This is a genomic window from Dehalococcoidales bacterium (assembly GCA_041652735.1).
GTDB lineage: Bacteria > Chloroflexota > Dehalococcoidia > Dehalococcoidales > RBG-16-60-22 > RBG-13-51-18.
In genome coordinates this window covers 57,672-98,201 of record JBAZGT010000006.1, presented here as the reverse complement: position 1 = coordinate 98,201, position 40,530 = coordinate 57,672, and the positions used below count along the sequence as shown (strand labels likewise).

42 protein-coding genes are annotated in these 40,530 nt (G+C 56.6%); 20 read left to right on the top strand and 22 right to left on the bottom strand.

The features are described from left to right. Positions 1–430 precede the first annotated feature (430 nt). The 7 genes from WC370_03825 (at position 431) to WC370_03795 (ending at position 4,793) form a co-directional block, all read left to right on the top strand. On the top strand, positions 431–1,453 hold the full coding sequence (locus WC370_03825) for a hypothetical protein (protein MFA5308601.1): 1,023 nt from the start codon (positions 431–433) through the stop codon (positions 1,451–1,453). A gap of 101 nt (positions 1,454–1,554) precedes the next feature. Beyond that, positions 1,555–1,695, top strand: coding sequence for a hypothetical protein (locus WC370_03820; GenBank protein MFA5308600.1), 141 nt, complete (start codon positions 1,555–1,557; stop codon positions 1,693–1,695). Between the two features lie 51 nt (positions 1,696–1,746). Further along, positions 1,747–1,947, top strand: coding sequence for a hypothetical protein (locus WC370_03815; protein ID MFA5308599.1), 201 nt, complete (start codon positions 1,747–1,749; stop codon positions 1,945–1,947). A 228-nt stretch (positions 1,948–2,175) separates the two neighbouring features. Then, entirely contained in the window at positions 2,176–2,631 is a 456-nt protein-coding gene (locus WC370_03810) for a hypothetical protein (protein ID MFA5308598.1), read from the top strand. A gap of 87 nt (positions 2,632–2,718) precedes the next feature. Next, entirely contained in the window at positions 2,719–4,149 is a 1,431-nt protein-coding gene (locus tag WC370_03805; GenBank protein ID MFA5308597.1) for a hypothetical protein, read from the top strand. An 85-nt stretch (positions 4,150–4,234) separates the two neighbouring features. Next, a complete protein-coding gene (locus WC370_03800) occupies positions 4,235–4,468 on the top strand; it encodes a ribbon-helix-helix protein, CopG family (protein MFA5308596.1) in 234 nt (77 codons plus the stop codon). Further along, the gene (locus WC370_03795; protein MFA5308595.1) at positions 4,455–4,793 is read left to right on the top strand and encodes a type II toxin-antitoxin system RelE/ParE family toxin; all 339 of its coding nucleotides are present in this window, start codon (positions 4,455–4,457) and stop codon (positions 4,791–4,793) included. The genes WC370_03800 and WC370_03795 overlap by 14 nt, the downstream gene beginning before the upstream one ends. On the opposite strand, the gene WC370_03790 is transcribed toward WC370_03795, so the two are convergent. The 13 genes from WC370_03790 to WC370_03730 all read right to left on the bottom strand — a co-directional run bounded on the left by WC370_03790 (position 4,777) and on the right by WC370_03730 (position 19,948). Continuing rightward, the gene (locus WC370_03790; GenBank protein MFA5308594.1) at positions 4,777–5,220 is read right to left on the bottom strand and encodes a GNAT family N-acetyltransferase; all 444 of its coding nucleotides are present in this window, start codon (positions 5,218–5,220) and stop codon (positions 4,777–4,779) included. The genes WC370_03795 and WC370_03790 overlap by 17 nt on opposite strands. A gap of 726 nt (positions 5,221–5,946) precedes the next feature. Further along, the gene (locus WC370_03785) at positions 5,947–7,230 is read right to left on the bottom strand and encodes an adenylosuccinate synthase (protein MFA5308593.1); all 1,284 of its coding nucleotides are present in this window, start codon (positions 7,228–7,230) and stop codon (positions 5,947–5,949) included. 199 nt (positions 7,231–7,429) lie between these two features. After that, the gene (locus WC370_03780; GenBank protein MFA5308592.1) at positions 7,430–8,026 is read right to left on the bottom strand and encodes a CDP-alcohol phosphatidyltransferase family protein; all 597 of its coding nucleotides are present in this window, start codon (positions 8,024–8,026) and stop codon (positions 7,430–7,432) included. Between the two features lie 37 nt (positions 8,027–8,063). After that, positions 8,064–9,215, bottom strand: coding sequence for a glycosyltransferase family 4 protein (locus WC370_03775; GenBank protein ID MFA5308591.1), 1,152 nt, complete (start codon positions 9,213–9,215; stop codon positions 8,064–8,066). 6 nt (positions 9,216–9,221) lie between these two features. Then, positions 9,222–10,337: an inositol-3-phosphate synthase gene (locus WC370_03770; GenBank protein ID MFA5308590.1), complete on the bottom strand. Its 1,116-nt coding sequence runs from the start codon at positions 10,335–10,337 to the stop codon at positions 9,222–9,224. Between the two features lie 152 nt (positions 10,338–10,489). Then, positions 10,490–11,566: a hypothetical protein gene (locus tag WC370_03765; GenBank protein MFA5308589.1), complete on the bottom strand. Its 1,077-nt coding sequence runs from the start codon at positions 11,564–11,566 to the stop codon at positions 10,490–10,492. Next, the gene (gene truB, locus WC370_03760) at positions 11,566–12,453 is read right to left on the bottom strand and encodes a tRNA pseudouridine(55) synthase TruB (protein MFA5308588.1); all 888 of its coding nucleotides are present in this window, start codon (positions 12,451–12,453) and stop codon (positions 11,566–11,568) included. The genes WC370_03765 and truB overlap by 1 nt, the downstream gene beginning before the upstream one ends. 1,115 nt (positions 12,454–13,568) lie before the next feature. Further along, complete coding sequence (locus WC370_03755; protein MFA5308587.1) at positions 13,569–14,744, bottom strand: pyridoxal phosphate-dependent aminotransferase; 1,176 nt, start codon at positions 14,742–14,744, stop codon at positions 13,569–13,571. 175 nt (positions 14,745–14,919) lie between these two features. Beyond that, complete coding sequence (gene rbfA, locus WC370_03750) at positions 14,920–15,273, bottom strand: 30S ribosome-binding factor RbfA (protein ID MFA5308586.1); 354 nt, start codon at positions 15,271–15,273, stop codon at positions 14,920–14,922. Positions 15,274–15,294: 21 nt separating this feature from the next. Then, a complete protein-coding gene (gene infB, locus WC370_03745) occupies positions 15,295–17,142 on the bottom strand; it encodes a translation initiation factor IF-2 (GenBank protein ID MFA5308585.1) in 1,848 nt (615 codons plus the stop codon). Further along, positions 17,135–17,437: a YlxR family protein gene (locus tag WC370_03740; GenBank protein ID MFA5308584.1), complete on the bottom strand. Its 303-nt coding sequence runs from the start codon at positions 17,435–17,437 to the stop codon at positions 17,135–17,137. Before WC370_03740 ends, infB begins: the two co-directional genes overlap by 8 nt. Then, on the bottom strand, positions 17,418–18,893 hold the full coding sequence (gene nusA, locus WC370_03735; GenBank protein ID MFA5308583.1) for a transcription termination factor NusA: 1,476 nt from the start codon (positions 18,891–18,893) through the stop codon (positions 17,418–17,420). The genes WC370_03740 and nusA overlap by 20 nt, the downstream gene beginning before the upstream one ends. A 164-nt stretch (positions 18,894–19,057) precedes the next feature. After that, the gene (locus WC370_03730; protein ID MFA5308582.1) at positions 19,058–19,948 is read right to left on the bottom strand and encodes an alpha/beta hydrolase; all 891 of its coding nucleotides are present in this window, start codon (positions 19,946–19,948) and stop codon (positions 19,058–19,060) included. A gap of 211 nt (positions 19,949–20,159) precedes the next feature. Between WC370_03730 and WC370_03725 the strand changes: the two genes are divergently transcribed. The 10 genes from WC370_03725 (at position 20,160) to WC370_03680 (ending at position 29,588) form a co-directional block, all read left to right on the top strand. Then, entirely contained in the window at positions 20,160–21,332 is a 1,173-nt protein-coding gene (locus WC370_03725; GenBank protein ID MFA5308581.1) for a M20 family metallopeptidase, read from the top strand. Between the two features lie 50 nt (positions 21,333–21,382). Beyond that, positions 21,383–22,357 (top strand): acyl-CoA dehydratase activase, encoded by a 975-nt coding sequence (locus tag WC370_03720; protein ID MFA5308580.1) that lies wholly within the window; start codon positions 21,383–21,385, stop codon positions 22,355–22,357. Between the two features lie 9 nt (positions 22,358–22,366). Continuing rightward, positions 22,367–23,389, top strand: a complete 1,023-nt coding sequence (gene plsX / locus WC370_03715; protein MFA5308579.1) for a phosphate acyltransferase PlsX — start codon at positions 22,367–22,369, stop codon at positions 23,387–23,389. Next, positions 23,358–23,687 carry a thioredoxin gene (trxA, locus tag WC370_03710; protein MFA5308578.1) on the top strand — a complete coding sequence of 110 codons (330 nt, stop codon included), beginning with the start codon at positions 23,358–23,360 and terminating at the stop codon, positions 23,685–23,687. Before plsX ends, trxA begins: the two co-directional genes overlap by 32 nt. 128 nt (positions 23,688–23,815) lie before the next feature. Next, positions 23,816–24,739, top strand: a complete 924-nt coding sequence (trxB, locus tag WC370_03705) for a thioredoxin-disulfide reductase (protein MFA5308577.1) — start codon at positions 23,816–23,818, stop codon at positions 24,737–24,739. 103 nt (positions 24,740–24,842) lie between these two features. Further along, positions 24,843–25,571, top strand: coding sequence for a 50S ribosomal protein L9 (rplI, locus tag WC370_03700; GenBank protein ID MFA5308576.1), 729 nt, complete (start codon positions 24,843–24,845; stop codon positions 25,569–25,571). 18 nt (positions 25,572–25,589) lie between these two features. Then, the gene (dnaB, locus tag WC370_03695) at positions 25,590–26,972 is read left to right on the top strand and encodes a replicative DNA helicase (GenBank protein MFA5308575.1); all 1,383 of its coding nucleotides are present in this window, start codon (positions 25,590–25,592) and stop codon (positions 26,970–26,972) included. Beyond that, on the top strand, positions 26,969–27,673 hold the full coding sequence (locus tag WC370_03690; GenBank protein MFA5308574.1) for a DnaD domain protein: 705 nt from the start codon (positions 26,969–26,971) through the stop codon (positions 27,671–27,673). The genes dnaB and WC370_03690 overlap by 4 nt, the downstream gene beginning before the upstream one ends. Then, positions 27,591–29,009, top strand: a complete 1,419-nt coding sequence (locus tag WC370_03685) for an ATP-binding protein (GenBank protein MFA5308573.1) — start codon at positions 27,591–27,593, stop codon at positions 29,007–29,009. The genes WC370_03690 and WC370_03685 overlap by 83 nt, the downstream gene beginning before the upstream one ends. Before the next feature lie 90 nt (positions 29,010–29,099). Then, the gene (locus WC370_03680; GenBank protein MFA5308572.1) at positions 29,100–29,588 is read left to right on the top strand and encodes a GNAT family N-acetyltransferase; all 489 of its coding nucleotides are present in this window, start codon (positions 29,100–29,102) and stop codon (positions 29,586–29,588) included. 2 nt (positions 29,589–29,590) lie between these two features. Here the strand turns inward: WC370_03680 and WC370_03675 are convergent, their stop codons facing one another. From WC370_03675 to WC370_03665, 3 genes are read right to left on the bottom strand one after another with little or no spacing between them, the layout of a single operon-like run. Continuing rightward, positions 29,591–30,229, bottom strand: coding sequence for a 2Fe-2S iron-sulfur cluster-binding protein (locus WC370_03675; protein ID MFA5308571.1), 639 nt, complete (start codon positions 30,227–30,229; stop codon positions 29,591–29,593). After that, a complete protein-coding gene (locus WC370_03670; protein ID MFA5308570.1) occupies positions 30,226–32,124 on the bottom strand; it encodes an NADH-ubiquinone oxidoreductase-F iron-sulfur binding region domain-containing protein in 1,899 nt (632 codons plus the stop codon). Before WC370_03670 ends, WC370_03675 begins: the two co-directional genes overlap by 4 nt. Continuing rightward, on the bottom strand, positions 32,121–32,612 hold the full coding sequence (locus tag WC370_03665; GenBank protein MFA5308569.1) for an NAD(P)H-dependent oxidoreductase subunit E: 492 nt from the start codon (positions 32,610–32,612) through the stop codon (positions 32,121–32,123). The genes WC370_03670 and WC370_03665 overlap by 4 nt, the downstream gene beginning before the upstream one ends. Before the next feature lie 866 nt (positions 32,613–33,478). Here WC370_03665 and WC370_03660 point away from each other — a divergent pair. Beyond that, entirely contained in the window at positions 33,479–33,937 is a 459-nt protein-coding gene (locus tag WC370_03660; protein MFA5308568.1) for a hypothetical protein, read from the top strand. A 90-nt stretch (positions 33,938–34,027) separates the two neighbouring features. Here the strand turns inward: WC370_03660 and WC370_03655 are convergent, their stop codons facing one another. The 5 genes from WC370_03655 to WC370_03635 all read right to left on the bottom strand — a co-directional run bounded on the left by WC370_03655 (position 34,028) and on the right by WC370_03635 (position 37,764). Then, the gene (locus WC370_03655; protein ID MFA5308567.1) at positions 34,028–35,221 is read right to left on the bottom strand and encodes an aldo/keto reductase; all 1,194 of its coding nucleotides are present in this window, start codon (positions 35,219–35,221) and stop codon (positions 34,028–34,030) included. Positions 35,222–35,397: 176 nt separating this feature from the next. After that, positions 35,398–36,294, bottom strand: a complete 897-nt coding sequence (locus tag WC370_03650) for an RluA family pseudouridine synthase (protein ID MFA5308566.1) — start codon at positions 36,292–36,294, stop codon at positions 35,398–35,400. Next, positions 36,291–36,797: a signal peptidase II gene (lspA, locus tag WC370_03645; GenBank protein ID MFA5308565.1), complete on the bottom strand. Its 507-nt coding sequence runs from the start codon at positions 36,795–36,797 to the stop codon at positions 36,291–36,293. Before lspA ends, WC370_03650 begins: the two co-directional genes overlap by 4 nt. Beyond that, positions 36,766–37,149, bottom strand: a complete 384-nt coding sequence (locus WC370_03640; protein MFA5308564.1) for a TraR/DksA family transcriptional regulator — start codon at positions 37,147–37,149, stop codon at positions 36,766–36,768. Before WC370_03640 ends, lspA begins: the two co-directional genes overlap by 32 nt. Before the next feature lie 342 nt (positions 37,150–37,491). Further along, positions 37,492–37,764, bottom strand: coding sequence for a SemiSWEET family transporter (locus tag WC370_03635; protein MFA5308563.1), 273 nt, complete (start codon positions 37,762–37,764; stop codon positions 37,492–37,494). A gap of 197 nt (positions 37,765–37,961) precedes the next feature. On the opposite strand from WC370_03635, the gene WC370_03630 reads away from it, so the two are divergent. Beyond that, positions 37,962–38,567 (top strand): hypothetical protein, encoded by a 606-nt coding sequence (locus WC370_03630; protein MFA5308562.1) that lies wholly within the window; start codon positions 37,962–37,964, stop codon positions 38,565–38,567. A 481-nt stretch (positions 38,568–39,048) separates the two neighbouring features. Next, complete coding sequence (locus tag WC370_03625) at positions 39,049–39,705, top strand: YggS family pyridoxal phosphate-dependent enzyme (protein ID MFA5308561.1); 657 nt, start codon at positions 39,049–39,051, stop codon at positions 39,703–39,705. Positions 39,706–39,794: 89 nt separating this feature from the next. Here the strand turns inward: WC370_03625 and WC370_03620 are convergent, their stop codons facing one another. After that, complete coding sequence (locus tag WC370_03620) at positions 39,795–40,157, bottom strand: type II secretion system protein (GenBank protein MFA5308560.1); 363 nt, start codon at positions 40,155–40,157, stop codon at positions 39,795–39,797. Positions 40,158–40,530: the final 373 nt, after the last annotated feature.

Genomic DNA, 40,530 nt, shown 5'->3' with positions numbered 1-40,530 from the left:
CTTTTAGCACCTGGATAATCTGCTCTTCAGTGTACTTCTTGCGCTGCATTTCGAGTCCTCCCGTTCGCTATATTCTAGCAGAGAACTCTAAGAGCCAATGGCATTATTTACGGGGGAAAGGTCAAAAAACATTACCAAATAATAGTATCATTACCGGAAGTCTGGTAAACTACGGTTATGCGTATTTTGACTTGATGTATATACCGTATGTTGATTAGTAAAATGGTTTAATAGGTAAAAAATTACTGGAGTTCGTGCATATTAGGTTTGGCTACAGAAAATCACTGCTTCAATATACGTTTGGTCTACTGTGGCTGACCTAACTAGACTTATAAATTAACGTTATCTATAGTGCTATGGGAAAGGTGAATCAAGTATGTATAAGAAAAAAATATGTCGTTTGGTACTATTTACATGTTTGGTATTCCCCATGATATTTTCTGCCATTTCCTGCAAATCGTCGCCGGTGAATGAGAAAGCGATGGTGCAGGTCTGGACTACGGCGGATATTTCACAGGAAGCACCGCTGGCTTACGGTCTGGCGGTGGGCGACGGGCGTCAAATCCTGACCGTTATCAACTATGAAGAAGAAGTCCCGGATACCTTATACGTAGGGAAGCCGGGCCAGCCGCGTTATCCCGCTGATATCAAAATCATGGACCCGCGCAACAGCGTTACGGTCCTGTATATGGATAAAGCAGTGTTCCCTGCGGCGGATATTGCTGAAGCCGGAAGCTATAATGCGGGTGATAACGTCACCGTGCACGGCTGGCGGGTCACGGACTTTAAGGAAATCGTCCGGTATCAAGATAATATCCCGTCTATCGGCGGACGGTTCACGCTGGAAGAAGGCCCGCGCAACGACCTCCCTGGAGCCATAGTAACCGGGCGGGACGGCAGGGTTATCGGTCTGCTGGGCACGGACTATAATACCTTTGTTATGCGGTTAGGTCCTCCCGGCATGACGTCGCCGATGATTGATATACACGATGCGCTGGCATTACTGGCGGACTCGGAAAGCCATGTATGGTCGCAGATGCCCGTTGCCATGGTTATCACTACCAGAGATACTTTAACCGGCCATGCATCCTCACAGCCTCCGGACTCAAAATATACCGAGATAACAGCTTGCATCCAGACGCTGCTCGGGACAATGGGCGAACCATTACCGGCGGACGAATTACCTGCCTATTATAGAAGCTTCAGTTGGGGCGACCCTCAAAACACTGACGGTATTTTGTTGAGCGTACTATATCCCCGTCCGGTGGAATTAAGGAGCTCCGACGGGGCGTCGGCGGCTATGGCGCGATGGGTGGGGATTCAGTGGGGAAGGAGTGAAGTCAAGCCGGACAGGTTGCTTTACGGACATGTTCTAGCCGGTAACGCCGTGGTTGACGGCGGATTCGTGTTACCGGGCGGTATCACATCCTTAGCGAATTTAATAACTCCCTAAAGGAACCCCCCTCTCCCCCCTCCCGCTTTTACGTTATTACTAGCCAGAACTAATGTGAGGGATGTTTGTCTTTTTACACAGTAGAAAGGAGGTATCTGGGTATGAAATATCTCGCTTGCCTGGGTGCCTTACTGGCGCTGGTAATCGGCGTTTCCGCCTGCGCGCATGATGACATAACGCCAACTACCATGTCCGATATACCACACCCTCCCTGGGCGGATATCGGGGTCTATTTTGATTAAGGTAAAGCAATAACCATCAATGCGGGTGATGAATTTATCATCGGGTTTCCCATGTCTCTTGACCATTTCCCCGTAATGAAAGAGGTTTACGACGAAAACATGGTGATGCTGGTGGACGAAGAATCTAATGCTACCGAGGAACAAGACCAAGCTCCCGCCTATAGCTGGTTTCTCTTTAAGGCGCTGGAAACAGGGGAGACGCAGATTACTATCCAGCAGCGCACTCACCTGATAGAAACACTTCAAGACTAGCAGGCGATTAATATAGTAATCAAATAGGTCTTACAGCTAGCGTACCCCCGTATCCTTTTCCCCGCCCCGCCGTTATAACTAGTATGAAGTACATTATTATTCATATCGCCGGGCTGGTGGTGCTGGCGGGACTGGTGCTGCTTAACGGTCTAATCAAATAAGCGGTAAAATATCTGGACCGGGCGCGTACTTGTGCCCGCCCGGGGAAAAACCTGAGGAGTGCTCAATATGAAATACTCTGTATTAGTCCTAGCTCTGGTGCTGCTGGTATCCGTCCTGGCGTCTTGTGGCGGCTCTCCCTCTGTCACTACCACCCCGCCCACCACCTCTCCCACTGGCATGCCGCAGTACCGCCCCATTGACGTCGTCGCCGTTACCGGTCCCATCTCGCCCATTAACCCCGGCGGGCCTACCGTCGAGATTACCCTGCATAATTCCGGGTCGGAGCCGGTTGTTGCCTTGACCGCCACGCTGGAGATGGCCCGGGCTTATGAGTTCGACTTCGCGGTTACCGCCGCCAGCCCCATGGCCGCCGGCCAGACGGTCAGTGTCCGGCAAACGCTCATCGGCGGCGGCATCAGCAGCGGGACATCATATCAGCTCAAGATTAACGCCACCTTGCAAAGCGGCTCGGATATTGAATATACTGTTTCCGTGCAAATCAGCGAGCCGTCTGCCAAGTAGGCTGGAAGTAGTCCCGTAACCCCTCACTAAATATTCCCGCCCCCTGTCCCGTCTCCCTTTTCCCCGGCTGAAAGGAGGTATCTGAGCATGAAATATCTCGCTTTCCTGGGTATCCTGCTATCGCTGGTAATCGGCTTCTCAGCCTGTGCCGTTGGCGCCGCTCCGCCCCCTACCGGCGGCTACGGCACTTACGTCTCTAAAAATTACGGCGTCCGGGTACAGTTGCCGGGAGGCTGGGCGGTGTCGGAGGGGCCGGAAAGCCTTATGATGAAGGGGGAAACCGGCCTGGTGTCTTTCAATAGCTGGGGCGATACCGGCTTCTGGGCGCGGGCGGTAACGGAAACTGCCTCCGGCGGCTCCTTTTCCTGGGAATTCAGTCCGGGAGTAGTGGCATCACAGATTCCCAGGGGTGGGGCTTACGTGGCACTGGTGCTGGCGGCCTCCGGGCCGCCTTCTTCAACCACTACTACCCCGCCCGGCGTCACGCCCCCGGACTTAAGCGGACTTTATGAGTCCCACGATTGGCGGCAGGAGACCACGGCCTATTTCAAGAGCTTTACGGTGGGGGAATCTCAGTTTATTCTCATCATTGCCTGTAGTAAAAATGCCGCGGATGCGACTGTCGACCAGGTGAATGCTCTGCTGCAAAGCTGGCAATTCAATGCTCCGCTCACTGATATCGCCGTATCTGCCGCTGCTCCGTCCGGTGAAAGACCGGTGGAAGTCGTTTGTGTAGCCCGGGACTATAAACCCGGTGAGCTGGTGAATCCCGGCGGCCCCAAGGTAGTTATAATCTTAAGAAATACAGGCCGTGAGCCCATTGTCTCTTTGCTGGCTAATCTGGATCTGCAACAAGGCAGGATTTACAACTTTACCTTCGATGATGTTTCCGATTCCCACCCCCTGCTGACTGATAAAAACGCCAGTAAAACACAAACGCTCATCGGCGGCGGCATCAGCAGCGGCTTGGTATACCCTCTGGAAATAGCGGCAACGTTACAGAGCGGCGAGACCTGTATCTACACGGAACAGGTGATGGTAGCTGATGCCCAGCCGGCAGAAACACCGCCCCCGCCCACCCCGATGGTCTCTCTGATACTGGACGGCGTTACGGTGACCATAGAGCCCGGTCCGGGCAGCTATTTCCAGAATTCAGCCGGGGAACTGTATGGGGTGGCGCTGATGGATGTCAGCTTGGCAATGGGCGTGTGCGAACAGGATTATTTCTCCCCTTGGACAACTTCCAATGCCTTCAAAGCGGGGGACGCCTGCATTATACTGAGCGGCAGCGTCCTGAACACGGATAAGGAAAGACCGGAATTGAATCTGTGGGCTGAAGGCTATGACGCGGATGGGCAGCAAGTATCCTGGACTCTGGACGCGTCTAATTTGGTCGGGCGGATTAATATAAGGGTGGAGTACAACCAGACCGGCGGGTTTGTTATCCACCTGAGTCCGGATGCCGGCCTGCGCACTATTCGTATATTCCTGGTCAGCTACGAGTTTCCGCCGCCATAGATTTTACCCCGTTGTATACCGCCAACAACGCTTTGACGCTATAACGTTATGATGTTATAATGTCACTGTTTGTGGAGGTGACATTATGGCCGCATTAACCAAGAGGACCACCGTCTATCTGGACCCTGTTTTACATAAAGCCCTGCGTCTCAAGGCAATAGACACAGAACAATCCGTTTCTGAAATCATCAATGAAGCCGTAAGAATGGCATTGGAGGAAGACGAAGAAGACTTACTGGTCTTTGAAGAACGGAAGGACGAACCGCTTATTAGTCATGAAGAAATGATGAAAAGGCTAAAAATAGATGGCCTTATATAAGTTGGTGTATAAGTCATCCGTACACAAAGACCTAAAGTCGATTCCCAAAGCCAGCCGCCTCCGGATTTTTAAGCGTTTAGAGAAGTTAGCCAAAAATCCAAGGCCGTCGGATTGTAAAAAATTGCGAGGTCAGGATAAATACCGTATTCGCCAGGGAGACTACCGGATTCTCTATACTATCATCGATGATGAACTGGTAATCTGGATTATTGAAATCGGTCACCGCAAGGACATCTACAGGGTAAGTGAAGAAAAAGAAAAATATGCGGCGGAAAACCTGAAAGTGAAAAACCTGAAGCCGTCCGACCCTAGAAATAATACCTGAACCCCTCCGCCGATGCCTCGAACCCCAGCTCGCGGTAGAACTTGTGCGCTCTCTCCCGCCGCTTGTCGCTGGTCAGTATTACCTTGTAGCACCCCGCCTCCCGCGCCCGCGCCAGGCAGTACTCCATCAGCTCTTTGCCGATGCCCCTGCTCCGGCATTTTTCGTCCACCACCACGTACTCGATAACGCCGAAAGACGCTGTGTCGTGAGCAAAGCCGGGCAGGATGGCCAGCACGGTCGTCCCCACCGCCTCCCCGTTTTCCTCCGCCACCAGCAGGCTGTAGCCGGGGTGTTCCTGTATCTGTCTCAAAACGCGGCGGCATTCCTCCGGCGGCGGGCTTTTATAGTCGACCGGATTAAAGGAAAGCTGCCGGTAAAGCTCCAGCAGCCTGGGGATGTCTTTCTCTGTGGCTTTTCTGATTATCATGACGTTATTCTATCATATCCTCGCTATAATCGGGTAAACCCATTATTGAGGTAAGTAAACACACGATGATTTCGGGGTATTGACGTCCCTCTTTCGTAAAGTCGAAGATTCCGCATGAAATCGGAAAGGGACAGGAGGGAGATTTTGACTCCGTCGTTCCGACTCCGTATCAAGTACGGATTCACCTTGAATGGTTCACCGTGAACGGGGTAAATTCCGGCTGGAATCCACCCTCTGCCGGCCTCTCATTTCGGGGCATAGGCGTCTCCCTTTCATAAAGGGAGATAAGAGAGGGTTTTTAGCCATCCTGCAATCTGTCGTCCCTCTCCCTGCCAGCGGAGAGGCTTGCCCGCCGGAGCTTTAGCGCAGGTGGGGATAAGAGGAAAAGGGGTTGGTCCCAATGTCCTGTCTATCGCCCCCCTCCGCCAGCGTGTGAAGCTTGCCCGCCGGAGCTTTAGCGCAGGCGGGAGGACAAGGGTAAGAGGTAAGTTACCCCAATGATATTTCGGGGTATCGGCGTCCCACTTTGAAAAAGTCCCGATTCACCCTGTTCATCCGGGATTCCGTATGAGGAACGAATCGGAAGGAGATAAGAGAGGGTTTTTAGCCATCCCGCAATCTGTCGTCCCTCTCCCTGCCAGCGGAGAGGCTTGCCCGCCGGAGCTTTAGCGCAGGTGGGGATAAGAGGAAAAGGGGTCAGTACCAATATCCTGTTTACCGTCCCCCCTAGAAAACGTCCTTCCTCACCACCGTCTCTTCCCGCCTTGCCCCCACGGATATCAGCGCCACCGGGCAGCCGGTCAGCTCTTCCAGCCGCTTGATGTAGCCTTGCGCGTTGGGTGGCAAATCTTTAAACGTGCGGGCGTCCACGGTGGACTTTTCCCAGCCCGGCAGCTCCTCGTACACCGGCTGGCACTTTTCCAGCGCCGTGATGCTGGCGGGGAAATTGTCGATGACCTTCCCGTCCAGCCTGTAGCCGGTGCAGATTTTCAGCGTCGGGAAAACGTCCATGATATCCAGCCGCGTGATGGCTATCGCCGTAAAGCCGTTGATGCGGGTGCTCAGGCGGGCGGCTACTGCGTCGAACCAGCCGCAGCGGCGGGGGCGGCCGCTTACCGTGCCGTATTCGTGTCCCCGCTCCCGGATGGTTTCGGCGGTCGCGTCGTTCAGCTCGGTAGGCATGGGCCCGGCGCCCACCCTGGTCTGGAACGCTTTAAAAATGCCCAGTATTTGCGTAATCTTGTTGGGTGCGATGCCCGCTCCCAGGCAGGCCCCGGCGGACGTTGGGGACGATGATGTGGTAAAGGGATAGGTGCCGTAGTCCGGGTCCAGCAGGAAGCCCTGTGCGCCTTCCAGCAGCACCGGCTCGTTCTTGGCTATGGCTTCCGCCAGCACCGCGGAGGTATCGCAGATATTGGGCGCCCAGCGGTCGGCGTAGGCGCAGTATTGCTCATAAATAGGGCCGAACTCCAGCGGCTTGGCTCCGTAGGCCCCCGCCAGTATCCGGTTGATTATCTCCAGCGTGGTGGTCAGCCTGTTGCGCAGCACTTCCTTGTCCAATAGGTCGCCGGCCCTGATGCCCGTGCGCGCCACCTTGTCGGCGAAGGCGGGGCCGATGCCTTTGCGCGTGGTGCCGATGGCCTTGTCCCCCAGCGCTTCTTCCTGCAGCCCTTCGACGACTATATGGTAGGGCATAATCAGGTGGGCGCGGTCGCTGATGAGCAGCCTGGCGGTGTTGATGCCGCGGGCGTTCAGCCCGTCTATTTCCGAGTTCAGTACCGCCGGGTTGATGACCACCCCGTTGCCGATGATGGAGGTGGCGTCTTGGTAGAAAATGCCGGACGGCGTCAGCCGCAGTTTGAATTCCCCGTGAGGATTGACCACGGTATGGCCCGCGTTATCGCCGCCGGAGAAGCGCACCACGTACCGGGCTTTCTCCGCCAGCATGTCCACCATTTTGCCTTTGCCTTCGTCTCCCCACTGGGCTCCGATTACTGCTACAACCGGCATTTTTACCTCCTATCGCCAAAACCCATACATTCTACCATCGTACACGTGGCATGTCTATCGTCGCCGTAGCTAATCACGAGCGTGGACGGATGCCCTGTCCTCACGCTGGCTTTAGCCGCAGTTATTTCACTGTTTATTCCGTGCTAGCTGGGAAAATCTCTGCTACGCTGGTGCTAACGGGAATCAGGTTGACCGCCGGTTATTCCCTCAGCTTGCGCCAGGCGTAAACCATGCGTTCGACCACGGTGTACCAGCTGAAGAAAGTGATGATGCACAGGGCTATCAGCAGCGCCGGGTCGAACCTGCTCAGCATCAGTCCCAGCGCCAGGACGATTACCCTCTCCGGCCGGGTGAAAAGCCCGGCTTTGCATTCTACCCCCAGCCCCTCCATCCGGGCCCGCGTGTAGCTCACCAGCAGCGAGCCTACCAGCGCCGCCCCCACCAGCATGCACTCGGCGAAGTCCCCGCCCCGCACGAATACCGCCAGCAGGCACACCAGTAGCAACGCCTCGGAAAGACGGTCCAGCGTCGAGTCCAGTATCGCCCCGAAGCGGCTGGTCTGGTTGGTCAGGCGCGCCAGCGCCCCGTCCAGCATGTCGAAGAATCCGGCGACAAGCACCACGATGCCGCCCGCCAGCAGATGTTCCGTAATCACCAGCGCTGCCGCGCCGGCGGTAATGATAAAGCCTATCCAGGTCACGGCGTTAGGGGTGAGCGGGGTTTTGGCCAGCAGCCGCACGATGGGCTGGGTGACGTTGCCGGCGATGCTTTTCCGGGCGGTTTCCAGTTTCGGCATTATGCAGTTTTTCCTGATGCGGTGTTAGTTCAAAGCTTTATTTTACCGGTGCGGCGCTGTTGCGCTTGATATTGTCCAGCGTCATCGTATAATAGTCCAGCACTTTCTTGGCCAGTACTGTCCAGTCGTATTGCATGGCCTTCGGTTTGCCTCTGGCCCCCATCTGCTCCCGGAGCTGCTTGTCCCGGATGAGCTTTAGTATGGCCGCGGCCAGCTGCTCGGATTCCCGCGGCGGCACGGTTATGCCCTCCACGCCGTCGGAAAGGACGGCGGTGAACCCGTCGATGTTGGACGCCACGATTGGTTTGCCCACCGCCATGGCCTCCAGCAGCACTATCCCCTGGCTTTCCCAGCCGGTATTGGGGAAGCACACGATGTCCGCCGTCTTGTAATACCGCGGCAGGTCGCTGTAGGTGGCGTAGCCGGTGAAATTCACGTCCGTTATGCCGTGCTGGCTGATGCGTTTTTCGTACTTCTTGCGCAGCCGCACCCCCGGCCCCACCTGGATAATGCGGCAGTCCGGGACTTCTTTCTTGACCAGGCGGTAAGCTTCGAGCAAATAATCGAACCCCTTCCGCTTTTCCAGCCTCCCCACGAAGAGGATATTGGTCTTGGACCCGTCGAATTGCTCGAAAGGTTTCACGCCGTTACTGAAATGGTGCGTGTCCACCCCGTTGGGAATGATGGTGTATTCGGACGGGAAGTACTTATTGACATAATCTTTGGCTACCTTGGAAACAGCCAGTCGCCCGTCCAGCTTGCGGAACCAGCGGTCGAAGTACCACTTCATGACGGGGGAGAACATGGTGTACCAGGGCTTGCCGCCGGAGGCGTGGAAGGTGCCCACCATCGGCGCTTTCTTGAGCCGCAAAATGGTGGTGCAGAGGGTGGGCATCAAAGGCTCGTGCAGGTGGCAGATATCGAACTGCTCGCGCTCGAAGACGTCTTTGATGGCGTGTTCGAGTATTAAAGACATGGTGACCCGCGCTATGGAGCCGCTGACGGGCACCGGGCGCGGTGTCCCGATGCGTATGAATCGGTCGCCCAGGGTATGGATGGCTTTGGAGGCCGGGGCGATTATCTTGACCTCGTGCCCCATCCGGGTGAACTGCTGCTCCAGGCAGGATATATGGTTCCCTACCCCGCTGGGATAAGCGAAGTCATAGGGAGAGACCAGGGCTATTTTCATCTCGGACTATTTTGCCCCCCGCTTTTTGGCCGGTTTCTCTTTAGCGTTTAAAGCGTTGGCGGCGATGAACTCTTCCGTCTTGGTCCGCGCTTCGGAGTCGCTGTACTGTATCGGCGGGGTTTTCATGAAATAGGATGAAGGCCCGGTCAAGGCGCCCTTGAGGCCTTTGTCCAGCGCCAGCTTGCAGCAGCGCAGCGCGTCTATCACCACGCCCGCGGAGTTGGGGCTGTCCCAGACTTCCAGCTTGGCTTCCACCAGCAGGGGAACGTCCCCGAAGGTGCGGCCTTCCATCCGGATATGGCAGAACTTGCGGTCGAGCAGGAACGGCACGTAGTCGCTCGGCCCCACGTGGATATCGCCGGCGTCCAGCTTGTAGGGGAGCTGGGAGGTTACCGCGCCGGTCTTGGAGATTTTCTTGGACTCCAGCCGCTCGCGCTCCAGCATGTTGAGGAAGTCCGTGTTCCCCCCGAAGTTGAGCTGGTAGGTCTTTTCCAGCTTCACCCCGCGGTCCACGAACAGCTTGGTCAGCACCCGGTGCACGATGGTCGCGCCCACCTGGCTCTTGATGTCGTCGCCGATAATCGGCAGGCCGTGGTCGGCGAAGCGGGTCGCCCAGTCCTTGTGGCTGGCTATAAAGACCGGTATGCAGTTGACCATGGCGCAGCCGGCCTGTAAAATCTGTTCCACGTACCATTTGGTGGCCATTTCGCTGCCCACCGGCAGGTAGTTGAGTACCACGTCGGTCTTGGTCTCTTTCAGCACCTTGACGATGTCCACCGTCGGCGGGGGCGCTTTCTGGATAATCTCGGAGAGGTATTTGCCCAGTCCGTCATGGGTCATGCCCCGCATTACCTTGACGCCGGTGATGGGCACGTCGCAGAACTTGTAGGTGTTGTTGGGCTTGGTGTAAATGGCTTCCGCCAGGTCTTTGCCCACCTTGTTTTTATCTACGTCGAAGGCCGCCACGAAGTTGATATCGCTGATGTGGTAGCCGCCCAGGTTGACATGCATCAGACCCGGTACTTCTTCGGTTTCCTTGGCGTCCTTATAGTAGTGCACGCCCTGTACCAGGGACGAGGCGCAGTTGCCCACGCCGATAATCGCCACATTTATCTTCCCCATTTATTCACGTTTCCCCTTTCTGAATTAGATGAAGCCGGAAATGAAAACGACCGAATATTAAGCTTGAGAAAGCATCCGATGCACTATACTCTCATTGGAAGCCAAATGTCAAGGAGTGAAGCTGGAAATAGTTGACATAATAGTGTTTCGCCCTACGATGAAGGGAAAAGCTCGCGCTTGATGTCCAGGATGATGTCCGCTATTAGCTCCGGCGCGTTGGCGGCGTAGTACTTGGCGCATTCCACACTTAGCGCGCCGTGCATCAGCCCTTCGCTTATCTTCTGTTTCAGACCCAGCAGCTCGCCCACGTGCCGGGCCGGGTACAGCACGTTATTGTTTACTACCGGCACCAGTATGTCCCCCAGTCCGTCCAGCGCCTCGCTGAATGCCTCCGGGGTGAACTCGGCTATTTCCCGGCCGTACAGTTTGAGCACCTTGGCTTGCTGCGTCACGTTAAAGCTGTCGTCTTTGGAAACGCCGCCCAGCGCCGCCGGGTCCAGCGTGCCTCTTCGACGGTAGATATGCTCCAGGAGTTTGCCTGTCTTGAGGCGGAAGTCCTGCTTGAACCCCTCCGCCAGGACCTGCACCTTGTCATGGTATTTTATTTCCGCCCGGGCCGCCGCCACGGCCATTTTCTCCCCGTCCGCCACCCCGAAGTCGCCCAGGTTGACCGCCGCCCCCAGCAGTCCGGTGGCGTGGACGTATATCATCACCCGTTGTTTACCCCGCCCCCCGTCCCGGTAAGCGCAGCGCGCCGCCACCCCCGCCGTGTGGTTGTCTATCCAGAGCTTGGGGAAGGGCAGGGTATCGTCCGGCGGCCGGTCTACGCTGCCGGAGTGCGGCGCCGCCCAGACCGTTTGCGCCGCCGCCCCCCACACGTAGGAGTAGAAGCTGTCCCGGGCCGCCGCTTTTTTAGCGTATTCATTTTCATCCGCCGCCGCGAAGGCGATGTCTCCCAGCCATTGATAGCCGCCGGGCAGGGCGGCGTGATAATCCACGGCTTCTTGCGGGGTGGGCCTCGCCCTGTTGAAATCTATGCCATACCTGCCCGCCGTTATGTCCTCGTCGTCCGGTATGCGGGAAGCTTTACTAACGATAAACCGCCGCTGCCGGTCTTTGGCGTCGTACACCTCGAAGTTGGGATTGTTTTCTATGAGCGAAAACTCCCGCCGGAAGTCCGCCGTCACTCCCAGGTAAGCGCCGTATTCGTCCTCGTCAACCGGTTTCATCAGATAAAAACCTTTTTAGGCCGCCAGTATTCGTCGCCGACTTCGTGCGTTAGTATGGCCAGGAAGCGCCCGTCCGCGCTGTAGGCCCGTCCGTAGCCCTGCCCCGTTTCCCCTTTCCCGGTTTTCAGGCGTACCGGACTGCCGGTCTTTATGGCCGCTTCATCGACTTCATCTACCGTGAACGACGGCATGTCCTGTAGTACGCTGTCGATGGGGTGGAGGTATTGTTGCCAGTCCCCGGTCTGTACGCCCGTTTCCAGTTGCGTCAATGTAATGGCGTCTTTGATGTCGAAGATGCCGCAGCGGGTGCGCGTTAGCTCTTTAAGGTGCGCCCCGCAGCCCAGCCTCTCCCCCAGGTCGTGCGCTATCGACCTTACATACGTCCCTTTGCTGCACTCTATTTCCAGTGTGACCAGCGGCGGTTGCCAATCGAGCAGTTCCAGCCGGTATATCGTTACCGGCCGGCTTTCCCGCTCGATGTCGATGCCGGCGCGGGCCAGTTCGTAGAGTTTCTGTCCCTGGTGTTTCAGGGCGCTGTACATCGGCGGGACTTGCCGTATGTCGCCGCGGAAGGGGCTAAGCGCCTCTTCCAGTTGCATCACGTCTACGCCGGAAGCGTCCCCGCGGCGGGTGACCTGCCCGCTTGCGTCATAGGTGTCGGTAGCCGCCCCCGCCTCGATGACGGCGCGGTAGGCCTTGGTGCTGTCCGCCAGGAACTCCACCACCCGCGTGCCCTTCCCCAGGCATACCGGCAGCACCCCGGTGGCGTCCGGGTCCAGCGTCCCGGCATGACCCGCGTGCCGCTCCCCCGTCAGCCGCTTTACCGCCGCCACCACCCCGTAAGACGTCTTCCCCGCCGACTTGTTGATGTTCAGTATACCATCCATTATCTTGCCATGTTTCCTTACTTAAGGTTTATATCCGACAACACAAAATTTGATGTAAATCTAAATCCGGACCGCTTCGGTAGGGGCGGGTCTCCAACCCGCCCTGCTTCTCTGTCATTGCAGAAGCGCAGCAACGAAGCAATCTCCCCGCCTTATCCCCCCGCTCACCCTGAGTGAGCGACTTTGTCGCCATCCCGCACCGATTCGTACCTCATCCGGTGTCCCGCATGACCATGGGGAATCGGGACATGACGCAGGAATCGGGACTTGTCGAAGGGTCTCCCCGCCTTTCTCCCCCTGTCGCTTCCTTGACACTTGTTACTTGCTACTTGTTACCTGTTACCCATCTCCCTCTCTGCCAGCGGAGAGGGAGATACAGAGGGAGAGGTTCGTTCCCTCCCTGCTTCTGTCCCCGCCTTATCCCCCGCTCACCCTGAGTGAGCGACTTTGTCGCCATCCCGCACCGATTCGTACCTCATCCGGTGTCCCGCATGACCATGGGGAATCGGGACATGACGCAGGAATCGGGACTTGTCGAAGGGTCTCCCCGCCTTTCTCCCCCTGTCGCTTCCTTGACACTTGTTACTTGCTACTTGTTACCTGCTACTTGTTACCTGTTACCCATCTCCCTCTCTGCCAGCGGAGAGGGAGATACAGAGGGTGAGGTCGGTATTCCCTTCCCCCGCGTCACCATCCCCTTCCTTTTCTCCACTAACCCCTATATACTAAAAACTGTTAACTGTTAACTGTTAACTGTAAACTATAAACTGTTAACTATAAACTCCCCCTTACCCCTGCTTAACATAAATTAAAAAACAAATACCCGGTTATTGAAGCTGACTTACCATAAACTAAAAAACAATTACTTAGCTATAAATCGTACGTGGGACTTAGTAAAAAAAATAAAAAATCAAATAACAATTCTTTCCGTGATTTTACCCGTCCTCTTTGTCCTAACCTTTCCTTTCCTATCATCTCCCTCTCTGCCAGCGGAGAGGCCTGCCCGCCGTACAAGACTTTGGCAGGCGGGGAGATACAGAGGGAGAGGTTCGTTCCCCCTTGTCACTCCTTTAGAGTTTAGATATTAGTATTTAGAACTTCTCTCTACCTACCCCCTACCACCCCTTCACCCTCCTTATCCGCTCCAGCGCCTCCTCGATTTGCGGCAGGGAGAGGAAAAGCGTCGCTCTCATGTAGCCCCGCCCGCTCTCCCCGAAGTACGACCCCGGCATCAGCGCCACGTGCGCCTTGCTTATCAGCGTATTCAGCACGAAGTCCTCGTCGCTGAAGCCCTCCGGCACCTTTATCCAGAGGTAGGGGGTGGCGGCGGGCACTTCCACCTTGAGCCCCAGCTCCCGCAGCCCCTTGCTGAAGACGTCCCGCCTGGCTTTGAGCTCTTTAAGGTACGCCTGCATCTGCGCCCTGATGGCGGGACTGGTCAGGGTGTCCGCCCCGGCTTTCTGCTTGTACCATTCCACGCCCTGGCTGTGCTGGCTGGAAGCCTTGAGCCAGCGGTTGATGTTCTCCTCGCTGCTGACTATCCACGCCAGCCCTATGCCCACGTAGTTATAATGCTTGGAGAGCGACACGATTTCGAAACCGCGTTCCATCATGCCCGGAATCTCGGTTATGGACACGGGACGGGTCTTGTCGTCGAAGACGTAGTCTTTATAGGCTTTATCGAAGATGCCGGTCACGTCCGCCGCTTCCATTTTGGCCAGCAGCGATGTGTAGTATTCTTTGTTCGCCACCGCTCCGGTGGGATTGTTCGGGTCGCAAAAATAAAAAGCCGCCGGTTTGTCTGTCTCTTTAAAACTGAACTCCGGCAGCCACCTGGTTTTCGCCGATGTCCCCACCCGCGCCGCCTGGTGTCCGGACAGCACGGTGGCGGCTTCATAGACGGGATAGACCGGGTCGGGGATATAAATCGTCCCCTCGTCGAACAGGCTCGCCATGTAGTAGAGAACTTCCTTGGCCCAGCCGGTGACCATGATGTTCTCCGGCCGGAGCTTTACATTGTGCTTCACCCGGTAGTCCTCGATGATAGCCTCGATAAGCTCCGGGATGCCGCGTTCCGGGTGCGTATCGCAGGGATAGCCGTAGGTGGACTTGTCCGCCAGCACCGCCCGGGCCAGCGCTTCCTTAACAGCCTGGGGTGCCTCCCTGTCCGGGATGCCGATGCGCGCGTTGATGACCGGCACGCCGTCCCGCTGCTCCGCCTCCCTGGAGATTTTGGCCACCTTGCGGAAAGGATAGTCCGGAATACTGTCCAGCAGCGGTGAATACTTCATGTTTTCTCCTCATTAAATATAAGTATAGGATAATAATAGCAAGTCGGGCGGTAGCGGGCAAACGGGGGAACTGGAGAATAGTATAAAATGGACGGTTTTGCACGAATTGTCTCCCTTTTGTAAAGAGCCTGCCCTGAGCGAAGCGAATGGGGAGAGCGAGAGGGTTTTTAGAAATCTACCCCTTGTTTTCTTTGGTAACCTCGTCGATGAGCCGCTGGATTTTTTCTCCGTGCTCGATGGAGTTGTCCCACATAAAGATGAGTTCCGGAGTATAGCGCAGCCTGGTTTTCTGGGCGACGCCGGTGCGCAGAAAGCCCGCCGCGGCGCTTAAGATGCTCAGTATCCTGTCCTTGTGCTGCTGCCCGCTCATGGTGCTGACGTATACCTTGGCGGTCTTGAGGTCCGGGGAAGTCTCTACCTCCGTGACGCTGACGAACTCGTCCAGGCGAGGGTCTCTCAGCTCATGCTGGATGAGCTCGCTGAGCTCGCGGCGGATAAGCGTATTAACGCGTTCGATGTGGTGTGACACGGCTTGAGTTCCGGCGGTTGCTTACCTGCCGGATTTCTCCATTCGGTAGAATTCCAGAACGTCGCCGACCTTGAAATCATTGAAGTCTTTGACGCCCACTCCGCACTCGTAGCCGGCCGCCACTTCCCTGGCGTCGTCCTTGAACCGCTTGAGGCTGATAACGCTGGAATCGGCCAGTATTTCCTTGCCCCGCCGCACCCTTACCAGCGCGTTGCGGGTTACCTTGCCGTCCGTGACCAGCACGCCGGCCGCTTTGACTCCCTTGCCGGCCGAGAATACCGCCCGTACGTCCGCCCGTCCGTCGATGACCTCGACGAACTTGGGTTCCAACAGTCCCTTCAAAGCTTTATCCACGTCGTCGGTCAGCGTGTAGATAATATTGTAAAAGCGGATGTCCACGCCGGTGGCGGCTGCCAGGTTGCGGGCGCCTTCTCCAGCGGTGACATTGAACCCGATGATAAGCCCCTTTGAGGCCGAAGCCAGCATGACGTCGCTCTCGGTGACGTCGCTGGTGGCGCTATGGATAATCCTTACCTTGACTTCGTCCGTCCCCAGACGCTCCAGGGTCGTGCGGATAGGCTCGATGCTGCCCTGCACGTCCGTCTTGAGGATGACGTTAAGCTCTTTTACCTGCCCGGTGCTTATCTGGTCGTAAAGGTTGTCCAGGTTGACCGCCTGCGCTTTTAACGACTCTTTTTCTTTTTCCGCCCGCTTGCGGGTGAGGATAGCCTGGGCGTGTCGTTCGTCGGCTACGGCAATGAGCGTATCGCCTACCTCCGGCACGATGTCCAGTCCCAGGATTTCTGCCGGCATGGAAGGCTCAGCTTTCTTGATGCGTTTGTTCTTGTCGTTGAACATTGCCCGGATCCTGCCCCATGCCATCCCTACCACCACCGTATCTTCCTCTTTGAGCGTGCCGGACTGTATCAGCACGGTGGCCAGCGGCCCCATCGTCTTGTCCATTTCCGCCTCGATGACGACGCCGGCGGCGGGCAGGTTGGGATTGGCTTTAAGCTCTTCCATTTCCGCCACCAGCAGCAAGCTTTCCAGCAGCTCTTTGATGCCCTTCTTTTCCTTGGCGGAAATCTCCACGCAAACAACGTTGCCGCCCCACTCCTCGATAACCAGCCCGGCTTCCGTCAGCTGCTGTTTGACCAGGTTGGGGTTGGCGTTGTCTTTATCTATTTTATTGATAGCCACGACGATAGGTACTTCCGCTGCTTTGGCGTGGTTGATAGCCTCGCGGGTCTGCGGCATCACGCCGTCATCCGCCGCTACGACAAGTATCGTGATATCGGTGATATTGGCGCCGTGCGCGCGCATGGCGGTAAAAGCCTCGTGGCCGGGGGTATCTAAAAAGGTTATCTTGTGTCCGTCTATAGTTGCCTGGTATGCGCCGATGTGTTGGGTAATGCCGCCGGCTTCTGAGTCCACTACGTTGGTCTGGCGGATGGCGTCCAGTAGCTTGGTCTTGCCGTGGTCTACGTGACCCATCACGGTCACCACCGGTGGGCGCGGCACCAGGTTTTCTGCGTCCTTGCCGTACTTGCGTTTTCGCTGCTTGCCCTCCTCGGCGGCGGTGGCCATCATCTGGTCTTTGATGGGGGTGAGGTGGGGTTTAAAGCCCAGGGTGGAGATAATGGGCGCGGCGGTATCATAGTCAATTAGCTGGTTGATGTTGGCCATGATGCCATTGCGCATCAGCTGCTTGATGATATTGATGGAGTCGATATTCAACAGCTCCGCCAGCTGGCGTACGCTTATAGAGCGTGGTATATCCAGCACAGGGGTCTTGTCCTGTACCGCTTCCTTGCCCGCTTTTTCGGCGGCGCTTTCAACGGCTTTTTCCGGTTTTCCGGCTCTAACCAATGGTCAACTCCTTCAGCAGGTCTTTCCCGTTTTTATACAGCTTTTCCAGGTCGCCCCGGCTTACGCTGCCTTTCAGGGCATGCTCCAGGCAGGTGCCCTTTAAAGCTTTTTCCCAGCATGCCGACTCCCGGCACAGGTAAGCGCCCCGCCCTTCCTTTTTCCCCGTTGCGTCTATTTCCACCTTGCCGGCTGGCGTGCGTACCAGCCGCACCAGGGCCCGCTTGTCCTTTACCTGGCGGCAGGCGGCGCAGGTGCGCTGCGGTACCGGTCGGGCGTTAGAGATACTCCTCCTCATCCTCCACCACGGTATAATCACGGCGGCCCTTTTTGGCCTTTACGCCTTCATCGCCGCTTTCGCGGGTGAAGCCGCCCTTCTTTTTCTTCTTGGTTTTAGCGGGCTTGTCCACATCCTTCACTCGCCGCGGCGCCATAATATCCTCGGCAAAGCGTATCTTGGGCTGGTTTTCGCCGGTGTGTTCCAGCCTTATCTGCGGCGGCATGAGAATCTCGGCGGCTACCGGTTCGGGTTCTTCCGCTTTTTCTGCCACTGCGGCAGGTTCCTCGGTCAGTTCCAGGTTATCGATTCCGGCCAGCATTTCTTCTGACAGCGCTTCGGCGGCCGGAGCTTTAGCCCCCACCTCCACCAGTTCTTCGGGCAGGGGTGCTTCAATTTCCTCGGCGGCGGGGGTGGGTTTGACCTCTTTTATCTTTTCCGCCTCGGCGGTGGAAGCGCTCTTGATATCGATGCGCCAGCCGGTGAGCTTGGCTGCCAGCCGGGCGTTCTGTCCCTCTTTGCCTATTGCCAGTGAAAGCTGCTTGTCCGGCACGATAACGGTGGCTACCTGCGCATCTTTATTCAGTTGCACCCCGACGATGTGCGCCGGGCTGAGCGCGCTGGCGATGAAATTGGCCGGCTCCGCGTTCCACATTACCACGTCTATCTTCTCGCCGTTAAGCTCGCTGACGATGTTCTGTATGCGTATGCCCCGCAGCCCCACGCAGCACCCCACGGGGTCGATGCCTTCCTGCTTGGCGGCCACGGCTATCTTGCTCCGGAAGCCCGCTTCCCGGGCGATGGACTTTATCTCCACCGTGCCGTTATAGACCTCCGGCACTTCCAGCTCGAATAAGCGCCGCAACAGCTCCGGGTGAGAGCGGGAGACGATTACTTTGGGCCCTTTGCCGGTGCGCGCTACCTGTAGTAAGACTACCTTGAGGCGCTGCCCCACGCGGTAGCGCTCGGAGCGTACCTGCTCCGATGTCGGCAGCACGGCTTCGGTCCGTCCGAGGTCGATAAATGCCTGTCCGGCCTCGAAGCGCTGGACGACGCCGCTGACCACTTCGCCTTCTTTATCGGCATATTCCTCGAAGATGGCGCTGTGCTCCGCTTCATGGAGACGCTGGAGGATGACCTGCTTGGCGGTCTGTGCCGCGATGCGTCCGGCGTTTTCCGGGGTGGACTCTATCAGGATGGTCTCGCCCATCTTGATATCCGCTTTGAGTTTCTTGGCTTCCCTCAATGTGAGTTCCATCTTGGGGTCGGCCACCTTTTCCACCACTGTTTTTTCCGCCCACACCTCAACTTTACCGGAATTGGGATTAATCTTGACGGCGATATTCTGGGTAGCGTTAAAAGTATCTTTCTTGTAGGCTGACACCAGGGCGGCTTCTACCGCGGTAAGAACCACGTCTTTGGGCAGGTTCTTTTCCGCCGAGAGCTGCGTTATAGCGAGCAAAAAATCGCTCTTCATCCGGCTCCAGACCTCCGCTATTCTTTTTCAAAAATTAAAAAAGTGGGACTCAAACCCACTTTTAAACAAAGCTATTCTTATCCCGGCAGCCTCATTATAACACCAAACAGTATTTGATGCAATATGAAATATAAGAAAAAGATGGCATGCCGCCGCCGTGGTTCTTACTTTAATACCGCATCAAAGAAAGCGGTTATGCGGTCGATGTACTCCTGGCGGTTAGTCACGTACGATTTCACGTGCTCGGCGCCGGGGACGATCCAGAGCTCATCGGCGGGATTATCGGCCGCCGCCAGCAGCCGCGCCGCATGGTCCGGCGGCAAAAAAGTGTCATCGGCGCCGTGAATAAACAGGATGGGCCGTGGCGCTATTTCCGGGACTACCGCCACCGGCTTCACCGCCGGGAAATCAACGCCGTAGAAAAGCTTGACCGTGAACAGCACGGGGGAGAGAAAGAAGCCGGGGAATCTGGTGCGCGCGCTGAATTCCCGCTTCATAATCTCGGTAATATCCGCGTAGCAGCTGTCCGCCACGATGCAGTCGATATCATCGTCCTCCGCCGCGGCGAAAATAGCGGTGGCGGCGCCCATGGAAAAGCCCAGTACCCCGGTGCTCCGGTAGCCCCGCCCCTTAACGAAATCGACCGCCCCCAGCAGGTCCCGCTTTTCATAGTACCCGGCGGAAAACTTGCTGCCCCCGGACTCCCCGTGGCCGCGCAGGTCGAACATCAGAACGCTGTAATCATGACCGGCCAGCGCCGCCGCAATCCCGAGTGTGTCTATGGAGGGGTCGGCGCGGTTCTCGTCGCTCCCGTGGACGATGATGATGATTTCCCGGCTGTTGCCGGACGGGATAAGCCAGCCGCGCAGGGTGAGGTTGTCCGTCCTGCTTTGAAAGGAGACATCCTGGTACTGCAATCCCAGGTCGGCCGGGCTGCCTTGTATGGGCACCCGTTTCACCGTGGTCATGGTATGTCCCAGGTAAGCGGAGATGCCCAGGAACGCCGTTACCAATACGGTTGCTATGATGATCAGGGTTTTCCACCGCCATCTCATGCTGTCCGCCTCAGTTAATGGCCGCCGCTGCATTTTTCTATTTATCCATTATAGTCATCCCGGGGCTGTTGTCAATGTAGCGGACTGGTATTACCACGGCTATTACCGGGCATTACGTTTTTATAAACTGTCTTTTTTTACCCGACGGGAATGTGTATAATTAAGGTTAGCGCCCATTTAACCCTCCCCCCTTTTCCCCGGAGAAATAAATATGAATACAGCCGAACTGAAAGCCGGAATCGCCAGAGACATAGATGCCCGGGCCACTCAACTAAGCGAGTTGAGCCGGAACATCCATGACACTCCGGAAACGGCCATGAAAGAGCGCCAGGCCTGCGGCTGGCTTACGGAATATCTCCAGGCAAACGGGTTCACCGTGGAGACGGGTATCTGCAAGCTCTCTACCGCTTTCCGGGGCAGTTACGGCCGGGGCACGCCGGCTATCGCGTTCCTCGCCGAATACGATGCCCTTCCCAAACTTGGCCATGCCTGCGGGCATAACCTGATAGCCACCAGCGCTATCGCCGCCGGCGTGGGGGCTAAGCGGGTGGTGGACGAGCTCGGCGGCAGCATTATAGTTTACGGAACCCCGGGTGAGGAAGGGGACGCCGGCAAGGCCATTATGGCGGAGCGGGGCGCTTTTAAAGACCTGGACGCGGCCATGATTACCCATCCGGGCGGGGGGCACCAGGTGCTGCTGGGCGCGTTAGCCTGCCAGACGCTGGAAGTTGAGTTTATCGGGAAAGCGGCTCACGCCGCTGCTGACCCGGAGGCGGGTGTTAATGCCCTGGAGGCTATGATACTTTCCTTTAACGCTGTAAACGCCCTGCGGCAGCACATGAGACGTACCGCCCGCGTTCACGGCATTATCACGGATGGCGGCGACGCGGCCAATATCGTCCCGGCGCATACCGCCGCCACTTTCCTGGTACGCGCCGTGGATGATGAATACCTGGATATTTTAAGAGAAAAGGTCTTAAATTGTTTCGCCGGAGCCGCGGCGGCCACCGGCGCGGAACTGAAATACAGGTGGGCGGGTGTACGCTACGCTGCCATGCGTAATAATATGACACTGGCGCGGCTTTTTAAAAATAACATGGAGTCCCTGGGACAGCCGATACCGCTGGGGGATACCGCCGAGTCCACCGGCAGCTCGGACGTGGGCAATGTCAGCAACCTGACCCCCACTATCCAGCCGATGGTCGCTATCGCGCCGGCGGATATTTCCCTGCATACGCCGCGCTTCGCGGAGATAGCGGCTACCCCGGAGGCATTTGCGACCATGCTCGGCGCCGCCAAAGCGATGGCGATGACTGCTGCCGACCTCCTGGCGGACCCGGAAGCCCTGGCCGCGGCGCGGGTGGAATTACAAAAAAGTCTGTAATAATCCTGAATTAGCAATATGTGTGAATGTAGTATTGTGGGTAAAAACCGGTGAAAGCCTATCTGGGTATAGATGTGGGGTCGGTCTCCACCAAGTTTGCCGTGCTGGACGGCGCGGCGGAGCTTATTGCCAGCCTGTACCTCCCCACCGGCGGGCGGCCGTTAGCCGTATTGCAGGAGGGGCTGGGGAAAATAGGGCGGATGCTGCCGCCGGATGTTGAGATTAAAGGCGCGGCGGCCACCGGCAGCGCCCGCTACCTGGCCGGGGCGATAGTGGGGGCGGATCTGGTTAAAAATGAAATCACCTGCCAGGCCGTGGCGGCGGTAAGGGCCGTGCCGGAAGTGCGTACGGTCATTGAAATCGGCGGGCAGGACAGCAAGCTGATTCTCATCCGCGACGGCATGGTGGCGGACTTCGCCATGAACACGGTCTGCGCCGCCGGCACCGGCAGCTTTCTGGACCACCAGGCGGCGCGTTTACGCCTGACCATCGGGGAGTTGTCCAGTCTGGCGCTGGAGGGGAAGGATAAAGTCCATATCTCCGGCCGCTGCACCGTTTTCGCTGAGTCGGACATGGTGCATAAGCAGCAGATGGGCCATGACGTTAAAGACATTATTTACAGCCTCTGCCGGACGCTGGTGCGCAATTATTTAAGTGACGTGGGTTCCGGCAAGGATATACAGTCGCCGGTGGTGTTCCAGGGCGGGGTGGCTTTCAACCGGGGCATCGTCCGGGCGCTGGAGGAAGAGCTGAAAACGGATATCACCGTGCCGCCGCACCCGGAGGTCATGGGCGCTATCGGGGCGGCTTTACTGGTAAGAGAAAAAGCGGCGGAAATGCAGGGACAGTGCGCTTTCCGGGGATTTTCCGTCAGCCGGGCCGTTTACGATACATCTTCGTTCGCCTGCCGCGCCTGTCCCAGCGCCTGTGAAATCGTCAGGATATCGGAAAAAGACCGGGTGATTGCCTGCTGGGGCGGCCAGTGCGATAAATGGGAGACCGGCAAGATAGCCGGAGGAGAGTAAACTAAAAATATGAAAATCGTTATCGATGCCGCCGGCGGGGACTACGCTCCGCACGAGGTGGTCAAGGGCGCCATTAAAGCCGTCCAGGAATACGGGGTGGAAATCATCCTGGTGGGGCGGCAAAATGTGGTCCGCAAGCTGGCGGAAAAAGCCCTCACCTTACCGGGACTGACCATCGTTGATGCCGCTGAGGTTATCGACTTCGGTGAGCACCCCATCAGGGCGCTTCAAAACAAACCGCATTCCTCTATCGTGGTCGGCATCAACCTGTTAAAAAACGGTCAAGCTGATGCTTTCGTCTCGGCGGGTAATACCGGCGCCGTGGTGGCGGCGGCGCTGCTTAACCTTGGCAAAGCCAAAGGAGTAAGCCGCCCGGCCATCGGCTGCTTCCTGGACAGGATTTCCACCAAGCCCGCGCTTTTAGTGGACGCCGGCGCCAACGCGGAATGCCGTCCGGAGCATTTGCTGGAGTTCGCCCGGCTGGGCACCATTTACAGCAAATACCTCCTTAAAATCCCTTCCCCCAAGGTAGGTCTGCTCTGTAACGGGAGGGAGGAAGGCAAGGGCAACCGCCTGGTGCAGGAGACCTACCAGCTCCTGAAAGAGGCTAAGGATATCAACTTTATCGGGAACATAGAGGGACACGATATCGTGAAAAAGACGGCAGACGTTGTGGTGACGGACGGTTTTACCGGTAATATCGTCCTCAAGACCATCGAAGGCCATAACGACAGCTTTTTAGCCGCGGTAAAGCAGATGGGGCAGGTCTTTTCCAGCGCTTCGCGCGTTCAGTCCAAAGACCTGCTGCATGACGTCGGGCTGAATACCCTGACACGGCGGCTGGACTATTCCGAGTACGGGGGCGCCTATTTGCTGGGCGTCAACGGCAATGTCATTATCGCGCATGGACGCAGCAAGGCCAAGGCCATTAAAAATGCCATCGGCCTGGCCAGGGCGACCGTGGAACGTAATATAACCGAAAAAATTAGAGAGGGGAAATATGAGCAAACCAGTGGAAGTACAGGAAGCTAAATTCGATGAAATGGTATTAAAGTCCAAGACACCGGCGCTGGTGGACTTCTGGGCGCCCTGGTGCGGCCCCTGCCGCATGGTAGCGCCTATCGTGGATGAACTGGCCGGAGAATATGAAGGCAAAGTGGTCTTCTTCAAGCTTAACGTAGACGATAACCAGAAAATCGCCCGGCAGTACGGCGTGATGAGCATCCCTACGCTGATTATCTTCAAGGATGGCCAGCCGGTATCCAACATCGTCGGTTTCCGGCCCAAGCCGGAGCTTAAGAAAAGCCTGGATACGGCACTCGCCGCCTAAGGCGAATTACCGAATCACAGGATACAATAACCAAAAACAGCCGGTGTTTTGAGCGGCTGGATTCAAAATACGTTTATATCCTGTTTCTTGGTTATTGGTTATTTTGAATAAGGGAGGTTGGGATTCTGATGAATACCCGTAAGCAATATGATGTCATCATCATCGGCGGGGGGCCGGCCGGCTTGAGCGCCGGGATTTATACCGCGCGCGCCCGGCTGAGCACTTTACTTATAGAGAAAATGGCCATCGGCGGGCAGATAATCAATGCGCCGCTGGTGGAAAACTATCCCGGTTTTACCGCCGGTATCAACGGCATCGACCTGACGCAGGCCATGCACGAGCAGGCTACCAAGTTCGGGCTGGAAACGCTTTATGACGAGGTCAGCGCCCTAGAAGTGAACGGCAAGGAAAAAATCGTCAAAACCCCGCAGGGGGATTTCAGCGCCGGAGTGGTTATAATCACTGGTGGGGCGGAGCGGCAAAAACTGGAGGTGCCGGGGGAGGAAGAGTTCAACGGCAAAGGCGTTTCTTACTGCGCCACCTGTGACGGCGCTTTTTACCGGGACAAGGTGGTGGCGGTCATCGGTGGGGGCAACTCGGCGGTGACGGAAGCGCTGGAGCTTACCAAATTTGCTACTAAAGTGTACCTGGTACACCGCCGCCATGAGCTGCGCGCTACCAAGATTTTACAGGAAAAATTGCTGGCGGATAAGAAGATAGAGGTGCTCTGGGACGCCGTGCCGGTGGCGGTAACCGGTGACGCTTTCGTGAAACAGCTGAAGCTGCGCGATGTCAATACCAAAAAAGAATCGGCCATAGATGTGGCCGGTGTCTTCGTCTCCGTGGGGTCGCAACCGGCTACCGGCTACCTCAAAGGACTCCTTACGCTGGACGCGGTAGGGGCTATCGTTACTAATGACAAGCTGGAGACCAATGTACCAGGTATCTTTGCCGCCGGAGACATACGCAGCGGCTCCATCCGGCAGGTAATCGGCGCCGCCGGCGAGGGTGCGGCCGCCGCCATCAACGCGGGAAAATATCTGAGCGAATAAATATCACACCGGCTGCCTTTGCGGGACCTGAATTTGAGGCGGGAGTTGATTTTACCCCCCGGTTAGTTGTTAAATATCTTGTCATCAAGAAAAGGAGAAAGACGTGAAGGTTATATTTATTGCGGATGTCCCCAATGTGGCGCGCGTCGGCGCTACTAAAGAAGTGGCTAACGGCTATGCCCGCAACTTCTTGTTCCCCCGGAAGCTGGCCGTGCTGGCTAATTCCCAGGCCGCCGCCGCCGTGGAAACGTACCTGAAGAAAATAGTCAAGCAGCGGGCTATCGAAGAAGCCCAGATGGCGGAAATCGCCGGGAAAATCAGCGGGCTGGAGATTACGCTGCGGGCTAAAGTGGGCGAGAATGATAAGCTCTATGGCTCGATTACCGGCGCGGACATCGCCGAGGCTTTGACCAAGGCCGCCGGCTGTGAAATAGACAAGAAACAGATAGACCTGGCCGAGCCGATAAAACAGGCCGGCGCCTGTAACGTAACCGTGAAGTTCACCCACGATATCACGGCGGTTATCAAGGTCAACGTCCTTTCCGAGGATGCCGTGGAGGGAAAACCCGCCAAGGCGGAAAAACCCGAAGCGCCCGCCGCGGAAAAACCGGCCAAGGAAAAGAAGGCCAAAGCCCCCAAGGCCGCCAAGGAAGAGAAACCGGCCGAAGAGGAAAAACCGGCTGAAGCATCCGCCGCGGAAAAGCCCGCCAAGGAAAAGAAAGCCAAGGCCCCCAAAGCCGCCAAGGAAGAAAAACCGGCTGAGGAAGAAAAGCCGGCGGAAGAGAAAAAGGAAAAGAAACCCCGGACCAAAGCCAAGAAAACGGAAGAATAGGATAAAAGGAGCAGCACGGTGAGCGATGTCAGGCTGCCTCCCAATGATGAAAGCGCGGAAGAAGCGGTTGTCGGGTCGCTGCTGATTGACGGCAGCGCCATTTTTCAGATAGCCGATTTTTTACAGCCGTCTGATTTCTACTTCGAGCAGAACCAGTGGCTTTATGATGCCTGTCTGGCGCTTTACACCCGGGATGAAGCTATTAACCAGGTAACACTGGCGCAGGAACTCTCCCGCCGGGGCAAGCTGGAACCCTGCGGCGGCGCCGCCCGTTTAAGCTACCTGATATCCGTTTGCCCCACCTCCCTGGATATTGAACACTATGCCCGCATCGTCTATCGCCTCTCCGTCATGCGGCAGATGATAGCTGCCGGCGACCGCATCGCTACTATTGGCTACGAGTCCGGGCCGGACGTGGAAGACAGCCTGGCCAAGGCGGAAAGCGTTTTGTTCCGGCTGCGGCGGGGCGGCGGCTCCGGCGACCTCACTCATATCCGCGAGGTGCTGGACAAGTACTTCGAGTTGCCGCCGGAAGCTGACGCCGACCACCCGGAAAAGCTGCCTTACGTTCCCTCCGGCTTCGCCGGGCTGGATGAATTCCTCAACGGCCTCCAGCGTTCCGATTTGGTAATCGTGGCCGGGCGCCCCAGCATGGGCAAGACCAGCCTGGCTTTGAACATCGCCCGCAACGCCGCCGTCCAGCACCGCGCCACGGTGGCCCTTTTCAGCCTGGAGATGAGCCGCGACTCCCTGGTAACGCGTCTCGTGTCCAGCGAGTCCGGCATTAACGCGCGGCGCATCCGCTTCGGCGAGCACAAGACGGAAGAAGAAGAAAGGAAAGTGCTGGAAGCCACCGGCGTGCTTTCCGAAGCGCCTATTTATATCGACGATACACCGATGATACGTATGGCGGAGATGCGCAGCAAGGCGCTCCGCCTCAGTTATGAGCGCGGCGTTGATATGGTCATCCTGGACTATTTACAGCTGATGCAGGGGGAAAGCAGCGGCCGCGGTGAAAACCGCGTACAGGAAATCAGCTATATCTCCCGGGCGCTCAAGGCGCTGGCGCGTGAGCTTGATGCGCCGGTGCTGGCCGTTTCCCAGCTCAGCCGCGCCGTGGAATGGCGTTCCTCCCACGAGCCGCAGTTGTCCGACCTTCGTGAAAGCGGCAGCATCGAGCAGGACGCGGACGTGGTCATGTTCATCTACCGCGACGAGTATTACTACAAGACCGAAGAAGAATGGATAGCCGCCCACCCGGACCGCGAGTACCCGCGTGAAGAGGCGGATGTGATTATCGCCAAGCACCGCAACGGGCCGACCGGCCGGGTCAAGCTCCGTTTCCGCCATACCCTGGCCAAGTTCGAAAGCCTGGGCAGCGTGGAGCCGACTTTGCTATGACGCAATTTCAGGGATTTCCATCCGGCGGGAGGGTGGAGTACACCTCCATCCCCAACGTATTTTTCAGCGGCCTGCTGCCGCAGATAACGGATATGGCGGAGCTCAAGGCAACGCTGTATGTTATTTCTACTCTTTATCACAAAAAAGGCTACCCCCGCTTTGTCAGCTTTAGCGAGCTGCTGGGTAACGCCGGTTTGATGGAAAGCATTAAAACGGCGGAAGCACTGCGCGCCGCTTTGCAGGCCGCCGCGGAAAGAGGCTCCCTGTTAAGCCTCACCGTGGAGAAAGACGGGGCGTCCGAGGATATTTATCTATTAAACACGGAGTCCGACCGGCAGGCAGTGGAGCGGATGAGGAGCGGGGAACTCAAGCCGGCGGGGCTGAAAGCGGCGGCGTCCGCCCCCGTCCCGGCGGAAGAGGCCCCGGATATTTTTACCCTTTACGAGCAGAACATCGGCATGCTGACGCCCATGATTGCCGATGAGCTCCGTGATGCCGAGAAGCTTTACCCGCCGGAGTGGCTGCGGGACGCCATTAAAGAAGCGGCATTATATAACAAGCGCAATATCAAATATATCACCAAGATTCTGGAAAACTGGTCGAGTGAAGGCCGGAGTGATGGAACATATCAGCGAGATACTAAAGAAACAGGGCCGGGCAAGTACTTCAAGGGAAAATACGGACACATGGTCCAGCGCTGACACGGCGCCGCCGTCTGCCCCGGAATGCCCCATCTGTAAAGGCGCCCGCGTTGTCCACCCCCGACTTCAGTCGGGACAGCCGGACTATAGCCGCGTGGTGCCCTGCCGCTGCGTGCAGAACGAGCAGGCAGGGGAACGCCGGGAGCGGCTGGAAAAGTACAGCAACCTGGGGTCGCTGGCCCGCTTCACCTTTGACAATCTTTTGCCCACCGGCCGGAGCAGCGTCACCCACCGCCAGGAGAAGTTCGCGCAGGCGCATGAGGCCGCCCGGTCATTCGCCGCCGATCCACAGGGCTGGCTGGTATTTACCGGTCCCAGCGGCAGCGGCAAAACGCACCTGGCGGCGGCTATCGTTAACGAGCGCATCCGTTCAGGGCAGCCGGCCTTTTACATCACCGCGCCGGACCTGCTCGACCGCATACGCTCGTCTTTCAGCGCCGACAGCGAGACGCCCTACGACGAGTTCTTCGAGCAGGTGCGGAACGCGCCCCTGCTGGCCTTGGACGATTTGGGAGTGCAGTCCGGCACCGCCTGGGCCAAAGAGAAGCTCGACCAGCTATTGACCTCCCGCTTCAACGCCGGGCTGCCCACGGTTATCGTTACCGCTATACCCCCCGAGCAGATGGACGACCGCCTGCGCACCCGCCTGACCGATACCAGGCTGAGCCGGGTCTTTGTCCTGGAAGAGGTATCGCCTAGCTCGGTATTCAACTGGGCGCCGGAGTTCGAGCTTCAGAAGAACATGACGTTCATCAGCTATAAACGCCGCAATGATTTGTCCATCGAGCAGCAGGACAATATGGACGCGGCTTATCGCCTGGCCTTTGATTTTGCGAAGAACCCGGAAGGCTGGCTGGTCTTTATGGGGGAGACGGGCTGCGGGAAGACGCACCTGGCGTCCGCCATCGTTAACTTCCGCTATGAGATGGGCAAGCCCGCGCTTTTCGTGGTGGTGCCGGACTTCCTCGATCACCTGCGCTCCGCTTTTAACCCGGACAGCAAGGTGTCTTACGACCAGCTATTCGAGAGCGTGAAAACGGCCCCGCTGCTCGTGATGGATGATTTCGGGGAGCAGTCCACCAACCCGTGGGTAAAAGAAAAGCTTTACCAGCTTATCAACTACCGCTATAACAGCCGCCTGCCAACCGTCATTACTACACGCTATACCCTCGATGAAATCATGGCGGAGGTAGACAGCTCCATCAGCTCGCGCCTCGTCGACCGCAATATCAGCGTCACGTTTGCCATTATTGCGCCGGATTTCCGCAACGAAAGAAAGTCGGGCCAGAAACGGGTACCGCCGCGAGGTAAGACGGGACCGGGGCGGAACAGGTAGGCAATTTTATCTGTCATTGCGAGGAGCGAAGCGACACGGCAATCTCTATCTTTGACTTTATAGACCTATTTTATCTAAAATATTGTTCTTATGATTGAAATTGTTAAAGCAGAGGAACGCCATATCCCGGATATCTGCAAGTTGTGGCTGGGATTTATGAAGTTCCATGCTGATATCGACGCTACTCTCGCTCCCGGTGATGACTTTTTTACCAAAGGTATCGAGTCTGCATCGGGCTTTGAAAACGAATTCCTCCGCCCCGCCATGAAATCGGAACAAAGACTAGTGCAGATAGCTCTGGACGGGCAGAAAATCATCGGTTATTCAATCGCTGATATACTTGAAATGCCGAACTCAGAAATAAGACAATGCGGTTTCGTTAATCATCTATATGTTACAGAAAGCTATCGCCGGCAGGGTATCGGTGAAAAGCTGCACGCTGAAATCCTGAAGTGGTTCCGCTCTAGAGACATCAGCGTCGTAGAGATTCAGCTCCTGGCAAAGAATAGAGCAGCATGCTCTTTCTGGAAAAAACAGGGATACGGAGATTACCAGCACACCTGGATACGGCGGATTTAATTTTACTTGAGTGTAAGCGCCCCGGTGGGACACACTTTAACGCACTCTGAGCAGTCCAGGCACCGGTCCGCTCCTATCGGTTCATCGGCGAAGGTGGTCAACCTGCGTTCAAAGCCCCGGTGGGCGAATCCCATAATGGCTTTTTCCCGGTGCTTACGGCATTCCCAGACACAGCGACCACAGAGGACGCATTTGTTGGGGTCGTAGGAGAAGAGAGGGCTGCTGTCATCTACAGGCAAATCCCGTAAAAGCAGGCGGAGTCGTTTGGGTTTGAGGCTGCACTTCAACACTTTGGCTATTTTTTGCAGCTCGCACCGGCCGTTGGCTTGACAATGAGCGCAGTCCAGGGCGTGGGAGGCCATCAGAAGCTCGAAGGCGGCGCGGGCTAAAGCTAAAGCTTTTTCACCTTTGGTACTCACCGCCATGCCCTCTTGCACCCCGATAGCGCAGGCGGGGACAGGGTCGCTTTGCCCCTCAACCTCCACCCAGCACAGGCGGCAGGAAGCATCGGGCTCCTCTCTCTCCCGGATGGCGCAAAGGTTGGGGATATAGATACCGTTCTCCAAGGCAGCCCATAAAAGCTTCTCCCCGGCGCGGGCTTTAATGACTTTTCCGTCGATAGTCAGCGTCACGGTTTTCATTTGCAGGGAACCTCGCTGGGCGGGGAAAGTTTTACTATCGCGTTATACTGCGGCGGGCAGGCGGGCAGGCAGGTGCCGCACTTGACGCATTTCTCGGGGTCGATGACTTTTATCCGCTTCTTGTCGGGGCTGATGGCTTCCACGGTACAGGCGCCCACGCAGGCATCGCAGGAGCGCTCGCACTTGTCCGGGAGGATATAGTAGGCGATAAGGTGCCGGCACATCAGGGCCGGGCAGCGACCCAGGGTGATATGCTCCTCGTATTCATTTCTAAAGTAGCGCAGGGTGGTGAGGATGGGATTAGGGGCGGTGCGCCCCAGAGCGCAGAGCGACCCCGCCCCGACCTCCCCGGCCAGCTTTTCCAGGATGGCAAGGTCGGCCAGCTTCCCCTGACCGAGGGTGAAGTCCGTCAGGATTTCCAGCATCTGCCGGGTGCCGAGGCGGCAGAAAGTGCACTTGCCGCAGCTCTCGCGCCGGGTAAACTCCAGGAAATAGCGCGCCATCTCCACCATGCAATCGTCCTCATCACAAACGACCATACCGCCGGAGCCCATGATAGCGCCCGCGTTTTGCAGCGAATCAAAGTCCACCGGCAGGTCCAGGGCGCTTTCCGGCAGGCAGCCGCCGGAAGGGCCGCCAATCTGGACAGCTTTGAACTTCTTGCCTTTGGGGATGCCGCTGCCGACGTCGTAGATAATGCGGCGCAAAGTAGTGCCCATAGGCACTTCCACCATGCCGGTATTGACGATTTTCCCGGCCAGGGCGAAGACGGCGGTGCCGGGGCTGTCTGCGGCGCCGATGCCGCGGAACCAGTCCGCGCCGTTAGCCATTATCCGGGGAACATAAGCGAGGGTCTTGACATTATTGACCACGGTGGGCTGACCGAAAAGCCCTTTGACGGCGGGGTAGGGGGGGCGATAGCGCGGCAGGCCGGGCTGGCCTGCTAGCGAGGCGATGAGGGCGGTCTCCTCCCCGCAGACGAAGGCGCCGGAACCCTGGAAAAGGGTTATCTCCAGGGAATAGTCCGTGCCCAGAATATGGCTGCCAATGAGGTGGTAATCTTCCGCCTGACGCAAAGCTATTTGGAGTCGTTCTACGGCCAGGGGGTACTCGGCGCGGACGTAGATATAGCCACGGTCAGCCCCTGCCGCGTACCCGGCGATAAGCATCCCCTCGATAATGCCGTGGGGGTCGCTCTCCAACAGGGCGCGGTCGACAAAAGCGCCGGGGTCGCCCTCGTCCGCGTTACAGATGAGGTACTTCGGCGTGCCTTGGGCGTCACGGCAGGCCTGCCATTTCTGACCGGCGGGGAAGCCGGCCCCGCCCCGGCCCCTCAGGCCGGACTTTTGAATTTCAGCGATTATTTTTTGGGGAGGCAGGGCTAAAGCTTTGGCGAGAGCGCTATAGCCGCCGTTGGCGATAGAGTCGTTAATATCAGATGGGTCGATAAGGCCGCAGTTTTGCAGGATGATTTTCCGCTCGTACCGGGCGCGGGGGAAGTCCTGGAAGGAGGGAAGGAGGTCGTTCGGAGCCAGGGCGGCCAGGACGAACTCCGGGCAGGGGTTATCGCCGAGAATGAACTCGTTGACCAGTCGTTCGGCGATAACGGGATTAACGTAGCCGTAGGCGACGGGCGGCCAGCCGGGTTTACCGATGATGACGAGAGGCTCCGCGTAGCAGTGGCCCAGGCAGCCGACCTCGATGACCGGGCAATCGAGATTGTGTTTTTTTACCTCGTCGCGGAAAGCCCGGAGCACGTCCAGAGCGCCGGCGGCCCGGCCGCAGGTGGCGGCACCCACCATGATAACGGTCTTACCGTCCTTGAGCCGGCGCAACTTCGCCCCGGCTTTATCGCGCAGCTCCCGGAAAGCGGGAGCGGGGTTAATCGGGTTCACTTTTGGTCCTTCGCTGGCGGCTCGCGCCCGAAAGACAGCAGGATGCCGTCCACCCGGGTCGGGTCCACCCTGGCCTCCGGCTTGCCGTCCACGACGGTGACTGGGGCCATCGTGCAGCAGCCCACGCAGGCGACGGTATCAAGGTCGAACTCTCTATCCGGGGTGGTCTGGCGGGGGCTAATGCCGAGGCGGCGCTGCCAGGCGTCCAGCGCGATGTAGCCGCCTTTCATGTGGCAGGCGGTGCCTAAACAAACCTTGACGGAGTGCTTGCCGGGCGGGTTGAGGCGGAACTGGTTATAGAAGGTGACCACGCCGTACACATCCACCGGCGCGATGCGGAGATAGCCGGCGATGGCTTGCATGGCGGAGCGCGGCAGGTAGCCGAGCTTGCCCTGGACGGCCTGGAGGATGGGGATGAGATTAGGCCGCTCCGGGGTAAAGGCGGATAAAATTTGCTCCGTGGCTGCTAGAATATCAGGTCCCGGCAAGGTACACCTCCGATGCTTCAATTCTGGCGAAGGGAGGAGAGTTTGTCAAGGAAGAGGGGGAAGAGATTAGGGGGCCCTTCGACAAGCTCAGGGTGAGCGGGGGGATTGATAATTGTTTTTAATATTTTTTTGTTAAGGTCCACGTACGATTTGTAGCTAAGTATTTGTTTTTTGTTATATGTTAAGTCAGCTTCAAAAACCGGGTATTTGTTTTTTTGTTTATGGTAAGTGAGTTAACAGTTTACAGTTAACAGTTGATAGTAAACAGTTTACAGTTAACAGTATAGAGGGGATAAGGGAGAAAAGGAAGGGGATGGTGACGCGGGCTTAAATCTCCCTCTTATCCCTCTTTTACAAAGAGGGACGCCAATGCCCCTAAATGCTGCGGAGAAGAACGATGGATTCCAGCCCCGATTAACATACGGGGCACGGCTACCTGCGCCGGACCCTTCGACAAGTCCCGATTCCTGCGTCATACGGGATGGCGACAAGGTCGCTCACTCAGGGTGAGCGGGAAGAGAAATAACCAAGATACAAACACCAAATCAAATCTCAAATCTTCCCGATTCACTTCGTTCATCGGGATGCCGCATTAGGTAAGGAATCGGCACAAAGACACAGAGTAAAGATAAAAAGATAAAACCTCTTTGCTCCCCCCCCCCCTGCGAAAAGGCGAACCTGGAAAAGGATGGATTCCAGTTGGAGTTTACCTCGTACTTGATACGGGGCAGGAAAGACAACGGGGAATACGATATATTCATGTCCTTATTTCTCATAAGCAGTATTAAGAATGATAATGTACTTGACAAAATAGGTAAATAGTGACATAGTGATAACTAAAGAACTAATATACTAAGGAGTTAAATATGGTTACGACTTTACAAATTGATGATAGCGTGATGAATGAACTTAAGAAAAAAGCGGTAGAATTAGGAATGGTTTTTAATACACCTAATGAAGTACTCAAAGTGATACTAGGAGTAAAACAGAAAGATAATACCATAATCGATAAATATGTAGATATAGAGATTAAAAGCTTATCTACGTCACAGAGATGGCACCTAATACCTGTGCCTAAAAGGATAAGGAGATTTTTCCCGGGTTATAAACTGCCTTTTTTGGTAGAAACAGACATGGGAGAGATTAAGACGCATATTTCGTCTGCTCCTAAAGGTACGCATATTGGGGATCCAGATAAAGGAGTGTATATTCAAAGCAGGTTAAAGAATTGGTTTGACGTACATAAGAACCAGCTTGAAACCGGTACGATTCTTCGAATTCAAACAATTGAACCAGGGAAACGTTACAAACTCGATATAAAATAACAAGGATGTATGCCTTATACACCCCCTTTCCCCGTAATCACGGGGAAAGGGGGTGGTGGGGTATCCAAACTACCAATTACAAATTTCTAACTACTCTTCCTTCTTGGGGGGCGGGCCGGGAGGGCCGGGGGGATTCGCCATATAGAGCGCGGCGTGGGCTTTCTTGAGCCAGTCAGGAATATCAATGTTCTGGGGGCACTTGGTGACGCATTCGCCGCAGTCAACGCACTGGTCAGCGCGCTGGTCCTGCGGGATGCCGAACTGGCTATTATACATGAACTGACCGCTTTTCATATCGTCGTACATGACGGCGTCATTATAAATCTGGAAGACGCGGGGGATTTCCACCTTGTTGGGGCAGGGCTGGCAGTAGCGGCAGCCGGAGCAGGGAACGGGGCTGAGGCTCTTGAAAGCCGCCTTGATATCCTCGACCACTTTCTTGTCCGCGGCGGAGAAAAGGCCGGGCTTGGAGCGGGAGGCGTAGGCCACGTTGTCCTCCACCTGTTTCATGGTGCTCATGCCGCTCAGTGCCACGGAGATTTCCGGCTGGTTCCAGACCCACTGCAAAGCCCATTCCGTGCCGCTCATTTTCCGTTTGGCGGCGGCCAGGACTTTAACCACGGGGTCGGGCGGGGGGTCTTTAGCGAGCCGTCCGCCCCGGAGCGGCTCCATTACCACCACCGCGATGCCCTTGCCGGCGGCGTATTCGGCGCCCTTGCGGCCGGCCTGCTCGTTCTCGTCCATATAGTTATATTGAATCTGGGCCAGGACCCAGTTATCATAGGCGTCAATAATTTCCTTAAAGACATCGTAGCTGTCATGGAAGGAGAAGCCCAGACGGCCGATTTTCCCCGCCGCCATCTGCTTTTCCGCCCACTTCAAAACGCCGAAGTCCCGTACCCTGTCCCAGCCCTCCCGGTTCAGCCCGTGCAGCAGATAAAAGTCGATTTTAGGCATGTCCAGCCGGGTCAGCTGCTCGCCGAGAATGCGGTCCATGTCCTCCGCTTTTTCGACCATGCGGGCGGGGAGCTTGGTGGCGACCTTCATCTTGTCGTGATAGCCGTCCTTAAGCGCCTTGCCCACCAACACCTCGCTCTGGCCCATGTGGTAGAGATAGGCGCTATCGATGTAGTTGACGCCGTGGTCGGCGGCGTAACGAATCATCCTGATAGCTTCCGGCTCGTCGATTTTACTCTGGTCTTCACCAACGACCGGCAGGCGCATGGCGCCGAAACCCAGCGCCGATACCTTCCAGTCAAGTTTGCCGAAATTACGATAATGCATAGTTTTCTCTCCAAAAATTAATTAATTATGATATTATAACGCGATATATCAAGATAGTGCAAACTAATTCTGGCACTTTTTCGCAAGGAATGCAAATAATGGAAGAAAAACTCCAAGGTCAAAGCGGGAAAAAGGGGAGCGGATTCTTCGCTTTGCTCAGAATGACACAGCCCTATCTAGCAGATTTCCGCCAGGGCTTTTTCCAAATCCGGGGGGAGGGGGGACTCGAACTCGACGAAAGCGCCGGTGGCGGGGAGCTTGAAGCGGAGCTTGTGGGCGTGGAGGAACTGGCGGGCGAGGTGGGGGGACTTATAGCCGTATTCCGCGTCACCGACGACGGGGAAGCCGATGGCCGCCAGGTGCACGCGTATCTGGTGGGTGCGGCCGGTCTCCGGCTTGATTTCCAGCAAAGTATAGTTGCCGCAATAGCGGATAACGCGGTAGTCCGTGCGCGCGTCCCGGCCGCTGGAGACGACCGCCATACGCTGCCGGTGATGCGGGTCCCGCCCGATATCCGCCTCGATGACGCCTTGCTCCGGCGTCAGTTTGCCTTTGACCAGCGCCAGGTAGGTCTTGGAGACGGAGCGGCTTTTAAACTGGTCGGAGAGATTGGCCTGCGCCACGCGGTTTTTGGCCACCACCAGCAGGCCGGAGGTGTCTTTATCCAGACGGTGCACGATGCCGGGGCGCAGTGAATCCGCGTCCGCGGCCAGGCCGGGCAGGTAATGCAGCAGGGCGTTGACCAGGGTATGCGAACCGGTGCCGGGGGCGGGGTGGACGGCCAGGCCGGCCGGTTTATCTATAACCAGGAGGTCGGGGTCTTCATAGATAATCGTCAGGGGAATGTCTTCCGCCGCCAGGGCGGAGGGGGGTTCCGGGGGGATGGAGACGTTTATCTTATCGCCGGGGGAGAGCTTCAGGCTGGGTTTGGCCGCCTTACCGTTGACGGTGACCAGACCATCGTCGATAAGCTGGCGGGCATGGGTGCGGGAAAGCTCCGGGCACCCGTCCCCGACGAATTTGTCCAGGCGGACGCCCGCGGTATCAGCCACGAGTACAAAATCCCTGGTCATGCTTTACGCTTACCGATTCCGGAGAGGAAAATGATGCAATACACCACGATGATAGTCCCCACCACCGCCGAGGCATCGGCCACATTAAAGGCCGGCCAGACCTTGAAGTCCACAAAGTCCGTCACGCTTCCGAACACCAGGCGGTCCACCTGGTTGCCGATAGCCCCGCCGAAAATCAGCCCGGCGCCGATGCGCATCGGCATACTATCCAGGAAAGAAAGACGCTTGCGCAACAGATAGACGGCCGCCAGGATAATGACCATCTCCACGAAAACGGCGGCGATGATAAGCGAGGTATGCCCCCGGAGAATGCCGAAAGAAGCCCCGCTGTTCTCAATGCGGATAATCTGGACAAAGCCTTTGTCCACCAGCACATCTCCCAGGGCGATGCTGGACCTTATCCACCATTTGGTCAACTGGTCGGCGATAATGACCAGAACGGCAATACCGCCGAAAAAGACGTCCCGCCAGCTACCTTGCAGGCGGCGGTGTAAATTTTCCATTCTTAGCCAGCAACTCTTTACAGTTCAGGCAAAGGTTAGCCTGCGGCAAGGCCTCCAGGCGGGCCGGGGGGATGGGCTTACCGCAATTATCGCATAAACCGTAGGTTCCTTTTTCAATTTTGTCCAGAGCATACTCTACCTGGGACAGCTCCTGCCGGATACGGTTCTCCAGCGCCAGACGCTTTTCCAGCTCCAGGGTCTCGGTGGCCTCTTCCTCACGCTTGCCGAAAGGACTGCCCTCCCGCCTTTCCTCCTGGCTGGACATATTCGTCTGCGATTGCGACATCTCACCCATGAGACGCTTGCGCTCGTTTTCCAATAGTGCGCGCTGTTTATTGAAATTAGCCGTCATGTGTGCCTCCATCATCTTCCTCACCCTGTTGGAGAAAGGCCCGTCGGATTTTATCCACCCTCTCAGGTATGTATGCTGTTATATGAAAAATAAAGGAAAGAACAGAAGAAGGGGGGCTGACTAGAACAGGAGGGCCCCCGGACAGCCATAGAAGCCCGACGCCAGCCGGCGCAGAACAGCCGAGGCAGGGATTTTAAGCACCTCTATTCCAGCTATCAGGGGACAAAACATACCAACAGTGTAAACCATTTCCTTAGTTTGGTCAATGGGTTTGACCTGAATTTTTAAGAAATTCTTAACACGCGGCGGCGGGTAGCGGGCACAGCGGGTAAAAACAGGCTTTCAGCCGGAGGACTTTACTCTCCCGTACTTAAGCTTGGCGAACAGCAGCCAGCCGTTCAGGATAACGCCGATAATATTCCAGATAATTATAGAAAACAAACCCTGGATAATCCCGTAAACCAGCCAGACGGCGATACCCGCCACCATGAAGGAATTAAAGAGGAGGCTTATCTCGCGGGCGCTTTTCAGCTTATAGACGCGGATGATTTGAGGAATCACGGCGAAAGTGGTCAGCAGTCCGGCTGCCATACCCAGATACTCAACGGAAGACAAAGCAAGACCTCCTGATAAGAAAGTACCACGGATGCCTTAATTGTAGCATAGAAAGCCCATCCGGCACAGCGGCCCCGGGGGGCGGGAAAGTTGGGGGGACACACCCAGCCACATTAGGGGACATCCATATCTTTTTTTACCGGGGCAGGATGTAGTATCTAACTGGAGACCGATTGTCCGTGTTTTAAGGGGTTAAAATGAAAAATATGCCGATTAAAGCCAATACCGCGCCGATAAAAGGGGCACCCGGCGGGGGGGACAACAGCGCCAAAGCCGCGACGCCGAAAGCGGCAGCGCCGAAGCCACCCGCGCTGCTACCGTCCCTGAACCGGCCGGCGCCGGTAAACAAAACGGTGAGACCGCAGAGCATGCTCCCCGGCGCAGCGCGCCCAGCCGCCAGCACCATCAAAGACGACTTTTCCAGCCTGAAAGAAGCGGCCCAGGCCGTGCGGCGGATAAAAATCAGCGCCCAGCAGGAGCGGGATGAAATCCGCAAGATGAGGGCGGACGCTTTAAGGTTCCAACAAGACACGGCCACCCGGGCGCGCAGCGAAGCCCACCAGCTGATACTCCACTCCCGGCTGGAAACGCAGCGGGAGATAGAAGAGCTAATCCGCCAGGCCAGCGAAGAAATCCAGAAAGTACTGGCGGACATACGGGTGATACGCATCACCGCCCAGGAAGAGCTGGCCGCGCAAAGGAAATTTACCGATGCCGCCAAGCTCAATTCCATGTCCCTCTCCATCAAGGAAGATCTGGCCGGAACGGAAAGAAAAAAGAAAAGACAGATGGTGTCCTCTTAAGCTCAGGACACCCCGCCTTTGCCCCGTACCACAGCACCGTTTTTCCCGGTTATACAGTTCGGGGAAACGCGTGTCTTTTTTTAAGTTATGACCATTTTCCCCGGCACATGCCTCACCCCCGGCCCCTCTCCAAACGGGTCAGGTGTTAAGCCGGAGAGCAAATGTTTGGAGAGGGGAGATTTAGTAGAGAGGGTCTGGCGACCCTCTCCGTCAAGCTACTCCTTTTTTAACACGCGCTTCAATTTGTCGTGTTCAAGAATAAAATATCCCAAAATAGTTGAGTGTCAAGGGAGTTCCGTATTTGACCGGGTTTGGTTGGTATTTGGTCGCGGGGTACATCTCGCTCCCCAGCCTCTTTTTTAACATGTAAAGTACGAGTCTATCAAGCACGGTATCCTGACCGAACCAGAAAAAACCCCGGTCGGCCGCTTGGTTATGCCTGCCGCATACGGTAAAATAAAGCGGAGGCGCAACAGCTTACATGAACATAACGGAGAAGGTGAAGCAGATACTGTCCGGGCTGCCGGCCGGGGTGGAGCTGGTGGCGGCCGCCAAGTCCAGGACGCCGCAGGAAATCATGGAAGCGGTGAACGCCGGGGTGGGGATAATAGGGGAGAACTACGTGCAGGAGGCGGAAAGGGCTTACGGAGAGGTGGGGGGCAAAGCACGGTGGCACTTTATAGGGCACCTGCAAAAGAACAAGGTAAAAAAAGCGGTGGCCATCTGCGACATGATAGAGACGGTGGACTCCCTGGAGCTAGCGGCGGAGATAGACCAGAGGTGCGGCCAGACGGGCAAGGTAATGCCGGTGCTCATCGAGGTGAACAGCGGGCGGGAGGCGCAGAAAGCGGGCGTGAACCCGGAAGACGCCGAAAAGCTGATAACGGCCATAGCGGAACTAAAAAATATCCGGGTGGCGGGGCTAATGACCATGGGGGCGCTGACGGGCGGGGCGGAAGAATCGCGGGCTTACTTCGCGACAACGCGGGAAGTATTCGACCGACTGAAAAGTCTAAATATACCCGGCGTCACCATGCAGTACCTTTCCATGGGGATGACGGACTCCTATAAGGTCGCTATCGAGGAAGGTGCCAACATCGTCAGAATCGGCAGCGGGATATTCGGCCAGAGAGACTAAACGGGTATCCTGCCTGGCCGGGGGCGGGGAAATCGCGCCGACCCTCACCCGGACCGCCGCAGAATACCCGTTATTAGCTACTGCTATGGCTAGTCCGGGTAGCCGGTGGATACCAGCGAGACCAGGCCGACGTTATCCGTGGTGTAGCTGCCCTGGGTGTTAGCCGTTCTCAGGTAGCCGGGGTAAAGCGGATTGCCCGCCGGGAAGGCCTCCATGTTAGAGGTGTTGGTAGTCACGGTAACGGTGCTGACATTTTCCTTGGCCATCATGGCGTCCATGGCCGTCTGCACGATGGAAAGCTCCGCCGCGTCGCTCTGCTCGTGGCCGTAGCCCACCATCCCCGCCACGCTGGGTATCATGATAGCCGCCAGGACGCCCAGCAGGGTAAACACGATAAGCAGCTCGACCAGGGGGCCTTTTTCGCCGCGGCGCGTCTTTTTGCCGGTACTCATATTTCTTCTTCTCCTGATATTACTCAAAAGCCGTTGCGGCAGCCGGTTATTTTATCCGTAATATTACACCGCAGGCCTGAGCTATCAGCAAACAAGTGGTGAAGTTTACAACGGGATGCGTAAAAATAACGTAAAAATAGTGGCGGAGGAAATAAACAGGCTATTAATTCCGGGGGGAACTCACCCCTTTCCCTCTTATCCCTCTCCCCGCTGGCAAGGAGAGGGACGATAGGGGATTAGAAAACCGGGTCAGCGTGTTTTAAGCGGAGGTATGAGAAGGTGCAGCGGAACTCACCCCTCTTCCGCTTGTCCTCTCCCCGCTGGCAAGGAGAGGGACGATAGGGGATTAGAAAACCGGGTAGTGTGTTTTATG

What these genes read in the sequence shown, in the direction of transcription:
- WC370_03780 (MFA5308592.1), bottom strand. Translation starts at nt 8,026, where the DNA reads ATGCCGAAACTGGAAACCGCCCGGAAAAGCATCGCCGGCAACGTCACC.
- WC370_03650 (MFA5308566.1), bottom strand. Translation starts at nt 36,294, where the DNA reads ATGACCAGGGATTTTGTACTCGTGGCTGATACCGCGGGCGTCCGCCTG.
- lspA (MFA5308565.1), bottom strand. Translation starts at nt 36,797, where the DNA reads ATGGAAAATTTACACCGCCGCCTGCAAGGTAGCTGGCGGGACGTCTTT.
- WC370_03675 (MFA5308571.1), bottom strand. Translation starts at nt 30,229, where the DNA reads ATGAAAACCGTGACGCTGACTATCGACGGAAAAGTCATTAAAGCCCGC.
- WC370_03730 (MFA5308582.1), bottom strand. Translation starts at nt 19,948, where the DNA reads ATGAGATGGCGGTGGAAAACCCTGATCATCATAGCAACCGTATTGGTA.
- trxB (MFA5308577.1), top strand. Translation starts at nt 23,816, where the DNA reads ATGAATACCCGTAAGCAATATGATGTCATCATCATCGGCGGGGGGCCG.
- truB (MFA5308588.1), bottom strand. Translation starts at nt 12,453, where the DNA reads ATGGATGGTATACTGAACATCAACAAGTCGGCGGGGAAGACGTCTTAC.
- WC370_03690 (MFA5308574.1), top strand. Translation starts at nt 26,969, where the DNA reads ATGACGCAATTTCAGGGATTTCCATCCGGCGGGAGGGTGGAGTACACC.
- WC370_03640 (MFA5308564.1), bottom strand. Translation starts at nt 37,149, where the DNA reads ATGACGGCTAATTTCAATAAACAGCGCGCACTATTGGAAAACGAGCGC.
- WC370_03630 (MFA5308562.1), top strand. Translation starts at nt 37,962, where the DNA reads ATGAAAAATATGCCGATTAAAGCCAATACCGCGCCGATAAAAGGGGCA.
- WC370_03620 (MFA5308560.1), bottom strand. Translation starts at nt 40,157, where the DNA reads ATGAGTACCGGCAAAAAGACGCGCCGCGGCGAAAAAGGCCCCCTGGTC.
- WC370_03785 (MFA5308593.1), bottom strand. Translation starts at nt 7,230, where the DNA reads ATGCCGGTTGTAGCAGTAATCGGAGCCCAGTGGGGAGACGAAGGCAAA.
- WC370_03725 (MFA5308581.1), top strand. Translation starts at nt 20,160, where the DNA reads ATGAATACAGCCGAACTGAAAGCCGGAATCGCCAGAGACATAGATGCC.
- WC370_03825 (MFA5308601.1), top strand. Translation starts at nt 431, where the DNA reads ATGATATTTTCTGCCATTTCCTGCAAATCGTCGCCGGTGAATGAGAAA.
- WC370_03805 (MFA5308597.1), top strand. Translation starts at nt 2,719, where the DNA reads ATGAAATATCTCGCTTTCCTGGGTATCCTGCTATCGCTGGTAATCGGC.
- WC370_03770 (MFA5308590.1), bottom strand. Translation starts at nt 10,337, where the DNA reads ATGGGGAAGATAAATGTGGCGATTATCGGCGTGGGCAACTGCGCCTCG.
- WC370_03810 (MFA5308598.1), top strand. Translation starts at nt 2,176, where the DNA reads ATGAAATACTCTGTATTAGTCCTAGCTCTGGTGCTGCTGGTATCCGTC.
- WC370_03800 (MFA5308596.1), top strand. Translation starts at nt 4,235, where the DNA reads ATGGCCGCATTAACCAAGAGGACCACCGTCTATCTGGACCCTGTTTTA.
- WC370_03685 (MFA5308573.1), top strand. Translation starts at nt 27,591, where the DNA reads ATGGAACATATCAGCGAGATACTAAAGAAACAGGGCCGGGCAAGTACT.
- WC370_03680 (MFA5308572.1), top strand. Translation starts at nt 29,100, where the DNA reads ATGATTGAAATTGTTAAAGCAGAGGAACGCCATATCCCGGATATCTGC.
- WC370_03795 (MFA5308595.1), top strand. Translation starts at nt 4,455, where the DNA reads ATGGCCTTATATAAGTTGGTGTATAAGTCATCCGTACACAAAGACCTA.
- WC370_03740 (MFA5308584.1), bottom strand. Translation starts at nt 17,437, where the DNA reads ATGAGGAGGAGTATCTCTAACGCCCGACCGGTACCGCAGCGCACCTGC.
- trxA (MFA5308578.1), top strand. Translation starts at nt 23,358, where the DNA reads ATGAGCAAACCAGTGGAAGTACAGGAAGCTAAATTCGATGAAATGGTA.
- nusA (MFA5308583.1), bottom strand. Translation starts at nt 18,893, where the DNA reads ATGAAGAGCGATTTTTTGCTCGCTATAACGCAGCTCTCGGCGGAAAAG.
- WC370_03655 (MFA5308567.1), bottom strand. Translation starts at nt 35,221, where the DNA reads ATGCATTATCGTAATTTCGGCAAACTTGACTGGAAGGTATCGGCGCTG.
- WC370_03660 (MFA5308568.1), top strand. Translation starts at nt 33,479, where the DNA reads ATGGTTACGACTTTACAAATTGATGATAGCGTGATGAATGAACTTAAG.
- WC370_03790 (MFA5308594.1), bottom strand. Translation starts at nt 5,220, where the DNA reads ATGATAATCAGAAAAGCCACAGAGAAAGACATCCCCAGGCTGCTGGAG.
- plsX (MFA5308579.1), top strand. Translation starts at nt 22,367, where the DNA reads ATGAAAATCGTTATCGATGCCGCCGGCGGGGACTACGCTCCGCACGAG.
- WC370_03765 (MFA5308589.1), bottom strand. Translation starts at nt 11,566, where the DNA reads ATGAAACCGGTTGACGAGGACGAATACGGCGCTTACCTGGGAGTGACG.
- WC370_03755 (MFA5308587.1), bottom strand. Translation starts at nt 14,744, where the DNA reads ATGAAGTATTCACCGCTGCTGGACAGTATTCCGGACTATCCTTTCCGC.
- WC370_03820 (MFA5308600.1), top strand. Translation starts at nt 1,555, where the DNA reads ATGAAATATCTCGCTTGCCTGGGTGCCTTACTGGCGCTGGTAATCGGC.
- WC370_03815 (MFA5308599.1), top strand. Translation starts at nt 1,747, where the DNA reads ATGTCTCTTGACCATTTCCCCGTAATGAAAGAGGTTTACGACGAAAAC.
- WC370_03625 (MFA5308561.1), top strand. Translation starts at nt 39,049, where the DNA reads ATGAACATAACGGAGAAGGTGAAGCAGATACTGTCCGGGCTGCCGGCC.
- WC370_03775 (MFA5308591.1), bottom strand. Translation starts at nt 9,215, where the DNA reads ATGAAAATAGCCCTGGTCTCTCCCTATGACTTCGCTTATCCCAGCGGG.